56 protein-coding genes and 1 pseudogene are annotated in these 53,932 nt (G+C 68.9%); 27 read left to right on the top strand and 30 right to left on the bottom strand.

All coding sequences use genetic code 11. The features are described from left to right. Positions 1-18: 18 nt before the first annotated feature. Both JI739_RS13235 and JI739_RS13230 read right to left on the bottom strand, forming a co-directional pair. A complete protein-coding gene (locus JI739_RS13235; RefSeq protein ID WP_201684386.1) occupies positions 19-735 on the bottom strand; it encodes a hypothetical protein in 717 nt (238 codons plus the stop codon). 84 nt (positions 736-819) lie between these two features. Beyond that, entirely contained in the window at positions 820-2,349 is a 1,530-nt protein-coding gene (locus JI739_RS13230) for a YifB family Mg chelatase-like AAA ATPase (protein WP_201684385.1), read from the bottom strand. Positions 2,350-2,563: 214 nt separating this feature from the next. Here JI739_RS13230 and JI739_RS13225 point away from each other — a divergent pair, with 214 nt between their 5' ends. From JI739_RS13225 to JI739_RS13215, 3 genes are read left to right on the top strand one after another with little or no spacing between them, the layout of a single operon-like run. After that, positions 2,564-3,325 carry a TorF family putative porin gene (locus JI739_RS13225; protein ID WP_201684384.1) on the top strand — a complete coding sequence of 254 codons (762 nt, stop codon included), beginning with the start codon at positions 2,564-2,566 and terminating at the stop codon, positions 3,323-3,325. A 45-nt stretch (positions 3,326-3,370) separates the two neighbouring features. Beyond that, positions 3,371-3,709, top strand: a complete 339-nt coding sequence (glnK, locus tag JI739_RS13220; protein WP_201684383.1) for a P-II family nitrogen regulator — start codon at positions 3,371-3,373, stop codon at positions 3,707-3,709. 25 nt (positions 3,710-3,734) lie between these two features. Next, complete coding sequence (locus tag JI739_RS13215) at positions 3,735-5,135, top strand: ammonium transporter (protein ID WP_201684382.1); 1,401 nt, start codon at positions 3,735-3,737, stop codon at positions 5,133-5,135. A 100-nt stretch (positions 5,136-5,235) separates the two neighbouring features. Here JI739_RS13215 and JI739_RS13210 read toward each other — a convergent pair whose 3' ends face one another. After that, the gene (locus JI739_RS13210; RefSeq protein WP_236589549.1) at positions 5,236-5,922 is read right to left on the bottom strand and encodes a hypothetical protein; all 687 of its coding nucleotides are present in this window, start codon (positions 5,920-5,922) and stop codon (positions 5,236-5,238) included. Between the two features lie 54 nt (positions 5,923-5,976). On the opposite strand from JI739_RS13210, the gene JI739_RS13205 reads away from it, so the two are divergent. The 3 genes from JI739_RS13205 to glcF are packed head-to-tail and all read left to right on the top strand — an operon-like array spanning position 5,977 to position 9,260. Further along, positions 5,977-6,906 (top strand): SMP-30/gluconolactonase/LRE family protein, encoded by a 930-nt coding sequence (locus JI739_RS13205; RefSeq protein ID WP_201684380.1) that lies wholly within the window; start codon positions 5,977-5,979, stop codon positions 6,904-6,906. 29 nt (positions 6,907-6,935) lie between these two features. Beyond that, positions 6,936-8,033, top strand: coding sequence for a glycolate oxidase subunit GlcE (glcE, locus tag JI739_RS13200; RefSeq protein WP_201684379.1), 1,098 nt, complete (start codon positions 6,936-6,938; stop codon positions 8,031-8,033). Beyond that, positions 8,034-9,260 carry a glycolate oxidase subunit GlcF gene (gene glcF, locus JI739_RS13195; protein ID WP_201684378.1) on the top strand — a complete coding sequence of 409 codons (1,227 nt, stop codon included), beginning with the start codon at positions 8,034-8,036 and terminating at the stop codon, positions 9,258-9,260. It abuts the gene before it with no gap. A 29-nt stretch (positions 9,261-9,289) separates the two neighbouring features. Here glcF and panC read toward each other — a convergent pair whose 3' ends face one another. Genes panC through lplT form a run of 5 tightly spaced genes read right to left on the bottom strand, consistent with a single transcriptional unit; the run spans position 9,290 to position 13,947 of the window. Continuing rightward, entirely contained in the window at positions 9,290-10,129 is an 840-nt protein-coding gene (panC, locus tag JI739_RS13190; protein ID WP_201684377.1) for a pantoate--beta-alanine ligase, read from the bottom strand. Positions 10,130-10,151: 22 nt separating this feature from the next. Next, positions 10,152-10,973 (bottom strand): 3-methyl-2-oxobutanoate hydroxymethyltransferase, encoded by an 822-nt coding sequence (gene panB / locus JI739_RS13185; RefSeq protein WP_201684376.1) that lies wholly within the window; start codon positions 10,971-10,973, stop codon positions 10,152-10,154. Between the two features lie 49 nt (positions 10,974-11,022). Further along, the gene (locus tag JI739_RS24855) at positions 11,023-11,769 is read right to left on the bottom strand and encodes a CPBP family glutamic-type intramembrane protease (protein WP_201684375.1); all 747 of its coding nucleotides are present in this window, start codon (positions 11,767-11,769) and stop codon (positions 11,023-11,025) included. Beyond that, a complete protein-coding gene (locus tag JI739_RS13175) occupies positions 11,766-12,674 on the bottom strand; it encodes a DMT family transporter (protein ID WP_201684374.1) in 909 nt (302 codons plus the stop codon). The genes JI739_RS24855 and JI739_RS13175 overlap by 4 nt, the downstream gene beginning before the upstream one ends. Beyond that, positions 12,667-13,947 (bottom strand): lysophospholipid transporter LplT, encoded by a 1,281-nt coding sequence (gene lplT, locus JI739_RS13170; protein WP_201684373.1) that lies wholly within the window; start codon positions 13,945-13,947, stop codon positions 12,667-12,669. The genes JI739_RS13175 and lplT overlap by 8 nt, the downstream gene beginning before the upstream one ends. A 158-nt stretch (positions 13,948-14,105) precedes the next feature. Between lplT and alr the strand changes: the two genes are divergently transcribed. Beyond that, positions 14,106-15,209: an alanine racemase gene (gene alr / locus JI739_RS13165; RefSeq protein ID WP_201684372.1), complete on the top strand. Its 1,104-nt coding sequence runs from the start codon at positions 14,106-14,108 to the stop codon at positions 15,207-15,209. Positions 15,210-15,247: 38 nt separating this feature from the next. Here the strand turns inward: alr and JI739_RS13160 are convergent, their stop codons facing one another. From JI739_RS13160 to mnmG, 5 genes are all read right to left on the bottom strand, one after another. Then, positions 15,248-16,174 (bottom strand): ParB/RepB/Spo0J family partition protein, encoded by a 927-nt coding sequence (locus tag JI739_RS13160; protein WP_201684371.1) that lies wholly within the window; start codon positions 16,172-16,174, stop codon positions 15,248-15,250. 23 nt (positions 16,175-16,197) lie between these two features. Further along, on the bottom strand, positions 16,198-16,725 hold the full coding sequence (locus JI739_RS13155; protein ID WP_201684370.1) for an RBBP9/YdeN family alpha/beta hydrolase: 528 nt from the start codon (positions 16,723-16,725) through the stop codon (positions 16,198-16,200). A gap of 1 nt (position 16,726) precedes the next feature. Then, positions 16,727-17,497 (bottom strand): ParA family protein, encoded by a 771-nt coding sequence (locus JI739_RS13150; RefSeq protein ID WP_201684369.1) that lies wholly within the window; start codon positions 17,495-17,497, stop codon positions 16,727-16,729. Between the two features lie 185 nt (positions 17,498-17,682). Continuing rightward, complete coding sequence (gene rsmG, locus JI739_RS13145) at positions 17,683-18,345, bottom strand: 16S rRNA (guanine(527)-N(7))-methyltransferase RsmG (protein WP_201684368.1); 663 nt, start codon at positions 18,343-18,345, stop codon at positions 17,683-17,685. After that, positions 18,342-20,285, bottom strand: coding sequence for a tRNA uridine-5-carboxymethylaminomethyl(34) synthesis enzyme MnmG (mnmG, locus tag JI739_RS13140; protein WP_201684367.1), 1,944 nt, complete (start codon positions 20,283-20,285; stop codon positions 18,342-18,344). The genes rsmG and mnmG overlap by 4 nt, the downstream gene beginning before the upstream one ends. A gap of 275 nt (positions 20,286-20,560) precedes the next feature. Here mnmG and JI739_RS24460 point away from each other — a divergent pair. Next, positions 20,561-20,824, top strand: a pseudogene (locus JI739_RS24460) (YkgJ family cysteine cluster protein); the annotation flags it as partial. Here JI739_RS24460 and JI739_RS13135 read toward each other — a convergent pair. Together JI739_RS13135 and JI739_RS13130 are read right to left on the bottom strand one after the other, a co-directional pair. Beyond that, entirely contained in the window at positions 20,812-21,432 is a 621-nt protein-coding gene (locus tag JI739_RS13135) for a hemerythrin domain-containing protein (protein WP_201684366.1), read from the bottom strand. The pseudogene JI739_RS24460 and the gene JI739_RS13135 sit on opposite strands and share 13 nt — an antisense overlap. Positions 21,433-21,493: 61 nt before the next feature. Beyond that, positions 21,494-23,719, bottom strand: a complete 2,226-nt coding sequence (locus JI739_RS13130) for a heavy metal translocating P-type ATPase (protein WP_201684365.1) — start codon at positions 23,717-23,719, stop codon at positions 21,494-21,496. Between the two features lie 145 nt (positions 23,720-23,864). On the opposite strand from JI739_RS13130, the gene JI739_RS13125 reads away from it, so the two are divergent. From JI739_RS13125 to JI739_RS13115, 3 genes are all read left to right on the top strand, one after another. Beyond that, complete coding sequence (locus tag JI739_RS13125; protein WP_201684364.1) at positions 23,865-24,059, top strand: heavy-metal-associated domain-containing protein; 195 nt, start codon at positions 23,865-23,867, stop codon at positions 24,057-24,059. Continuing rightward, positions 24,056-24,484 (top strand): Cu(I)-responsive transcriptional regulator, encoded by a 429-nt coding sequence (cueR, locus tag JI739_RS13120; RefSeq protein WP_201684363.1) that lies wholly within the window; start codon positions 24,056-24,058, stop codon positions 24,482-24,484. Before JI739_RS13125 ends, cueR begins: the two co-directional genes overlap by 4 nt. 69 nt (positions 24,485-24,553) lie before the next feature. After that, entirely contained in the window at positions 24,554-25,042 is a 489-nt protein-coding gene (locus JI739_RS13115) for a Spy/CpxP family protein refolding chaperone (RefSeq protein WP_201684362.1), read from the top strand. A gap of 215 nt (positions 25,043-25,257) precedes the next feature. Here the strand turns inward: JI739_RS13115 and JI739_RS13110 are convergent, their stop codons facing one another. Continuing rightward, positions 25,258-25,821: an acyloxyacyl hydrolase gene (locus JI739_RS13110; RefSeq protein WP_201684361.1), complete on the bottom strand. Its 564-nt coding sequence runs from the start codon at positions 25,819-25,821 to the stop codon at positions 25,258-25,260. Between the two features lie 213 nt (positions 25,822-26,034). On the opposite strand from JI739_RS13110, the gene JI739_RS13105 reads away from it, so the two are divergent. From JI739_RS13105 to minE, 6 genes are all read left to right on the top strand, one after another. Beyond that, the gene (locus JI739_RS13105; protein ID WP_435531605.1) at positions 26,035-26,847 is read left to right on the top strand and encodes an endonuclease/exonuclease/phosphatase family protein; all 813 of its coding nucleotides are present in this window, start codon (positions 26,035-26,037) and stop codon (positions 26,845-26,847) included. Then, positions 26,844-28,094: a cardiolipin synthase ClsB gene (clsB, locus tag JI739_RS13100; protein WP_201684359.1), complete on the top strand. Its 1,251-nt coding sequence runs from the start codon at positions 26,844-26,846 to the stop codon at positions 28,092-28,094. The genes JI739_RS13105 and clsB overlap by 4 nt, the downstream gene beginning before the upstream one ends. Further along, positions 28,091-29,077 carry a lysylphosphatidylglycerol synthase domain-containing protein gene (locus JI739_RS13095; protein WP_201684358.1) on the top strand — a complete coding sequence of 329 codons (987 nt, stop codon included), beginning with the start codon at positions 28,091-28,093 and terminating at the stop codon, positions 29,075-29,077. The genes clsB and JI739_RS13095 overlap by 4 nt, the downstream gene beginning before the upstream one ends. 253 nt (positions 29,078-29,330) lie before the next feature. After that, entirely contained in the window at positions 29,331-30,083 is a 753-nt protein-coding gene (gene minC / locus JI739_RS13090) for a septum site-determining protein MinC (protein ID WP_201684357.1), read from the top strand. 42 nt (positions 30,084-30,125) lie between these two features. Further along, positions 30,126-30,941 carry a septum site-determining protein MinD gene (minD, locus tag JI739_RS13085; RefSeq protein ID WP_201684356.1) on the top strand — a complete coding sequence of 272 codons (816 nt, stop codon included), beginning with the start codon at positions 30,126-30,128 and terminating at the stop codon, positions 30,939-30,941. Between the two features lie 3 nt (positions 30,942-30,944). Further along, complete coding sequence (minE, locus tag JI739_RS13080; protein ID WP_201684355.1) at positions 30,945-31,208, top strand: cell division topological specificity factor MinE; 264 nt, start codon at positions 30,945-30,947, stop codon at positions 31,206-31,208. On the opposite strand, the gene JI739_RS13075 is transcribed toward minE, so the two are convergent. Both JI739_RS13075 and JI739_RS13070 read right to left on the bottom strand, forming a co-directional pair. Then, entirely contained in the window at positions 31,201-31,548 is a 348-nt protein-coding gene (locus JI739_RS13075; protein WP_236589629.1) for a hypothetical protein, read from the bottom strand. The genes minE and JI739_RS13075 overlap by 8 nt on opposite strands. A gap of 326 nt (positions 31,549-31,874) precedes the next feature. Next, entirely contained in the window at positions 31,875-32,465 is a 591-nt protein-coding gene (locus JI739_RS13070; RefSeq protein WP_201684354.1) for an NnrU family protein, read from the bottom strand. A gap of 152 nt (positions 32,466-32,617) precedes the next feature. Here JI739_RS13070 and JI739_RS13065 point away from each other — a divergent pair, with 152 nt between their 5' ends. After that, positions 32,618-33,208 carry a superoxide dismutase family protein gene (locus JI739_RS13065; RefSeq protein WP_201684353.1) on the top strand — a complete coding sequence of 197 codons (591 nt, stop codon included), beginning with the start codon at positions 32,618-32,620 and terminating at the stop codon, positions 33,206-33,208. Between the two features lie 74 nt (positions 33,209-33,282). On the opposite strand, the gene JI739_RS13060 is transcribed toward JI739_RS13065, so the two are convergent. The 11 genes from JI739_RS13060 to dnaA all read right to left on the bottom strand — a co-directional run bounded on the left by JI739_RS13060 (position 33,283) and on the right by dnaA (position 44,639). Continuing rightward, positions 33,283-33,672, bottom strand: a complete 390-nt coding sequence (locus JI739_RS13060; RefSeq protein WP_201684352.1) for a hypothetical protein — start codon at positions 33,670-33,672, stop codon at positions 33,283-33,285. 108 nt (positions 33,673-33,780) lie between these two features. Beyond that, positions 33,781-34,131, bottom strand: coding sequence for a copper-binding protein (locus tag JI739_RS13055; RefSeq protein WP_201684351.1), 351 nt, complete (start codon positions 34,129-34,131; stop codon positions 33,781-33,783). Further along, on the bottom strand, positions 34,128-34,625 hold the full coding sequence (locus JI739_RS13050; protein WP_236589546.1) for a DUF411 domain-containing protein: 498 nt from the start codon (positions 34,623-34,625) through the stop codon (positions 34,128-34,130). Before JI739_RS13050 ends, JI739_RS13055 begins: the two co-directional genes overlap by 4 nt. Further along, entirely contained in the window at positions 34,622-35,140 is a 519-nt protein-coding gene (locus JI739_RS13045; RefSeq protein ID WP_201684350.1) for a cupredoxin domain-containing protein, read from the bottom strand. Before JI739_RS13045 ends, JI739_RS13050 begins: the two co-directional genes overlap by 4 nt. 17 nt (positions 35,141-35,157) lie before the next feature. After that, the gene (locus JI739_RS13040) at positions 35,158-36,591 is read right to left on the bottom strand and encodes a multicopper oxidase family protein (RefSeq protein WP_201684349.1); all 1,434 of its coding nucleotides are present in this window, start codon (positions 36,589-36,591) and stop codon (positions 35,158-35,160) included. Positions 36,592-36,610: 19 nt separating this feature from the next. Next, entirely contained in the window at positions 36,611-38,038 is a 1,428-nt protein-coding gene (locus tag JI739_RS13035; RefSeq protein ID WP_201684348.1) for a TolC family protein, read from the bottom strand. Then, the gene (locus JI739_RS13030) at positions 38,035-38,358 is read right to left on the bottom strand and encodes a hypothetical protein (protein ID WP_201684347.1); all 324 of its coding nucleotides are present in this window, start codon (positions 38,356-38,358) and stop codon (positions 38,035-38,037) included. Before JI739_RS13030 ends, JI739_RS13035 begins: the two co-directional genes overlap by 4 nt. 120 nt (positions 38,359-38,478) lie before the next feature. After that, positions 38,479-38,898, bottom strand: a complete 420-nt coding sequence (locus JI739_RS24455; RefSeq protein ID WP_236589544.1) for a hypothetical protein — start codon at positions 38,896-38,898, stop codon at positions 38,479-38,481. A gap of 144 nt (positions 38,899-39,042) precedes the next feature. After that, entirely contained in the window at positions 39,043-41,640 is a 2,598-nt protein-coding gene (gene gyrB, locus JI739_RS13025; RefSeq protein ID WP_201684346.1) for a DNA topoisomerase (ATP-hydrolyzing) subunit B, read from the bottom strand. Between the two features lie 68 nt (positions 41,641-41,708). Beyond that, positions 41,709-42,815 carry a DNA polymerase III subunit beta gene (dnaN, locus tag JI739_RS13020; protein ID WP_201684345.1) on the bottom strand — a complete coding sequence of 369 codons (1,107 nt, stop codon included), beginning with the start codon at positions 42,813-42,815 and terminating at the stop codon, positions 41,709-41,711. A 411-nt stretch (positions 42,816-43,226) separates the two neighbouring features. Beyond that, complete coding sequence (dnaA, locus tag JI739_RS13015; protein WP_201684344.1) at positions 43,227-44,639, bottom strand: chromosomal replication initiator protein DnaA; 1,413 nt, start codon at positions 44,637-44,639, stop codon at positions 43,227-43,229. A 185-nt stretch (positions 44,640-44,824) separates the two neighbouring features. Here dnaA and rpmH point away from each other — a divergent pair, with 185 nt between their 5' ends. The 5 genes from rpmH (at position 44,825) to mnmE (ending at position 48,835) form a co-directional block, all read left to right on the top strand. Then, positions 44,825-44,959, top strand: coding sequence for a 50S ribosomal protein L34 (gene rpmH / locus JI739_RS13010; RefSeq protein ID WP_029463016.1), 135 nt, complete (start codon positions 44,825-44,827; stop codon positions 44,957-44,959). 63 nt (positions 44,960-45,022) lie between these two features. Continuing rightward, positions 45,023-45,424, top strand: a complete 402-nt coding sequence (locus JI739_RS13005; protein ID WP_201684343.1) for a ribonuclease P protein component — start codon at positions 45,023-45,025, stop codon at positions 45,422-45,424. After that, positions 45,418-45,678, top strand: a complete 261-nt coding sequence (yidD, locus tag JI739_RS13000) for a membrane protein insertion efficiency factor YidD (RefSeq protein ID WP_201684342.1) — start codon at positions 45,418-45,420, stop codon at positions 45,676-45,678. The genes JI739_RS13005 and yidD overlap by 7 nt, the downstream gene beginning before the upstream one ends. An 8-nt stretch (positions 45,679-45,686) precedes the next feature. After that, a complete protein-coding gene (gene yidC / locus JI739_RS12995; protein ID WP_201684341.1) occupies positions 45,687-47,381 on the top strand; it encodes a membrane protein insertase YidC in 1,695 nt (564 codons plus the stop codon). Positions 47,382-47,455: 74 nt separating this feature from the next. After that, positions 47,456-48,835, top strand: a complete 1,380-nt coding sequence (gene mnmE / locus JI739_RS12990) for a tRNA uridine-5-carboxymethylaminomethyl(34) synthesis GTPase MnmE (protein WP_201684340.1) — start codon at positions 47,456-47,458, stop codon at positions 48,833-48,835. 19 nt (positions 48,836-48,854) lie between these two features. Here the strand turns inward: mnmE and JI739_RS12985 are convergent, their stop codons facing one another. Further along, a complete protein-coding gene (locus JI739_RS12985) occupies positions 48,855-50,837 on the bottom strand; it encodes a monovalent cation:proton antiporter family protein (RefSeq protein WP_201684339.1) in 1,983 nt (660 codons plus the stop codon). 82 nt (positions 50,838-50,919) lie between these two features. On the opposite strand from JI739_RS12985, the gene JI739_RS12980 reads away from it, so the two are divergent. Genes JI739_RS12980 through JI739_RS12965 form a run of 4 tightly spaced genes read left to right on the top strand, consistent with a single transcriptional unit; the run spans position 50,920 to position 53,897 of the window. Further along, positions 50,920-51,930, top strand: coding sequence for a KpsF/GutQ family sugar-phosphate isomerase (locus JI739_RS12980; protein ID WP_201684338.1), 1,011 nt, complete (start codon positions 50,920-50,922; stop codon positions 51,928-51,930). 4 nt (positions 51,931-51,934) lie between these two features. Next, positions 51,935-52,477 (top strand): KdsC family phosphatase, encoded by a 543-nt coding sequence (locus JI739_RS12975; RefSeq protein WP_201684337.1) that lies wholly within the window; start codon positions 51,935-51,937, stop codon positions 52,475-52,477. After that, positions 52,474-53,118 (top strand): LPS export ABC transporter periplasmic protein LptC, encoded by a 645-nt coding sequence (gene lptC, locus JI739_RS12970; protein ID WP_236589542.1) that lies wholly within the window; start codon positions 52,474-52,476, stop codon positions 53,116-53,118. Before JI739_RS12975 ends, lptC begins: the two co-directional genes overlap by 4 nt. Beyond that, a complete protein-coding gene (locus JI739_RS12965; protein ID WP_201684336.1) occupies positions 53,115-53,897 on the top strand; it encodes an SDR family oxidoreductase in 783 nt (260 codons plus the stop codon). The genes lptC and JI739_RS12965 overlap by 4 nt, the downstream gene beginning before the upstream one ends. The last annotated feature ends 35 nt before the right edge of the window (positions 53,898-53,932 follow it).

Raw genomic sequence — 53,932 nt, 5'->3', positions numbered from 1 at the left:
GCCGGGTGGTGGCGGGGATCAGATCCATCCGGCGGCCGGTCCAGGCGGCGGGCCGTCCGCCGGGCGTGCGACGGCCGGGACATCTTCCACGACTTCGATGGACGCCTCCTGCCGCAGGGGCGCCTTCAGCTGGAAAAGGCAACAGCACAGGCCCTGGGCCAGCGTGAGCGCCGCCCCCAGCATCGCGGCCGAAGACACGGCGATCTCGCTGGGGTCCTCCGCACCACAGGCGATATCCATCTGGGTCCGGCCGATGACGATGAGCAGCGCCGCCAGGCTGATGCCGTCGGCGATGAAGCCGATACCCATCTGCCGGGCACGCTGCTGCTCGGTGTGGCCGCATACGACGCGGGCGAGGCTGATCAGCGAAGCGGCGCCACTGAAGCCCGCGGCCACGGCCATCGCCGGCATGGTGCGGCTGCAGCCGGCGGCCCAGTCGGCCCCGGCGGCCACCAGAGCGAACTTGGTCAGCGCCGCTGCCGGCGGGAGCGCCCGCAGAGTCTCGGGCCAGGGGCTCAGCCGCCAGTTCGGGGGCGCAAGCGGCCCGGTCCGTTCGACGGCCCCCAAGGTGGACTGCAAGGCTGCGGCGGCCGGCGACAGCGGCCGGGGCGGCTCCTGCACGGAGGGTCGGCGGGAGGACACCGGCGAGTCCAGCGCGTTTCCGGACTGGACGAATAGCTCGGAGGTGAAGGAGGCGCTGGGTCGTCGAACCCCGGTGGTCGCTCGATGGGTCATGTGGGCTGGTGGATCACGATGCGCGGCCATGCGGTGGCCGCGCGCCTGAGTCGGTTTTCCAGGGGCGTGGTTCCCTCCATCGCATCAAGCAGCCAGCGGCCCGCGCCGCAGCTGCACCGCCTCGGCGGCGTGCGCGGGCTCGATGGCATCGCTGCCGGCGAGATCCGCGATGGTCCGGGCCACCTTCAGCGCCCGGTGCAAGGCGCGTGCGCTCCATCCCAGGCGGGCGGCAGCGGACTGCAGGAAGTCGCTGCTCGCCCGGGTCAGGCCCTGGCGGGCGTCCTGCAGCTCCTGCGGCTGCAGCGCCTGGTTCGGCTTTCCCTGCCGCTGCAGCGAGCGCGCCCGCGCCGCATTGCACCGCGCGCGCACGGCGGGACTGGCTTCGCCCGGTGCAGCGTCCAGCAGCTCCTGCGGCGGCAGGGCCGGCACCTCCACCTGCAAGTCGATGCGGTCCAGCAGCGGCCCGCTCAAGCGTCCCTGGTAGCGGCTCACCTGCTCAGGCGCGCAGCGGCAGGCGCGGGTGCGGGCGCCCAGCCATCCGCAGGGGCACGGGTTCATGGCCGCCACCAACTGGAACCGCGCCGGGAACTGCGCGCTGCTGGCGGCTCGGATGATGCGGATGTGCCCGGTCTCCAGCGGTTCGCGCAGGGCCTCCAGCGCGGCGCGAGGAAATTCGGGCAGCTCGTCCAGGAACAGCACCCCGTGGTGCGCCAGCGAGATTTCGCCCGGACGCGGCGGCGACCCGCCACCCACCAGCGCCACCGGGCTGGCCGAATGGTGTGGGCTGCAGGTGGGCCGGCGGGCCCAGCGCTGCGGACTGAACTGCCCCGCCAGGCTGGCGACCGCGGCGCTTTCCAGCGCCTCGCCCACGGTCATCGGCGGCAACAGCCCCGCCAGCCGCTGCGCCAGCATCGACTTGCCGGACCCGGGCGGCCCGATCAGCAGCAGGTTGTGCGCGCCGGCCGCAGCGATCTCGAGCGCCCGGCGGGCCAGCGCCTGGCCCTTCACGTCGACCAGGTCGGGGTACTCGTCCGCAGCCGCCGGGGCCGTGCCACGGACGGCCCCGAATCCCGCGTCGTCGCCCGGCGCCGGCGCTCCCGGCTGGAAGCGGCGCACCACGTCCAGCAGGTGCGCGGCACGACAGACCCGTGCGCCCGGCACCAGGGCGGCCTCCTCGGCACTGCCCGGCGGCAGCACCAGGGCCACGGGCGTGTCGCTGGCGTGCAGCGCCAGGCTGATCGCCAGGGCGCCGCGCACCGGCCGCAGCTCGCCCGACAGCGACAGCTCGCCCATGAACTCGTAGCCGGCCAGCGCCGCCGCGTCGACCTGCCCGCTGGCGGCGAGGATGCCCAGCGCGATCGGCAGATCGAAGCGGCCCGAATCCTTGGGCAGGTCGGCCGGCGCCAGGTTGACAGTGATCCGCTTGTTGTGCGGAAAGTCCAGCCCGCTGGTCAGCAGGGCGGCACGCACCCGCTCGCGCGCTTCCTTCACCTCTACATCCGCCAGTCCGACCAACGTGAAGCTGGGCAAGCCGTTCGCCAGGTGGACCTCCACCTGCACCGGGGCCGCCTGCAACCCCTGCAGCACCCGGCTGCGCACCACTGACAAACTCATCGCTTTCACCTCCCGGCCCGGATATTAGTTCTTCGGTATTCACCGCCTGCACGGGATTGGGGCGGAGGCGAGCGGCTGAGTGCGCCGCGCCGGTGCATGCCGCACCCGGTGCGGCACCGACTGCGTCCAAAGGTGTGCATGCCACCGTCCGCAGCCGGTGGCACGGCTCGTGCTTATGGGCTGCGTCCCCACCCTAAGAACCGACGGAGCACCCATGAGCCTTCAAACCACTGCCTTCTTCCTGTCCACCCTGGTCTTGTCCGGCACCGCGTTTGCCCAGGCTGCGCCGGCCACTTCCCCCTACGAGATCTCCTACAACGTGGGCGCCGTGAGCGATTACCGCTACCGCGGCATCTCGCAGACCGCCCGCAAGCCGGCCCTGCAGGGCGGCGTGGACTTCGCCCACAGCAGCGGCGTGTATGTCGGCCTCTGGGCCTCCACCATCCGCTGGATCCGCGACAGCGGCCCGGACCTGGACGGCCGGGTCGAGGTGGACATCTACGGCGGCTACAAGGGTGCGCTGACCGACGCCATCAGCTATGACGTCGGCGGCCTGCAGTACTGGTATCCGCGCAACGACTACGACCGCGTGGGCGTCAACGCCAACACCTTCGAGCTCTACGGCGCCCTCACCGCCGGACCGGCCACCCTGAAGTACTCGCACGCGCTGACCGAGCTGTTCGGCACCCCCGGCAGCGAAAACAGCGGCTATCTGGATCTCAGCGCCAGCTTCGACGTGGGCAACGGCTTCTCGGTCGTGCCGCATATCGGCTGGCAAAAAATCCGGACCGTCGGCACCTACCGCGACTACTCGCTCACCCTCGCCAAGGACTTCGGCGAGGGCCTGGCCGCCACGGTAGCCGTCGTCGGCACCAACTGGGATGACCGCTTCGGCGCCCCCTACCAGTTGCCCGGCAGCGGCGGCCGCGACCTGGCCAAGGCCGGCCTGGTGGTGGGCGTGAAAAAGACGTTCTGACCCACCGGCCCCGCTTTTTTCCCGCATCCGCTCAAGGAGCCAGCCATGAAACTCGTCACCGCCATCATCAAGCCCTTCAAGCTCGACGAAGTGCGTGAGGCGCTGTCCGCCATCGGCGTGCAGGGCATCACGGTCACCGAAGTCAAGGGCTTCGGCCGCCAAAAGGGCCACACCGAGCTCTATCGCGGCGCCGAATACGTCGTCGATTTCCTGCCCAAGGTCAAGATCGAAGCAGCCGTCTCCGAGGACCTGGTCGAGCGCGTCATCGAGGCCATCGAAGGCGCGGCACGCACCGGCAAGATCGGCGACGGCAAGGTCTTCGTCTACGACCTCGAGCAGGTCATCCGCATCCGCACCGGCGAGACCGGCCAGGACGCCCTTTAACCCACCCCTTCACGAGAGAGCACACATGCGAAAGCTTCTTGCCTGCCTGGCCCTGGGGCTGGGCCTCCTCACCGGTGGCGGCGCCGCGCTGGCGCAGTCCACGGCACCCGCCGAGGCCGCGCCGGCCGCTGCCGCGGCAGCTCCGGCCGCCACGCCCGCCGCCGCCCCCGAGGCGGCCGCTCCGGCCGCCTCGGCCACACCCAAGATCGATTCCGGCGACACCGCCTGGATGCTCACCTCGACGCTGCTGGTGATCATGATGATCATCCCCGGCCTGGCGCTGTTCTACGGCGGCCTGGCCCGCTCCAAGAACATGCTGTCGGTGCTCATGCAGGTGTTCGTGGTGTTCTCCCTGGTCAGCCTGCTGTGGGCGATCTACGGCTACAGCTTCGCCTTCACCGGCGACGGGCGCTTCTTCGGCACCGCCGACAAGCTGTTCCTGTCCGGGGTGAACCTGGAGAGCTTCGGCGCGCTGGCCACCATCCCCGAGTACGTGTTCGTGGCCTTCCAGGGCACGTTCGCGGCCATCACGGTGGCCCTGGTGCTGGGCGCCTTCGCCGAGCGCATCAAGTTCGCGGCGGTGGTGGTGTTCGCGGTGCTCTGGTTCACCCTGGCCTACGTGCCCATGGCCCACATCGTCTGGGGTGGCGGCCTGCTGGCCCAGGACGGCGCGCTGGACTTCGCCGGCGGCACCGTGGTGCACATCAACGCCGGCATCGCCGGGCTGGTGGGCGCCTACATGGTGGGCAAGCGCATCGGCTACGGCAAGGAAGCCTTCATGCCGCACTCGCTGACGCTGACCATGGTGGGCGCCTCGCTGCTGTGGGTGGGCTGGTTCGGCTTCAACGCCGGCTCCGCCGGTGCCGCCAACGCGGCCGCCGGCCTGGCCTTCATCAACACCGTGCTGGCCACCGCTGCGGCCACGCTGTCGTGGATCAGCGCCGAGTCGATGATCAAGGGCAAGGCCTCGATGCTGGGAGCCGCCTCGGGCGCCGTGGGCGGACTGGTCGCGGTCACCCCGGCCGCCGGCTTCATCGGCCCCATGGGCTCCATCGTGATCGGCCTGGTCGCCGGCGTGGTCTGCCTCTGGGGCGTCACCAGCCTCAAGCGCATCCTGGGTGCCGACGACGCGTTCGACGTGTTCGGCGTGCACGGCGTCGGCGGCATCGTCGGCGCGGTGCTCACCGGCGTGTTCGCGGCGCCCGCGCTGGGCGGCACCGGCGGCCTGACCCCCGATACCTTCGCCATGGGTGCCCAGGTCTGGGTGCAGGTCAAGAGCGTGCTCTTCACCGTCGTCTGGTCCGCGGTGGTCGCCTTCATCGCCTTCAAGGTCGCCGACCTCACGTTCGGCCTGCGCGTCTCCGAGGAACAGGAGCGCGAGGGCCTGGACATCAGCAGCCACGGCGAAACCGCCTACCACCGCTGATACGCGATGCCGGGGCCGCGCCGGGAGGCGGCGCCCCGTCATGCAAGTCATCTCCTCAGGTTTGGCCCGCCCCCCGGCGGGCGTTTTTTTGCGTGGTCCGTCAGGCTGCCGTGTCGGTGGGCGCCAGCGGCGCGCGCAGCTCGATGGTGTCGCCCTGGCGCGTGAAGCGAACGCCGTCGGCCTGCGCGAGGGCCTGCACCTCGTCGGCGCTGAGCGGCCGGTAGGGCATCTCGCCGGCGTCGAGCTCGCCGCCGTCGGTCGGCTCCAGGGTCAGGCGCAGCAGCACCTGGCCACCGTCGGGCTCACCGTGCAGCGTGATCTCGGCCGGGGGCCCGGCCTCATCCGACAGCAGCAGCAGACAGGCCGGCAGCAGGTGGCGCCAGGCGGCGCGCTGGACCGGCCAGTCCGCGCCCCGCAGTTCGCTGCGCAGGCTGAAGCCGCGAAAGCCGAGGCTGCTGCCCAGGAGGGCCGTGGCCTCGTCGACGGCGGACTGCAGCGGGACCACCCGCCCGGGTTCGGGCGCGAACCAGCCGATCACGTCGCGGCAGGCCTGCGAGGCCGTGCGCGACAGGCCGGTCATGCGGGTGACGCCGTCGCGGATCTGGTCCAGGTTGGGCTCGGGGGCGCGCAGGCGGCGCTCCACGATCTCGCCGGCCATGGCCACGGGCTGCAAGTGAGCCATCAGCTCGTGCCGGATCGCGAAAGCAATGCGCCTGAGCAAGGCAAAGCGCGCGGCCTCGACCGCAAGCGGTTCGCAGCTGGGGGGGTGGGGGGCTGGGGTGGACATCGGCGGCCATGTTAGGGCCTGCGCGCAGCGCGCGGGGCGCACAATCCCCGGCGCATGAAGATCCTGCACTGGCAACGCGTCGGCCACCAGACGCACCAGGTCGGCGAATCGCCGTTCTGGCACCCGGACGAGCACCGGCTTTACTGGCTGGACAACGAGGCCGACCAACTCTGGCGCTCCGCCGGCGGGCACCAGCGGCCGGAAAGCTGGGCCATGCCGTCCAGCCCCGGCTGCATCGCTCCGGCGCGCAGCGGCGGCCTGGTGATCGCGCTGCGCGACGGGATCTACCGGGCCCGGCAGTGGGGCGGGCCGCTGCAGCGGCTGGCACCGGCACGGCACGACCCCCGCAGCACCCGATTCAACGACGGCAAGGCCGACCCGCAGGGGCGCTTCTGGGCCGGCACGATCTACGAGCCGCGCGACCGTCCGGATGCGGCGCTCTTCTGCCTGGACGCGCGGCCAGGGCGGGGCCCCGCGGCATCCTTGCGCCGGGTGCTCGGCGGCGTGACCAACGCCAACGGCCTGGCCTTCGCGCCCGACAGCCGCACCCTCTACTGGGCCGACACCACCCGCCACCTGGTCCGGGCCTGGGATTTCGATGCGGCCACCGGCACGCCGGCCAACGAACGCGTGTTCCACCGCTTCGGCGCCAAGCCGCCCGGCTGGCGTGCCGGCCAGGCCGGTTACGGCGGCCGACCCGACGGCGCAGCCATCGACGCCCAGGGCAACTACTGGTGCGCGCTGTTCGAGGGCGGCCGGCTGCTGCAGCTGTCGCCCACGGGACAGGTGCTGCAGGAGCTGCCGCTGCCGGTGCGCTGCCCGACCATGCCCTGCTTCGGCGGCCCCGACCTGCGCACCCTGTTCCTCACCACGGCCAGCCACAAGCGGCCGGCCGACGAGCTGCGCCGCCTGCCGCTGTCGGGTCATGTGCTGTGGACGCGGGTGGACGTGCCGGGCCGGCCGGTGGACTTCTTCGTCGACTGAGCACCGGCAGGCACTACCATGGGCGCCCCATGGAAGCCGCCCTGCCCGCCCTGCCCGCGCTGATCGAGCGCATCCGCGACTGCGCCGCCGCGCGCCGGCCGCTTCGCCTCCGCGGCGGCGGCAGCAAGGATTTCTACGGCGAGCCGGACACCCCGGGCGAGTTGCTGTCCACCCGCGGGCTGTCCGGCGTCATCGCCTACGAGCCCAGCGAACTGGTGGTCACCGTGGGCGCGGGCACGCCGCTGGCCGAGCTGGAGGCGCTGCTGGCGGCACACGGCCAATGCCTGCCCTTCGAGCCGCCGCATTTCGGCGGCGCCGCCACGGTCGGCGGCATGGTGGCGAGCGGCCTGTCGGGTCCGGCGCGCGCCAGTGTCGGCTCGGTGCGCGATTACGTGCTGGGCCTGAAGCTGGTCAACGGGCGTGGCGAGATGCTGGTCTTCGGCGGCCAGGTGATGAAGAACGTCGCCGGCTACGACGTCTCGCGCCTGATGGCCGGCGCGCTGGGCACGCTGGGGCTGATCACCGAGGTCAGCCTGAAGGTGCTGCCGGTGGCACCGGCCGAGACCACGCTGCGCTTCGAGATGAAGCAGGCGCAGGCGCTGGAGCAGCTGCATCGCTGGGGCGGCCAGCCCCTGCCGCTGAACGCCAGCGCCTGGGTCGAGGACCAGGGCGTGTCGGTCCTCTACCTGCGCCTGCGTGGCGCGCGCGCGGCGGTGGAGTCGGCGTGCCGGACCCTGGGCGGCGAGCGCCAGGACGAGGTGGCGGACGACTGGCGCGGCGACCGTGACCTGGGCCTGCCTTGGTTCAGCGAGCGTCCGGACCACGACCTGTGGCGGCTCTGGGTGCCGCAAACCGCTCCACCCTTGTCCTTGCCCGACACGCCCTATGTGAACTGGCACGGTGGCCAACGCTGGGTGCGCGCCGCTCCCGATGCCGGCCCGGCCCTGCGCGAGGCGGCCCGGGCCGTGGGTGGCAGTGCCACGCTGTTCCGCGCTTCCAGTCCGCACGGACGCGCGCCGCGCTTCGACCCACCGGCGCCGCCCCTGGACCGCATCCACCGGCGGCTCAAACACGAGTTCGATCCGGCCGGCATCTTCAATCCCGGCCGTCTTTACGCGAGCCTCTGAATGCAAACCCAGCTGTCGCCCGAGTTCAAGGGCACGCCCGAGGGCGACGAAGCCGAAGCGATCCTGCGCAAGTGCGTGCACTGCGGCTTCTGCACCGCCACCTGCCCCACCTACCAGCTCTGGGGCGACGAGCTGGACGGGCCGCGCGGCCGCATCTACCTGATCAAGCAGGTGCTGGAGGGCGCGCCGCCGACGCGGGCGACCCAGTTGCACCTGGATCGCTGCCTGACCTGCCGCAACTGCGAAACCACCTGCCCCAGTGGCGTGCAATACGGCCATCTGGTGGACATCGGCCGGCGCATCGTCGAAGAGCGGGTGCCCCGCGGCGCGGGCTCGCGGGCGCTGCGCACCGCGCTCAAGGAGGGCCTGACCTCGTCGCTCTTCGGCCCGGCCCTGCGGCTGGGGCAATCGGTGCGCGGCGCGCTGCCGGCCGCGCTGCGCCAGAAGGTGCCGCCGCGGCAGGCCGCCACCGCCTGGCCCAGCCGCAGCCACGCACGCAAGGTGCTGCTGCTGGCCGGGTGCGTGCAACCGGCGATGGCGCCCAACATCAACGCCGCCACCGCCCGCGTGCTCGATGCCGCGAACATCCAGGCACTGGTGGCGGACGCCGCCGGCTGCTGTGGCGCGGTCAAGTTCCACCTCAACGACCAGGACGGCGGCAAGGCGCAGATGCGCGCCAACATCGACGCCTGGTGGCCGTTCGTCGAGAGCGGGCAGGTCGAGGCGCTGGTGATGAATGCGTCGGGATGCGGCGTCACGGTCAAGGAGTACGGACACCTGCTGCGCCATGAGCCGGCCTACGCGGCCAAGGCCGCGCGCATCAGCGAGCTCACGCGCGACCTGAGCGAGCTGCTGCCGGCGCTGGTGCCCTTGCTGCAGCCGCGGGTGAAACCCCGCCCCGAGCTGGTCGCCTGGCATCCGCCCTGCACCCTGCAGCACGGGCAGCAGCTGCGCGGCGGCGTGGAACGGTACCTGGGCGAGCTGGGCCTGCGGCTGCAGGTCGCGCCCCAGGAGTCGCACCTGTGCTGCGGCTCGGCCGGTACCTGGTCGGTGCTGCACCCGCAGGCAGCGAACGAGCTGCGGGACCGCAAGCTGGAGCAACTGAAGGCCTTGCAGCCGGTGGCCATCGCCTCGGCCAACATCGGCTGCATCACCCACCTGCAGTCCGGCACCGCCCTGCCGGTGCGGCACTGGATCGAGCTACTGGACGAGGCACTGGCGGCCTGAAGAGCGCGGCGCCTCCTTCGCGCCCTCGCTCAGCCCGGCAGCGCGACCTCGAGGTTGTCGATCAGGCGCGTGGTGCCCAGCCGGGCCGCCGCCAGCACCACCAGGCGCCGATCGCCGGTGCCCGGCTGCTGCAGGTCATCGGAGCGCCGGATGGCGAGGTAGTCGACTTCCCAGCCGCGCTGGCGCAGCGACTCGGCGCCGCGCGCCTCCATCTGCGGGAAGTCGCGCTCACCGGCCTGCAGGCCCGCGGCGATGGCGCGCAGCTGCCGCGACAACTGCACCGCCTCCTCGCGCTGCGCCGGCGACAGATAGGCGTTGCGCGACGACAGGGCCAGGCCGTCCCTCGCGCGCTGGGTTTCACCCGCCACGATCTCCACCGGCAGGGCGAACTGCCGCACCATCTGCCGGATCACCATCAGCTGCTGGTAGTCCTTCTTGCCGAACACCGCCACCTGCGGCTGCACGCAGTTCAGCAGCTTGAGCACGACGGTGCCGACGCCGGTGAAGAAGCCGGGACGGAACTCGCCTTCCAGGATGTCGGCCAGCTCGGCCGGCGGCTGCACCTTGAAGCGTTGCGGCTCGGGGTAGAGCTCCTGCTCGTCGGGCGCGAACACGATGTCGCAACCGGCGCCCTCGAGGGCGGCGCTGTCGGCCTGCAGCGTGCGGGGGTAGCGGTCGAAGTCCTCGTGGGGCAGGAACTGCAGGCGGTTGACGAAGACGCTCGCGACGGCCACGTCGGCGTGCTGGCGCGCCAGGCGCAACAACGCCAGGTGGCCCTCGTGCAGGTTGCCCATGGTGGGCACGAAGGCCGTGCGGCGGGCCGGCGCCAGGGCGGCGCGCAGGTCGGAAGTCGTGTGCACGATCTGCATGGAAACCATCCGGGGAAGTCGATCAGTAGGTGTGCACGCCCTCTTCGGGGAAGCGGCCCGCCTTGACCGCCCGCACATAGGCTTGCACGGCCTCGGGAATGCTGGTGCTGCCTTCCATGAAGTTGCGCACGAAGCGTGGGGCCGAACCGGCGTTCAGTCCGAGCATGTCGTGCAGCACCAGCACCTGGCCACCGCAGCCCGCCCCGGCACCGATGCCGATGACGGGGATGTCCAGCGCCTGCGCGACCTCGGCCGCCAGGGCGGAGGGCACCAGCTCGAGCACCAGCATGGCGGCGCCGGCATCGCGCAGCGCCTTGGCCTGTGCCAGCAAGGCCTGCGCCTGCGCCGCCTGGCGGCCCTGCACGCGCCAGCCGCCGAGGGCGTGCACCGACTGCGGCGTCAGCCCCAGGTGGGCACAGACCGGGATGTCCCGCTCGACCAGGAACCGCACGGTCTCCACCGCCCAGGTCGCGCCCCCCTCGAGCTTGACCATGTGGGCGCCGGCCCGGGTCAGTTCGCATGCGGTGTGCAGCGCCTGCTGCGGCGAGGCGTGGTAGCTGCCATGCGGCAGGTCGGCCAGCAGCCAGGCATGGCGGTTGCCGCGAGCCACGCAGGCGACGTGGTAGGCGATATCGGCCACCGTCACCGGCAGCGTGGTCTCGCGGCCCTGCAGCACCATCCCCAGCGAATCGCCCACCAGCAGGCAATCGACGCCGGCGTCGTCCAGCACGCCGGCAAAGGTGGCGTCGTAGCAGGTCAGCATGGCGATCTTCTCGCCGGCGCGATGCATCTCGCGCAGCCGGTGCAGGGTCGTGGCGCGGCGGGGCGCGGTCGAATCGGACATGGAAAGCCTCGCAGGAAAGGTGCGCGCGATTGTAGGCAGCAGGCCGCAGTCAACCCGCCAGGCCGCCCAGGACCCAGAAGCCGACGTGGGTTGCCGCATGCGCCGTCATCGCCGATTCCAGCTGCCCGCGCCAGAACAGCCAGCCATAGGCCAGCCCGGCAACCGTGTTGAGCACCAGCACCCGGGCCAGCAGGACGGGCGTGGGCTCGCCCAGGGCGAGCAGGGCCGGCAGGTGGCCCAGGGCGAAGAGCACGGCAGTGATCGCGTTGGCGATCCAGGCCAGGCCCGGCCGCTGGCCGTTTCGCCCGAAGACGCGGTGCAGCCCGCAGGCGAGTGCGCTCAACAGGCCCCAGCGCAGCATGACCTCTTCGGTGATGCCGCCGTACAGGACGCCGAGCGCCAGCTGGCCACCGGACACGGGTCCCTGCGGCAGGTCCGCGCCGGTCGCCCGGCGCAGCAGCACGTCCGCGCCGAACAGCAGCACCGCGACGGCGAGCCCGACCAGGCCGGCGCGCGTGGCGTCCCGCGCCGACGGCCACGGCGCCGTGCCCGCCAGTGCGCTGACGAGGCCCACGCGGTGCGCCAGCGCGGCACCCGCCAGGCTGCCGAGGACCGATAACAGCAGCGGATTGGACAGGCTCAGCAGCAGCACCTGCCACCGGGGCAGTCCCGCGACTGAGGGCGGAAGGGCCAGGTGTCCCAGCTGGCCCCACACCTGATGCCCCAGCACCCCGATGCCCAGCAGCGCCGCCGCGAACGGCAGGCCGAACCGGCGAGTGAAGGAGGGCGGTTTCACGGCGCCACGACCCGCCTGGCCCCCGGGGCGCCCGGCCACGCGGCCCAGGCCGCCGCGGCGAGGATCAGGGCGCCCCCGAGCCAGGTACGCAGGCCGGGTACGGCCCCGGTGAGCAGCACGGCGGACGCGCTGGCAAAGACGACCTCGGACAGCATGATGAGCGCCGTGGTGTGCGCCGCCAGCCGCGCAGCCCCGTACTGCAGCGCGACATTGCCGACCAGGAATCCGGCGACCAGCAGCGCCACGAACACGGCCGCGTGCGGGGTCGGCGCCGGCGACGGCACCACGCCATGCCCGGTGAGGAACAGCCCGAGCGCGGTGGCGATGACCCCACCACCGGCGAACATCGCCAGCACGCGGGAAGGGGCCGGGGCGTGGCGCAGGCGGCGCAGCAGGATGTTGGTCAGGGCGAATCCGGCACCACTGAGAAGCCCCAGCCAGTCGGCCAGCTCGCGGGGCATCGGCCAGCCGCCCCCGGTGTCCAGCACCACGAGAACGCCCAGCAGCGCCAGGAGCAGCCGCAGCAGCGAGGTGGCGCTGGGGCGCTCGCCCAGCAAGGGCCAGGCCAGGATGACCGACCAGGCGGGCATCAGGTAGAACAGCAGCACCACCCGCACCACGTCGCCCACCGTGATGCCCCAGTTGAAGCCGACGTTGGTGAGGCCGGCCACCACCCCCAGCAGCAAGAGCTGCGGCACGTGGGCACGGGACTGGGCGAAGGCGGCCGGCCGCACCGCCAGCACGCAGGCGGCAGCCACCGCGAACACCACGGCCGTGCCCCAGAGAGGGTGCAGCCCCTGCTGCTGCAACTGGCGAAACGGCCACCACGAGACGCCCCAGATGAAGGCGTTGGCCACCAGTGCCAGGGCCGGCGCGGCGCCGGCGGACCACGGCCGTTCAGCCATGCACCTTGTCGTGGCGCGCGACGTCCAGCAGGTGCTCGACCTCGGCACGGTGGTGCACCGTGTTCCACGCGTGCCAGCGCTTGATCAGCCACATCACGCCGGCCACGATCACGCCGAAGCCGGTGATGGCGCCGAAGGCCGACACGCCCAGTCCGGTGGACGCGCTGTAGAGGGCCCCCAGGCCGAGGATGCAGGCCTGCTCGTTGAAGTTCTGCACGGCGATGGACCGGCCGGCTCCCATCAGGTTGTGGCCGCGGTGCTGCAGCAGTGCATTCATGGGCACCACCAGGAAGCCGCCCAGCGCACCCAGCAGGATCAGGAAGGGCGCAGCCAGCCAGACGTTGTCGATGAAGTTCATCAGGATCACCAGCAGTCCCATGCCGATGCCCAGCGGGATCACGCTGGTGGCCACGTCCAGCCGCATGCGCATGGAAGCCGCCACGGCACCGATCGCGGTGCCCAGCGCCACCACACCGGTGAGGGCCGACGCCTGCGTGGTGCCGTAGCCCAGCGCCACCGCGCTCCAGGCCAGGATGATGTAGCGCAGGTTGCCCGAGACCCCCCAGAACAGCGTGGTGGTGGCCAGCGAAATCTGCCCCAGCTTGTCACGCCACAGGCGCGCGTTGCAGGTCCAGAAGTCGGGCAGCAGCTGCATCGCGTTGGCGGGGATCGGCCGCATCTCGACACCGGTGTGCGGGATGCGCGTGTTGAACCAGGCCGCCAGCGCATAGACGAAGATCAGCAGGAAGATGGCCGCCTCGGGCGCCTGGCGGATGCCGATGGCGCCCAGCGGATCCCACTGCAGCAGCCGCCCGGCCACCGCATGGCTCACCAGCGTTCCCCCCAGCAGGATGCCCAGGATGATGGAAGCGATGGTCAGGCCCTCGATCCAGCCATTGGCCTTGACCAACTGCGAAGGCGGCAGCAGCTCGGTGAGGATGCCGTACTTGGCTGGCGAGTACGACGCGGCGCCCAGGCCCACGATGGCGTACGCGGCCAACGGGTGCAGGCCGAACAGCATCGCCAGGCAGCCGACCACCTTGATCGCGTTGCTGATGAACATGACCCGCCCCTTGGGCAGCGCATCGGCAAAGGCGCCGACGAAGGGTGCCAGCACCACGTAGAAGAGCGCGAACATGGGCACCAGGGCGGCGCCCTGCCACTCTCCGGCGCCGCGGTTTCGCAGCAATTCGACGGCGGTCACGAACAAGGCGTTGTCGGCCAGCGAAGAAAAGAACTGCGCCGACATGATGGTGTAAAAGCCGCGCTTCATTCGTGCGTGCGGCCAGACCCAGGATCGAACCTGGTGCGTGGCAGTCTGTCTCCAAAATCGCGCGGTTATATCACGCAGAATTCACGTTCCGGGGCGGCTGCAGGCCGTCCGTCCAAGATACCTGGAACCCGCATCGTTCCGCCTTCCGCCCACGCCTCATGCCCCGCCCGATCCAGGCCACCATCCATCCTTCGGCCCTGCGCCACAACCTGGCCCGGCTGCGGCAGGCCGCGGGTGACGCCCGCGTCTGGGGCATCGTCAAGGCCAATGCCTACGGCCATGGCATCGAGCGCGTGTTCGATGCCCTGCGCGGCGCCGATGGCCTCGGCCTGCTCGACCTGGACGAAGCCGAGCGGGTGCGTGCCCTCGGCTGGCGCGGGCCGGTGCTGCTGCTCGAAGGCGCATTCGAGGCACGCGACCTCGAGCTGTGTTCGCGCCTCGGCCTGTGGCACACCGTGCACTGCGACGAACAGATCGACATGCTGGCGCTGCACAAGACGCACGCGCCGCACCGCGTCTTCCTGAAGATGAACACCGGGATGAACCGCCTCGGTTTCCCGCCCCACCGCTTCCGCGCCGCATGGGCCCGGCTGGAGGCGCTCCCGCAGGTGGACGAGATCACGCTGATGACGCACTTCAGCGATGCCGACGGCGACCGCGGGGTCGCGCACCAGCTGCGCGTGTTCGAGGAAGCGACGCGCGACCTGCCCGGCGAGCGCACCCTGGCCAACAGCGCCGCCCTCCTGCGCTTCGGGTCCGAAGCTGGCGTGCGCGCCGACTGGGTGCGGCCCGGGATCGCGGTATATGGCAGTTCGCCGGACCATCCCACGCACGCCCTGGGGCACTGGGACCTGCAACCCGCCATGACCCTGGCCAGCCGGGTGATCGCCATGCAGCAGGCCGCACCCGGCGACACGGTGGGCTACGGCTCGACGTTCCGGGCCGAAGTGCCGACCCGGGTCGGCATCGTGGCCTGCGGCTATGCCGACGGCTACCCGCGCCACGCCGGCACCGGCACCCCGGTGCTGGTCGACGGGCAACGCACCCGCACGCTGGGACGGGTCAGCATGGACATGCTGGCGGTGGACCTCACGGACCTGCCCGGCTGCGGCACGGGCAGTGAAGTCACGCTGTGGGGCCGGGCTGCCGGCGGCGCGCAACTGGCCATCGACGAGGTTGCCCGCGCCGCCGGCACGGTCGGCTACGAGTTGATGTGCGCGCTGGCGCCGCGGGTGCCGGTGTCGATGGCGGCGGACGACTGACCGCGCCGTATCGCTACAGAATCCAGCGCAATTCGGCCTTAGCCGCGCAGGCGTTCGAGCAGGCCATTGAGCTCGTCCAGCGATCCGAACTGGATGGCGACTTCGCCCATCTCCTCGTTGCGGCCATGGCGCTTGACCCGCTTTTTCACCCGCACCTCCACTTCGGCGGTGAGCAGGTCCGACAGCTCCTCCTCCAGGCGCCGCAGGTCGCGCGACTTCTCTTTCTTGGGCTTGGGCGACACCAGGCTGAACTCGGCCCCGATCCTCTTGACCAGCCCCTCGGCTTCGCGCACCGAGAGCTTGCGCGCCGCGATCTGGTTGGCCGCGGTGATCTGCGAGGCACGCTCCAGCGCCAGCAGCGCTCGGGCATGGCCCATGTCCAGGTCACCGGCCATCAACATCGTCTGCACGGGATCGGCCAGGTTCAGCAGGCGCAGCAGGTTGGACGCCGCGCTGCGCGAGCGGCCCACGGCCTGTGCCGCCTGCTCGTGCGTCAGGCCGAATTCGCGCACCAGCCGCTGCAGGCCCTGCGCCTCTTCCAGCGGGTTGAGGTCCTCGCGCTGGATGTTCTCGATCAGGGCCATGGCGGCCGCAGCCTCGTCGGGCACGTCGCGCACCAGCACCGGCACGCTGTCCAGGCCGGCCAGCCGCGCCGCGCGGAAGCGCCGTTCGCCGGCAATGATTTCGTACTTGCCGCCGTTGGGTCCGTTGGCCAGCTTGCGCACCAGGATCGGCTGCATGATGCCCTGCGACTTGATGCTTTCGGCCAGCTCGTAAAGGGCGCCCTCGTCCATGCGGGTGCGGGGCTGGTAGGCACCGGGCACCATGTCCGACAGCAGCAGCGAGGCAGGCAGCCCCGGGTTGGCGGCGGGGACCTCGACTTGCGCCGCGGCGCCCTCCTCCAGCCGCGGGCCGAGCAGCGCTTCCAGCCCACGACCGAGTCCCTTGAGTTTCTTGGTGGCCATATCCGGCATTCCTCTGGAAAAAATCAATCCTTCAACAGGGCCTGAAGCAGCGCGTGGCCCTCGGGCCAGCTGCCCAGGCTGGAATCGGCGTTCAGGTGGCCGGCGTCGCCGGCCTCGACGAATCCCGATCCCCAGCCCGCGGCCAGCATGCGCGCGCGCCCAGGCTGGCAGAACGGGTCGTTGCGGCTGGCCACGGTCAGGCTGCGAAACGGCAGGGGCCCCGGTGACAACCGCGACCAGCCATGCAGGGGCAGCTGCGCCGGGTCCGGCGGGGCCACCAACAGGGCGGCCCTGACGCGCAGCGTTTCGCGGCTGGCGGCCGCCCAGGCCGCCACCAGCAGGCAGGCCAGGCTGTGGGCCACCAGCACGAGGGGCCCGGGCCGCGACAGCACCACGTCCTGCAGCCGCGCGACCCAGTCGCCCCGCAGCGGCTGCTCCCAGTCATGCTGCTCCACCCTGCGGTAGCCATGCTGCCGCTCCCAGAGCGTTTGCCAATGCTGCGGGCCGCTGCCATGCCAGCCCGGCAGGAGCAGGACGTCGGCGGCGTCCATCTCACATCTTCCGGATGCGGGCCACCATCTCGCTGGCGAATTCGACGAAAGCCTGGCTGCCGCGCGCGCCCGGGTCGAACACCACACCCGGCAACCCGTAGCTGGGGGCCTCGGCCAGGCGCACGTTGCGCGGGATGACGGTGTTGAACACCTTCTCGCCGAAGTGCGCCTTGAGTTGGTCGCTCACCTGCTGCTGCAAGGTGATGCGGGTGTCGAACATCACCCGCAGCAGTCCGATGATTTTCAGATCCGGGTTGAGGTTGCCGTGCACCTGCTTGATGGTGTTGACCAGGTCCGACAGGCCCTCGAGCGCGAAGTACTCGCATTGCATGGGCACCACGACGCCATGCGCAGCGCAAAGCCCATTCAAGGTCAGCATCGAAAGGGAGGGCGGGCAGTCGATCAGGACGAAGTCGTACTCGCCCTCGACCGCCTGGATGGCTTGCCTCAGTCGCTTTTCGCGCCGGTCCAGGCCGACCAGCTCGACCTCGGCGCCGGCCAACTCGCGATTGGCGCCCAGCACGTCATAACCGCACTTCTCCGCCCGCACCCGGGCCTGGGGCAAGGTCGAGGATTCCAGCAGCACGTCGTAAACCGAGTGCTCGAGCTTGCGCTTGTCCACGCCGGAACCCATGGTGGCGTTGCCCTGGGGGTCAAGGTCCACCAGCAGCACCCGTTGCCCGACTTTGGCCAGGCCGGCCGCCAGGTTGACGGCCGTCGTGGTCTTGCCCACCCCGCCCTTCTGGTTCGCGACGCAAAAGATCTTTGCCATGGTTCAGGCCCCTCCGCGGGCCGACAGGTGGTGGGAGACCGGCGGATTCACCGACTGATCGGCGGCCCGGCCATGAAGACTCGGGGATACGAGGGGCGCAGGCGCGAAAGCGCCGGGATCTGCAACGCCGAACATGCGACAGGCGATAAGCGGAATGGCTAGCGGGCCGGAAAGAACGGCCGAGTTTAAGTGAGCCCCTCGCGCTTTTTCATCCAGACGAGGCAACGGTCTGCTTCGAGGCCGGGAACCTGCAACTGTTCCACGTGAAACACGTCCACCCCGTGCCGCTCGACCACGGCGATCTCGTCGGCGGGGTGCTTGCCCTTCATCGCCATCCAGGCGCCTTCCGCCGCCAGGCACCGCCCCGACCAGGCGGTGAAGTCGGCCAAGGTGGCGAACGCGCGGGAGCAGACCACGTCATAGGCGGAAGCCAGCGTCTCGACGCGGGCGTGCAGGCCGCGCAGATTGCGCAGCTTCAGGGCCGCGGCCACCTGCTGGATGAAAGCCGCCTTCTTGGCGACCGTATCGACGCAGTCCACGGCCCACTCCGGGGAGCAAATCGCCAGCACCACGCCCGGCAGGCCGGCGCCCGAGCCGACATCCAGAACCCGGAGCGCACGGCCCCTCGCGTGGCGGCGAAGCGGCGCCACGATCGCCAGGCTGTCGAGCAGGTGGTGCGTGAGCATCTCCTGCGGTTGACGGACTGCCGTGAGGTTGTAGACGCGGTTCCATTTCTGGATCAGGCCCAGGTAGGCCATCAGCTGCTGGACCTGCGCATCCGACAGGTGGAGGGCCAGCGCCTCGAGGCCCGCGCGCAGGCGTTGCTCGAGCGGATCGTCGCCGCTCATGCCGGCTGCGAACTCGCGGCCTGGGCAAAGCCCTTGGAGCGGGTCTTCTTGAGATGCACCAGCAGCAGCGAGATGGCGGCCGGCGTGACACCCGAGATGCGCGAAGCCTGCCCCAGGGTTTCCGGTCGGTGCTTGGCGAGCTTCTGCCGCACTTCGATGCTGAGCGCCGACACCTGCATGTAATCGAGTTCGTCGGGCAGCCGGAGCTTCTCGTAGTAGGCGGACCGCTCCACCTCGTCCTTCTGGCGATCGATGTAGCCGGCGTACTTGGCTCCGATTTCGACCTGCTCGACCACCGCGTCGTGCAACTCGCCCAACGTTTCACGTGAAACAGCGTCGGTGGCGTACCGGCCGCCGTCCATGCCGAGGAGTGCGGCGTGGCTCACCCCGGGCCGGCGCAGCAGGTCCAGCAGGCTGTATTCCCGCTCGATGCTCTTGCCCAACACTCGCTCCGACTCGGCGGGAGGCAGGTTGCGGGGATTGACCCACGTCGACTTCAGCCGCTCTGTTTCACGTGAAACAGCGTCCCGCTTGCGGCCGAAGGCGGCCCAGCGCGCGTCGTCGACCAGCCCCAGGCGGCGCCCGGCTTCGGTGAGGCGCATGTCCGCGTTGTCCTCGCGCAGCTGCAGCCGGAACTCGGCGCGGCTGGTGAACATGCGGTAGGGCTCGGTCACCCCCTTGGTGATCAGGTCGTCCACCAGGACGCCCAGGTAGGCCTCGTCGCGGCCCGGCAACCAGGCCGGCTCGCCCCGGCACGCCAGGGCCGCGTTGACGCCGGCGAACAACCCCTGCGCCGCCGCTTCCTCGTAGCCGGTGGTGCCATTGATCTGCCCCGCAAAGAACAAGCCCGCGATCTGGCGGGTCTCGAAGCTGCTCTTGAGCGCGCGGGGGTCGAAATAGTCGTACTCGATTGCGTAGCCGGGGCGCAGGATGTGCGCCCGCTCCAGGCCCGGCATGGAGCGCACCAGCTCGTACTGCACGTCGAATGGCAAGCTGGTCGAGATGCCGTTCGGATAGAACTCGTGCGTGCTCAGGCCCTCCGGCTCCAGGAAGATCTGGTGGCTCTCCTTGCCCGCGAACCGGTTGATCTTGTCCTCCACGCTGGGGCAGTAGCGCGGGCCCACGCCTTCGATCTTGCCGGTGAACATGGGGCTGCGGTCGAAGCCGGAGCGGATGATCTCGTGCGTGCGTTCGTTGGTATGGGTGATCCAGCAGGGCACCTGGCGCGGGTGCATGCGCGCCTGGCCCATGAAACTGAAGACCGGCACCGGATCCAGGTCGCCCGGCTGCTCCTCGCAGCGCGAGAAGTCGATCGTGCGGCCGTCGATGCGCGGCGGCGTGCCGGTCTTGAGGCGTCCCTGCGGCAGCTTCAGCTCTTTCAGCCGCGCCGACAGCGACACCGCCGGCGGGTCCCCGGCCCGGCCTGCCGCGTAGTGGTTCAGGCCCACGTGGATCTTGCCGTCCAGGAAGGTCCCGGCCGTGAGCACCACCGCACGGGCCCGGAAGCGAATGCCGATCTGCGTCACCGCCCCCACCACTCGGTCGCCCTCGACCATCAGGTCGTCCACGGCCTGCTGGAACAGGCTGAGGTTGGCCTGGTTTTCCAAACGGGCGCGGATCGCCGCCTTGTAAAGCACCCGGTCGGCCTGGGCCCGTGTGGCACGCACCGCCGGCCCCTTGGAGCTGTTGAGGATGCGGAACTGGATGCCCGCCTCGTCCGTGGCGATGGCCATGGCGCCGCCCAGCGCGTCCACCTCCTTGACCAGGTGGCCCTTGCCGATGCCGCCGATCGAGGGGTTGCAGCTCATCTGGCCCAGCGTCTCGATGTTGTGGGTCAACAGCAGGGTCTTGCAGCCCATGCGGGCGGCCGCCAGCGCAGCCTCGGTGCCGGCATGGCCGCCGCCGACGACGATCACGTCGAATTCTTCGGGATACAACATTCAGCTCTCCAGCCGTCGGGCTTGGTCGGGGCCGGCACCCGGGTGCGCTTCCGGGTACGGCAGGGGACTTCGTCGGGGCGGGCGGGCGGCCAGCACGGCCAGCCCGCGGCGCCCGATCCGGGGCCGGAATTTTACCGGCCGCCCCCAACCGCAGCCGGCGAGGGGCTGCTTGGGTCAAGCACCGCCCACGCAGCACCGCGATCGCCCAGAATGCACCCCTTGCCTGGTACTGGCCGTCTCCCTCCAGACGCACCGCGTCGGCCTGCCCCTCTCCCATGGATTGCCGCCCCCACTGCTCCGCCTGCTGCATCGCCCCATCGATCAGCTCCCCGATTCCGGGCATGCCTGCCGGCAAACCCGCGGGCGTGCCCTGCGTGCAACTCGACCCGCGAGGCGGGTGCCGGCTGTTCGGCATGGCGTCGCGCCCGGCGGTCTGCCGTGGCCTGCAGCCGTCGGCAGACATGTGCGGAAGCTCGCGGGAACAGGCGATCGCCTGGCTCAGCCGGCTGGAACAGGAGACCGCCCCCTACCCGGCCACACGCTCGGCGTCGCGGTGGGCAAGCGGCGCTCCCACGCCCAGTGGCGCCGGGGTGCTGAGCACGATTCGCGAGAACAGGCGCTCGTAACCCGGCTCCGCAAGCCCGCCAGCCATCGGATCGCGATCGCGACCGAAGGCAGCGTCCAGCTCGGCGCGATCAGCAGCGGGCAACTCGCGCTCGGCCACCGGCAGCAGCTGCACCTCTTCTGCGCGCATGTGATCCAGGTAGAAGCGCACGTACTCACGCGCCGCGCCTTCGAATGCCGGCCGTCGGGACTCGCCCAGCAGCTCCCAGGCCAGCAGCAGGTGCTGCAGTTCACGCACCCGGCCCTCCCCTTGCACATGGTCCGACTCGAGCCGCCGGATCACCGGCATCAGCTCCGGCGCGATGCGGGCCAGGCGCGGGAACAGCAGGTCCGATTCCTTGGGGTGGTGGCGCCGCTCGGGAAACTCGTCGATGTAGAACAGCATGGCCCGCAGCACGTCGAAGAAGCGTTCCGGCTCGTCCTGGGGGCCTTCGTCGAGCAGGCGCAGCAGCGAACGCAGCACGGCCGCCACGGCGGCGTGCTCGTCGCGAATGATCTGGATGGCGCTGACGGGTGGGTGCATGTCTCGTCTCCTGAAGGCACCACAGCTTGGCCCAGCGCCCCCGGCGGGCGCTTGACGCAGGTCAAGCGTCAGGCAGGCGCCAGCGCTTCAGGAGCAGCGCGTTGGCCATCACGCTCACGCTGGACATCGCCATCGCGGCGCCGGCGACCACGGGGCTGAGGAAGCCCAGCGCCGCCAGCGGAATGCCGGCCACGTTGTAGATGAAGGCCCAGAACAGGTTCTGCCGGATCTTGCGCACCGTGCGGTCGGAAATGTCGAGCGCGCCGGCCACCAGGCGAAGGTCGCCGCGCATCAGGGTGACGCCGGCCGCGTGCATGGCGACGTCGGTGCCGGTCGCCATGGCCATGCCCACGTCGGCGGCGGCCAGCGCCGGTGCATCGTTGACACCGTCACCCACCATCGCCACCACGTGGCCGCCCTCCCGCAGCCCGGCGATGCGGGAGGACTTGTCACCCGGCAAGACCTCGGCCATCACTTCCTCCTCGGCCAGGCCCAGACGTCGCGCCATGCCCAGCGCGGCGGCCCGGTTGTCGCCCGAGATCATCATCAGCCGCAACCCACGCGCGCGAAGCCCTGCCAGCGCCTGGGCCGCCTCCGGCTTGGGCTCGTCGGCGAAGACCATCAAGGCCCGCGCGACCAGGCCCCCGGGAGCGCGCTCGACCAGGGCCGAGACCGTCGCACCCTGCAGTTGCCAGCGCTCGATCTCCTGCTGCAGCGAACCGAGCGGCACCCCCAGCTCCTGCAGCCAGGCCAGGCTGCCGATCAGCAGCTGGCGCCCGGCCACCTCGCCCTCGGTGCCGCGTCCGGGCACCGCGCGCAGTCCGGTCGCGGTCGGCACGGCCACAGACTGCTCCTGCGCCCGCTGCACCACGGCCCTGGCCAGCGGGTGCTCGCTGCCGGCCTGCAGGCCCGCCGCCAGCGCCAGCTGCGCGCGCTCGTCGCCTCCGGGGGCGACGAACGCCACCAGGCGCGGACGGCCCACCGTCAGCGTGCCGGTCTTGTCGAAAACCACGGTGTCCACCCGGTGCGCCAGCTCCAGCGCCTGCGCATCCTTGACCAGGATGCCCTGGCTCGCGGCGACCCCGGTGCCGGCCATGATGGCGGCCGGCGTGGCCAGGCCCAGGGCGCAGGGGCAGGCGATCACCAGCACCGTCACCGCGTGGATCAGCGCTGCCTCGATGCCGACCCCGGCGACCAGCCAGCCCAGCGCGGTGGCCACCGCGATCACCAGGACCACCGGCACGAAGACCGACGACACGCGGTCGACCAGGCGCTGGATCGGCGCCTTGCCCGCCTGCGCGTCCTCCACCAGGCGGATGATCCGCGCCAGCACCGTCTCGCTGCCGACCGCCGTGACCTGCATGACCAGGCGGCCCTCCCCGTTGATGCTGCCCCCGGTCAGGCGCCCGCCCGCGGCCTTGGGCACGGGAAGCGGCTCCCCGGTGAGCATGGATTCGTCGACCTGGGTGCGGCCCTCCTCCACCAGCCCGTCGGCCGGCACCCGCTCGCCCGGCCGCACCACCAGCCGGTCGCCCGGCAGCACCTCGTCCAGCGGCAGGTCCAGCTCCTGGCCATTGCGCCGGATGACGTGGGCGATGTCCGGCTTCAGGGCGTGCAGCGCCCGGATGGCGGCGGTGGTCTGGCGCTTGGCCCGCGCCTCGAGCCATTTGCCCAGCAGCACCAGCGTGATGACCACCGCCGACGCCTCGAAGTACAGGTGCGGCGATTCGTGCGTGAGCCACAGCCACACCGACAGTCCCCAGCCTGCGCTGGTGCCCAGGGCCACCAGCAGGTCCATGTTGCCGCTGCCAGCGCGCAGCGCGTGCCAGCCCGCCTTGTAGAAGCGCGCTCCCAGGACGAACTGCACAGGCGTCGCCAGCAGGAACTGCAGCCACGCCGGCAGCATCCAGTGGTAGCCCAGCAGGTCGCCCAGCATCGGCAGCACCAGCGGCGCCGACAGCAACAGGCCGATGCCCACCGGGGCGAAGCCCGCCCAGGCGGACCCCTCCTGCCCGGCCTGCGCCGTGGCGGCACGCGGCTCGTAGCCGGCCTCGCGGACGGCGCGGCGGATCTGCGCCTCGGCCTGGTCGGCCGGAGCGAACACCACCCGCGCCGATTCGGTGGCCAGGTTCACCGTGGCGGCCTGCACGCCAGGAACCTTCTTCAGCGCCCGCTCGACCCGCCCGACGCAGGACGCGCAGGTCATGCCTCCGACCCCGAGGTCGAGGGTGGCAAGCGGCTCTTGCGCCGGGCGTTCTAGGATGGAGGCGGTGGTGGCAGTGTTCATGGGCGAGAGCATCAACCCTGCCATCATGGGAGGGTCAAGAGTTGATCCGGATCAACCCCGATGAAGATACGGGCATGCACCATGCCTTGACCTTTCCACGGTGGGAGGGTTGAAGCTCCTGGTGTCGCAACCGGAAGGAGATCCCATGAAGCAGCAATTCGAGGTGCAGGGCATGACCTGCGGCCATTGTGAGCGCGCCGTGACCGAAGCGGTCAAAGGCCTGGACCCGCAGGCCGAGGTCATCATCGACCGGCCCGCCGGCAAGGTCGAGGTGCAGACCGGGCAGCCGCGGGAGGCCGTGGCGCAGGCCATCCGCGAAGAGGGCTACACGGTCCAATGAACATCGGAGAAGCCGCGCGCCGCTCGGGCGTTTCGCCCAAGATGGTGCGCCACTACGAATCGCTGGGCCTGCTGCCCACCCTGGCGCGCAGCGAAGGCGGCTATCGCCAATATGGCGAGACCGAGGTGCACCTGCTGCGCTTCATCAAGCGCGCCCGTGACCTCGGCTTTTCCATGGCCGAGATCCAGGAACTCGTCGGCCTGTGGCGAAACCGCCGCCGCAGCAGCGCCAACGTGCGCCGCATTGCACAGCGGCATGCCGACGACCTGTCACGACGCATCGAGGCCCTGCGCGAGATGCAGCGCACGCTGGAGCAGCTCATCGCCTGCTGCCATGGCGATGAACGGCCCGAGTGCCCCATCCTGGATGGGTTGGCCGGCACGCCGGATTTACACGCGGCTCACACAACCCCAACAAGCGCTTGACACCTCGCCCGGACACTGCATTCCACGCTGCCGCACCGGCAGTGGGTTTCAGATGACAGGAGTGTTCACATGACATCCATCCGTAGTTCGCTGGTTGCCACCGCCCTGCTCGCCGCGCTTGCCGGCGGCGCCTTCGCCCAGGCTCCCGCCGCACCGCCGAGCGGCCAGGGGCAGCCCGGGGCCCACCGTGGCCACAGGGATCCGGCCCAGATGCAGGAGCGCTTCCAGCGCCGCATGGCCGACCTCAAGCAAAAGCTGCAGCTCACGCCCGGCCAGGAGGGCGCGTGGACCGAGTTCACCACCCAGCTGCAGCCGCAGCCACGGGGTCCGCGCATGGACCGGGACGCTTGGGCCAGGATGACCACGCCCGAGCGCATCGACCGGATGCGCAGCCTGCGCGCCGAGCGCATGGCGCAAATGGACCAGCGCGCCGAAGCCACCAAGAGCTTTTACGCCACGCTCACGCCCGAGCAGAAGAAGACCTTCGACGAGCTGGGCTCGCGCGGCATGCGCCGCGGCGGTGATCATGGCCAAGGCCATCGCCACCACGCCGGCTAAGGCGACGCTCGCTGCCAGCGCCACCGCGGAATCGGCTTTGCCGGGCCGCTGGTGGCGCCCCCCCCTGGGGTGAACGCCGCCCAGGCCACCGCGCAGCGGTAGGCCTGTCCTGAGCCCGTCGAAGTGGCCCCTCCAGCGGCTACCGCGGAATCGGCTTTGCCGGGCCGCTGGTTGCGCCCCCCCGGGGGGGAGGCGGCGAAGCCGCTTCGGGGGGGTCAGTACCGCCTGGTCCAGCGCAGCAGCACGATGTCGGCGCCTGGATTCGGCCTGCGCGCGCCGGCGTTCGACACGTGCAACACCCGCAGGCTCAGCTCCTGGTCGGGGCCGAAGCTGCGGCCCACGGCCAGCGTGTCATGGAAGTTCCAGCGCGTGCTCAGGCGCACCTCCTGCGCCTCATGGTGGCGCTGGTGCAGCGACAGGCCGATGCCGCCTTCGACGAACCAGGGCGAGGCGCCCTCTTGCGGGCGCCAGCGCAAGAGCGGCACCAGCGCCAGCTGCACATTGCTGCGATGGCCGCCGGGAATCTCGGCGCGCCAGTAGCCCAGCGATGCTTCGGTCGCCGCGCTGAACTGGCTGCCCCATCGCACCGCCTGCCAATCCCAGTCCCATCGGACGCCAACTCCGCCGATCACGGTGCCGCGCGCGGAGCGGCCGCCTTCCACGAAATAGGCGTCGGGCCGCCAGGATGGCGCCTGCTGCGCCTGCACGAGGGGCGATCCCGCGATCGCCAGCAGCGCCAGCGCAGCGGTCGCACCCCGTCGAGCAAATGCATGAGCCATGTCCCCAGTGTGCCGGGGCGCCCCGCGGGCAGGCCCCAAGCGAGGGCTGGCCGAGATCAAATGGATCGCTTCCTTCATGCAGCGGCGGGGGTCGCCTGCACAGGGCTTCAATGCCGTCCTACAGCCGGCCGCCGTGCGCTGGGCTTCCCGTGCCGAAGACAGAGACTTGGCTTGGCGTCCTACAGTTCGGCCGCTGACCCGTCTGTACAACCGATGCTCCCAGCAGCCACCCGAGCCCACCACCCCGCGGCCATGACCGACAGCACGGCCAACGCCCCCACCCTGACCGTCATGACGGTCAACATCCACAAAGGTTTCACCTTCTTCAACCGCAAGTTCATGTTGCCGGAGCTGCGTGATGCCGTACGCAAGGTGGGCGCCGATGTCGTGTTCCTGCAAGAGGTGCTGGGACTGCACGACGAACACGGCAAGCGCTTCAGCGGCTGGCCCGAGGCCCCGCACTACGAGTTCCTGGCCGACGACATCTGGCCGCAGTTCGCCTATGGCCGAAACGTGGTGTATCCGAAAGGCGAGGGCCACCACGGGAACGCGGTGATGTCCAAGTTTCCGATCGTGCACGACCGCAACCACGACATCTCGATCGAAGGTCCGGAAAAGCGCGGCCTGCTGCACTGCGTGCTGAGGATGCCGGGGCAACCGATCGATGTTCACGTGGTCTGCGTGCACCTGGGGCTGGCCGAGTCGCACCGCCGCCAGCAGTTGGAGATGCTGTGCGACATGGTGCGCAACGAAGTGCCGGAAAACGCACCGTTGATCGTGGCCGGCGACTTCAACGACTGGCGCCGCCGGGCAGACGGCATCCTCTGGAAGGGGGCCGGGCTGAAGGAGGTGTTCGTCAACGCCTATGGTGAGCCGGCGCGCACCTTTCCCTCGCGCTTTCCCCTGCTGTGCCTGGACCGCATCTATGTGCGCAATGCCTCTGTCCACCTGCCCGTGGTCCTGCCCCGGCGGCCGTGGGCCCACCTCTCCGACCATGCCCCGCTCGCGGCGGAGATCCATCTATGAACGACTGGCTGCCAGGCAACCGCTTCGACCTGCTCGAGAACGGTGAAGCCTTCTACCCGCGCGTGTTCGAGGCCATGGGACAGGCGCGCTCCGAGATCGTGGTCGAGACCTTCATCCTGTTCGAGGACAAGGTCGGGCTGCAGCTGCAGGCCGCCCTGGTGGCTGCGGCGCGGCGGGGGGTGCAGGTGGACCTGACCATCGACGGCTGGGGCTCACCCGATCTGTCCGACGAGTTCCTCGGTGCACTCACGACTGCCGGGGTGCGCGTGCACATCTTCGATCCGGGCCCGCGCAGCCAGCGCCTGCGCTTCGTGAAGCTGCTGCGGCGCATGCACCGCAAGATCATCGTGATCGACGGCCGCCTCGCCTTCGTGGGCGGCATCAACTTCTCGGCCGACCACCTGGCCGACTATGGCCCGCAGGCCAAGCAGGACTACGCGGTGGAAGTGCACGGTCCCATCGTCGAAACCATTCACCGCTTCGTGCATGCGCAGCTCGCACGCGGCATGCGCCAGCAGCGCCGCCATCGGTGGTGGCGCTGGCGCCGCCAGCTCAGGGCCCAGCCTCCCGAGCTGCCGCACGCCGGGCCGGCCTACGCGCGCTTCGTCGTGCGCGACAACGTGGAACACCGTGACGACATCGAGCGGCACTACCGCCATGCCATCCGCAGTGCCCGTGAACGGGTGGTGATCGCCAACGCCTACTTCTTCCCCGGCTACCGGCTGGTGCGGGAACTGCGGCAGGCGGCACGGCGGGGCGTGGAAGTGCGGCTGATCCTGCAGGGCCAGCCCGACATGGCCATCGTGAAGACGGCGGCCAGCACCCTTTACCACCACCTGCTGAAGACCGGCGTGCGGGTCTTCGAATACTGCGATCGCCCGCTGCACGGCAAGGTGGCACTGGTCGACCGCGAGTGGGCCACCGTGGGTTCGAGCAATCTCGACCCGCTCAGCCTGGGGCTCAACCTGGAGGCCAATGTCCTCATCCGCGATCGCGCCTTCAACGCCGAGCTCATGAGCCGCCTGGACCGCCTGGTCCGGGACAGCTGCCGCGAGGTGGAACGCGATTCGCTGCCGCCCGTGCGTGGGCTGGACCTGGTGCGCAGCTACATCGCCTTCCACGTGATGCGCAAGTTTCCACAATGGCTCAGCCGGCTGCCGCGCCACGATCCGCACCTGGCCTCGAGGGCGGCCGTCGACCTGGACGCTGCCCTGCAGCCACCGGTAGCTGCCAAGGATCCGTCATGACCCTGCGCGCCGGCGCCGCCACGCCAGCGCCCGGTCCGCCGAAAACCGGCACCTGGTGGGGGCGCATCACGCGGGTGTTGACGCTGGCCTTCTTCGCGGCGGTCGCCTGGTTCATCGTGCGCTATGCCCGCACCGTGGAATGGGCCCGCGTCTGGGAGGCGCTCATCGGAACGCCCGGCCAGGTGCTCGCCGGCGCCGCCGCCCTCACCGCCTGCAGCTTCGCCCTCATCAGCTGCTTCGACCTGCTGGGGCGGCACTACACGGGGCACCAGGTACCGGCCCTGAAGGTCTTCAAGGTCAACTTCATCAGCTACGCGTTCAACCTCAACCTCGGCGCCATCGTCGGCGGCATCGCCTTTCGCTTTCGCATGTACTCGCAGTTGGGGCTGGACAACGGCACCATCGGCCGCGTCATGTCGCTGAGCATGCTGACCAACTGGCTGGGGTATCTGCTGCTGGGCGGCGTGGCCTTCCTGCTCTGGCCGCTGGCGCTGCCACCCGAGTGGAACGTGCAAGCGTCCGAGCTGCGGTGGTTGGGGGCGGTGCTGGTGGCGCTGGCGCTGGCCTATATCGCGTTGTGCATGTGGTCTCCCCGGCGCAGCTTCATGCTGAGGGGCCACGAGTTACTGCTACCACCGCGCCGCATGGTGCCGCTGCAGTTGGTCATGTCCTGCGGCAACTGGATGATCATGGGCGCCATCATCTGGCTGCTGCTGCAGGGCCAGGCGCCCTATCCCGCCGTACTCAACGTGCTGCTGGTCGCCGCCATGGCCGGGGTCATCACGCACGTGCCCGCGGGCCTGGGCGTACTGGAAGCAGTGTTCATCGCGCTGCTGGCCCACCGCGTACCCGAATGGCAGCTCATCGCCGCGCTGCTGGGCTACCGCGCCCTGTACTACATCGCGCCGCTCATGCTGGCGACGCTGCTGTACCTGTGGTTCGAGGCCCGCACCACGCGCCCGCGGCCGCCCCGCACGCCATGAGCGAACCCTCCGGCAAGCCGCCGGCGTGGATTCGCCGGCTGACCTCGAGGCCGCCACCCAGGCCTGCCGCGAGCAGACCGGGCAACCGGGACTGGTGCAGCTTCATGCCCGGCGCGTCGAAGTGTGGAAAAGTCAGTGTGGACTTCCACTGAATGCGACATCAGGCGCGGCTTGCCCCGTGACTGTAGGAAACGGCCGGCACCCACTGTTAAGATCGCCGCGCCGTATCGTCCAGGCTCGCGCCTTCCTCCGAATGACCGTTGCCCTCGCAAGCCGCGTCCCCGCCACGTTCGAGATCAAGAGCGCCACCCTGCCCTTGCTGTCCCTGCTGCTCAAGTCGCATGACCTGAGCCTCTTGGCCGAAGAGCTTCAGGCGCGTTTCGGAGACATCCCCGATTTCTTCGAGAACGAACCGCTGGTGGTCGATCTCACGCCGCTGGTGGCGGCCCCCGCTGCCCAGATGCCGGACTTCCTGGCCCTGGTGCGCCTGCTGCGCGAATACCGCATGTTGCCGCTGGCCGTTCGCGGCGGCAGTGCCGAGCAGATGCAGGCGGCCATCGCAGCGGGCCTGGCCCCGACCACCGAGACCCTGCTCAATGCCACCCGAGGCGCCGAACCCGAAGCCTCCGCACCGGCCGAGGTCCAGCACATCGAGCCGCCACCCACTTCCGCCCTGGTCATCGACCGGCCGTTGCGTTCGGGCCAGCAGGTCTACGCCCGCGGCCGCGACCTGGTGGTCACCTGCATGGTCAACTCCGGCGCCGAAGTGATCGCCGACGGCCATATCCACGTCTACGCGCCCTTGCGCGGCAAGGCCATCGCCGGGGCCCGGGGTGACACCCAGGCCCGCATCATCTCGCTGTGCATGGAGCCCGAGCTGATCTCCATCGCCGGCGTCTACCGCACCAGCGACGTGCCGTTGCCGGCCGAGGTGCTGTCCAAGCCCACCCAGGTCCGCCTGGTCGGCGGCAGCGAAGGCCGCCTGGTGATGGACCCCATCGCCTAGGCGAGTCCCCCAACCATCCAAGCCACCGAGGACCCTCTCAACATGGCAAGAATCATCGTCGTGACATCCGGCAAGGGCGGGGTGGGCAAGACCACCACCAGCGCGAGCTTTGCGTCCGCCCTGGCCCTGCGCGGGCACAAGACCTGCGTCATCGACTTCGACGTCGGCCTGCGCAACCTGGACCTGATCATGGGTTGCGAGCGCCGCGTGGTCTACGACCTCGTGAATGTCATCCATGGCGAAGCCACGCTCAACCAGGCGCTGATCAAGGACAAGAACTGCGAACACCTGTTCGTCCTGGCCGCCTCCCAGACCCGCGACAAGGAAGCCCTCACCAAGGACGGCGTCGAGCGCGTGCTGACCGAGCTGGCCGGCATGGGCTTCGACTACATCGTCTGCGACTCGCCCGCCGGCATCGAGACGGGCGCCCTGCTCGCCATGCACTTCGCCGACGAGGCGCTGGTCGTGACCAACCCCGAGGTGTCCTCGGTGCGCGACTCCGACCGCATCCTGGGCATGTTGTCCAGCAAGACACGCCGCGCGATCGAGGGCAAGGAGCCGATCAAGGAGCACCTGCTCATCACGCGCTACAACCCCAACCGGGTCGACCAGGGCCAGATGCTGTCGCTGGAGGACATCCAGGACATCCTGCGCATCAAGCTGATCGGCGTCGTCCCCGAGAGCGAATCCGTGCTGCAGGCCAGCAACCAGGGCACCCCGGCCGTGCACCTCAAGGGCACCGACGTGTCCGAGGCCTACCAGGACGTGGTCGCACGCTTCCTCGGAGAAGACCGTCCCCTTCGTTTCGTCGACGCGCAGAAGCAGGGCTTCTTCAAGCGCCTGTTCAGCGGGAGGTAAGGAGTGGCGTCTCTACTGTCCTTCCTCCTCGGCGAGAAGAAGAAGACGGCGGCGGTCGCCAAGGAGCGGCTGCAGATCATCCTGGCGCACGAGCGCAGCGGCCGCCACGGCGACCAGCCGGACTACCTGCCGGCGCTGCAGCGCGACCTGGTGGCCGTCATCAGCAAGTACGTGAAGATCAACCCGGACGATATCAAGGTGCAGCTCGAGCGCCAGGACAACCTGGAAGTGCTCGAGGTGAAGATCGAGATGCCGGACGCTAAGTAGAGCTTCCGCCCACGTTGCCGCCGCGCGTGCCGCGGCCGCCACCCTTGCCGCCGGTGCGCGCCTGCACCACGTTCGTCCCGCCGGCCATCACCTGGCGGTCATGGCGGCTTTCCGGGGTGCGCTGGCCCTCGTTCTTCTGGGTCGGATGGGTCTGTCCCATCTTGTTGTGATCGTTCTCGATCTTGCCCCGATGAGGCTCCTGGCGGTCCTGCCGGCTCACGTTCTGGACGCTGGTGCGTCGCTGCTCCTCCTCGACCGAAGCGGCACTGCCAACCATCTCCGATTCAGGATGCTTGTCGCGGCTTTGTTCGCTGCGAAGGAAGTCGTGCTTCTTGCTCATGGATTCCTTTCGATGGGTGGCGTCATGTCACCCATCCATCTGTGACGATGCGGTCATTCTGCAAAGAGCCACTGGCTCCGCGATGTCGGACAAGGACGGTGTGGTCGCCGCCCTTGTTTCCCGATGAAAGCACCTGCAACAAACTGCCCTGTACGTGCGCTGCGGGCCTACACCAAGCCAGGAACGCCTCGAAGCATCGACGAACTTCAGGCACGGACCGGCCGCGGCCCCGGCGGCACAGGTGACGTGCGCGCCCGCAAGCCTATGACCGCAGCATCGTGGAACAGACCGCCGAGGCCAGCGGCGACACGGGAACGTCAGGGCGCTCAGGCGCCGAAGGGCGCAACCCCGATCCAGCGGGCATGCGCCCAGAACGCGAAACCGGCCCACAACAGCAGGCCCACCACCACCGTGACCATCGTGGCGCTGGTGCTGGCGCTGGCGGCGGGGCCGGCCGCCCCCTGCGCCGCGCGGTCACGCTGGCGCGAGGACCGGTAGTCCAGCACCGCCCAGGCCAGGAAGGAGCCGAACAGCAGCAGGTCGGCCACTGTGCCGTTGGCCAGCAAATGCGCCAGGGCCCAGAGCTTGACGCCCAGGATCATCGGATGGCGCAAGCGCAGTCGCAGGTGGTTGCGGGGCACGTAGGCGGCGACCAGCAGGACGAATGCCGGCACGGTCAGCAGGGCCGCCAGGTGGTTCATGCCACGGGGCGGTGTCCAGAGCACCCACGGTGACTGGCGCGCCACACCGTAGCCCCAGACGATCAGCACGAAGCCGATCACGGCGATGACCGAGTAGAGCCCCTTCCAGGCGCCTTCGCCGCGCCGCTCGATGAATCGGCCGCGCCAGCCCTCGGCGACGATGCGCGTCGAGTGGACGCCCAGGAACAAGATCAGGCCAAGCAGCAAGGCGGTCATGGAAACTCCGGGTGCACCGGCCCCAGCGCCGGCGCGCCATCATACGAAGCGCGGCCGCAGACCCGGCACTTACCGCGCGTTACCTCGAGTTGTTCCGACGGTACGCGCGGTGCTATACCGAGCGGGTTCGCAACCCCACGGGACGACCTCCGATGTCATCTTTCCGACTCGCCACCCTCGCCACCCTCGCTGCGCTGCTGGCCGGCTGCGGCATGCACCATCCGATGCGCACGGGCGGTTCCCTGCAGACCGGGCCGGCAGGGGAAGTCACCGCGGTCGCGCATTTGCGCACCCCCGAAGGCCGGCCAGGCGGCACCGTGCGCATGACCGAGACTTCGCAGGGTGTCCTGGTGGTGGCCCAGGTCGAAGGGCTTGGCTCGCCCGGGCCGCGTGGGTTCCACATCCACACCGCCGGCAATTGCCGCCCGTCGACCGATGCCAGTGGACGCATGGTGCCGTTCGGCGCCGCCGAAGGCCATTTCGACCCCGGCGAAAGCGGTCGCCACGGCCCGCCTGCTCAACCCCCCACCCAGTCACACGCCGGCGACATGCCCAACCTGCCGGTGCAGGCCGACGGCCGCGGCAGCCTGAGCATCCTCAACCCGAACATCACACTCGGGCCCGGGCCGCGATCGGCGATGGGCCGATCCGTCGTGGTGCATGACAAGCCGGACGACCTGCGCAGCCAGCCCGCCGGCGACTCCGGCGCACGGGTGCTCTGCGGGGTCATCGTGCCGGCCTGATCCGGCCGGACCGGGCACACGCGCCGCACGTCACGGCGGCGCGTTGACGATCACGACGAACCCCGCACGGCCTTCTATCGGCCTTGCATCATGGGGCACCGGCCCTGCATGTCGGCCATCGCCACCTGGCCCCGGTCGTTCTTCTTCATGGCGTCGTAGATCGCCTCGTGCGCCTTCATGAACTCGTCCTTCGAGACCATGCCGTCACCGTCGGCGTCCATGGTGCGCATGGATGCAGCCATGCCGGCTCCCATGCCGCCTGCCATGCCCGAACCGGTGCCCTGCATGCCGTGCATGCCGTGCATGCCGCAGCCCATTGCGCCGTGCATCCGCCCGTGCATGGCGCCGTGGTGCATGGCGTGTCCGGAAGCGCGCGCCATCGACTGCTCGCGCGGCGCCGTGCCGGGCATCGCCGCACAGCCAGCCAGCAAGCTGGCCAGGACGCCTGTCATCAAAGCTTTCATGGATGTCTCCTGCTGTGGTTGCCTTCCCGGACGGGGCGGTCCCGCGGCGTTTCAATTTAGGCCGCCGGATCGCACGCGCACGTAGGACCCGCTTGACGAAAGGCCGGCCTACCGGACCGGCTCGATGGCGGTCACCGTCATGGCGCCATTCCGGCTGATGGCCTGGAAGCGCACCTTGTCCCCCACCTTGAGCTTGTCGAGCCACTGCGCGTCCGCGACGCTGAAGACCATGGTCATGGGCGGCATGTCCAGGCTTTTGATCTCGCCATGCCGCAGCGTGAGCTTGGCGTTGGACTTGTCGATCCGCCGCACTTCGCCTTCGGCGAATTCGGACGGTGCCTGCGCCTGCGCCGTGGCGGCCGGCGCATGGTGGGCGTCGTGGCCATCGGTGCCGCCGGCCTGCTGCGCCCAGGTGAAGGTCGAGCCCACGAACAGCGCCGCGGTGATCAGGTGCTTCATGCCTTGTTCCCCCGATAGTGGCTCCACACCTGTGCCGACCCGTCGCTGGCGAGCAGCAGCACGTCGTAGGCGTCGCGCCGGCCGCCATAGGCGGGGGCGTCCATGCCGGGCGAGCCGACCGGCATGCCGGGCACGGCCAGGCCCAGTGCGGCCGGCTTTTCGGCCAGCAGCCGGTGAATGTCGCGCGCGGGCACATGCCCCTCGATGGCATAGCCGCCCACCTGCGCGGTGTGGCAGGAACCGTATCGGTTGGCGATGCCCAGGCGGGCCCGGGCGGCGGTGTTGCCCGTTTCGTGCACCGTGACCGCGAAACCGTTGGCCTGCAGATGGGCCACCCAGTCGGCGCAGCAGCCGCACTGCGGGTCCTTCCAGACCTCCACCGACGGCTTGCGGGCAGTGGGCGCCGCCGCCATGCCCAGGGGATGGATGGCCACGGCGGCCACAGCGAGAAGCAACGCCCGGCGCCGGGGCTGCATGCGGTTGCGATGTGTCATCGATTCACCTCCTTGCTTGCAATGACGTCGATCCGGCCGACCATGCCTGCCTGGTAGTGGCCGGGGATCAGGCAGGCGAAGTCGAAGGACCCCGCCCGGTTGAAGGTCCACACGAGCTCGCCTCGCTTGCCCGGCGACACATGCGCCATGTGCGGCTCGTCGTGTTCCATGTTCGGAAACTTCTGCATCAGCGCGGCATGCTCGTCCAGCGCCTGCCGGGTGCCGATGACCATCTCGTGCATCACCTTTCCCTTGTTCTGCACCACGAACCGCACCGTTTCGCCTTGCCGCAGCTGGATGCGCGACGGGCTGAATCGCATGTCGTCGCCCATGTCGATGCGGATCGTGCGCCGGGCGTTCCGGGCGTCGCCGGCGATGCCCCAGGGCTGCTGCTCCCGGATCGGTTCGGTCGCCGCTTTCGGCGCGCCGTGGCTCTCGTGGGCCCTGGCCGCAGCCACGGCAAGAAAAGACGATGCGCAGGCCGCGAGCGCGCACAGGACGAGGCGTTTATTCATGGTTCTTTCTCCGATGTTCAGTGGCCACCGTGGCCGGGGGCTGGCTTGCGGACCCGGACTTCCACGTCCTGCCGCGGCACCGGCGCGGGGGACGCGGCAGACGCGGGCTGACCTCTGGCGGGTGCTTGCCGCGTGGGCTCGGGTAGCGTGCCGGTGAACTCGTAGGCCACGGTGCCGGCGGGGTGCCTGAACCAGCCCGGATCCGAGTAGTCGCCGCGCGGCTGCTCGCGCCGCACCTTCACGGTGGTGAACATGCCGCCCATCTCCAGCGAGCCGAAGGGCCCGTGCCCGTCCATCATCTTCTGGGTGTTGTCCGGCAGGGGCATCTCCATCTCGCCCATATCGGCCATGCCGCGCTCGCCCATGACCATGTAGTCGGGCACCAGCTTGCCGATCTTGCGCGCCACGCCCCGGTGGTCCACGCCGATCATGGTGGGCACGTCGTGCCCCATGGCACCCATCGTGTGGTGGCTCTTGTGGCAATGGAAGGCCCAGTCGCCCTCTTCGTCCGCCAGGAACTCGAGCTGCCGCATCTGGCCCACCGCGACGTCGGCGGAGACTTCGGGCCAGCGCGAGCCCTTGGGGGTGGGGCCGCCGTCAGTGCCGCTGACGACGAACTCGTGCCCGTGCAGGTGCATGGGGTGGTTGGTCATGGTGAGGTTGCCGACCCGGATGCGGACCTTGTCGCCGTGCCGCACGTTCATCGATGCGATGCCGGGAAACACCCGGCTGTTGAAGGTCCAGATGTTGAAGTCGGTCATGGTCATGATCCGGGGCGTGTAGCTCCCGGGCTCGATGTCGTAGGCATTGAGCAGGAACACGAAATCACGGTCGACCTCTTCGATGAGCGGATGCGGGACCTTGGGGTGCGTGACCCAGAAACCCATCATGCCCATCGCCATCTGCACCATCTCGTCCCCGTGGGGGTGGTACATGAAGGTGCCCGGACGGCGCGCGACGAATTCGTACACGAAGGTCTTGCCCGGCTGGATGGTGGGTTGCGTGAGCCCGCCGACGCCGTCCATGCCGTTGGGCAGGCGCTGTCCGTGCCAGTGCACGCTGGTGTGCTCCGGCAGGCGGTTGGTCACGAAGATGCGGACTCGGTCGCCCTCCACCACCTCGATGGTGGGGCCCGGCGACTGCCCGTTGTAGCCCCAGAGATGGGCCTTGAAGCCGGGCGTCATCTCACGCACCACCGGTTCGGCGACCAGGTGGAACTCCTTGACACCCTGGTTCATGCGCCAGGGCGCGGTCCAGCCGTTGAGCGTGACCACGGCGTTGTAGGGGCGGCCCGTGGGCGGAACCAGCGGCCCGGCCGTGTCGGCCGTGGTCTGGATGACCGGTTCGGGCAAGGCGGCCATCGCCACCCGGCTGACCGAGGCGGCCGTGACGGCACCGGCCATGGCGCCCATGCCGGTCAGGAAACGTCTGCGAGTGTTGGTGGGGATCATGTGGCTTGCTCCACCCGCCTCAATGGCCCGCTTCGGCTGCGGGTGCGCCGGCGGTGGACGGGGAGTTGGTGGGGGACGGGCCGGCGATCGGCCGCCCGATCAGGCTGGAGGCGAGTGCGGCATCGGCCAGCCAGAAGTCGCGATGCGCCTCGATGGCGGCCATGACGCCGGAGACCTGCTCGCGCGCGTCGGCCAGGAGCTCGAACACGCCGATCAGCATCCCGTTGTAGCGCAGCAGGTTCTCCTCGGAGATGGTCTTGCGCAGCGGCACCAGTTCGTCGCGATGGTGGCGCGCCAGGTCATAGGCGGTGCGGTAGGCGGCATAGCTTTCCCGCGCCTGCGAACTCGCCGCCCGGGCGACCGCTTCATAGCGGTTCGCCGCCTCCAGGGCACGCGCGTCCAGCGCGGCGCGGCGGGTCGATCCCCAGTCGAAGACCGGCAGGCGAATCTCCAGCTCGTAGCCGCGGGTGTTGGAGCGCTCCCCGCCCTCGCCGAAGTGCGTGTCGCGACGCGCGCCGAGCTCCACGTCGACCAAGGCGGATGCCAGGTCGACGCCACGGGCCCGGCCGATCTGCTCCAGCTCGAGCCTGGCGAGGCGGGCGTCCAGCCGCTGCCCGGCCAAGGCCGTGTGGACCTGCTCAGTTGCCCGGGGCGACCGAGGCAGCTCCGGCAGGCGTTCAGGCAGCTTCAGCGATGCCGCCTGTTCGGCCGTGAGCCCCAACTGGCGGACCAGTTCTTCCCGCGTGGCGACCGCAGCCTGCCGCGCCGCCGCCAGCCGCGCCGTGGCGTCGGCATAGAACAGGTGCTGGCGCGCGGCCTGCAGCTTGGTGAAGTTCCCGACCAGCTGCATGCGCCGCGCCAGCTCGGCGCTGGCTTCGGCAGCGTCCTTGACCTGCTCGGCGTAGCTCCGGATCTCCTGCGCCGCCACGGCCCGAACCCAGGACCGGCGCGCAGCCGCGACCTGGTCGACCACGAGGCCGGCCAGGCGGACCTGCGCCTGTTCGGACTGCACCCGCGAGACGGCGCGACGCTGCGGCAGGGTGACCAGGTCGAATAGCCCGATCGACAGCAGCCGGCCAATCTCCAGGTCGCCGCCCTCGCGCAGCCGCTCGAACGAGAACATGAGCCCACCAGGCAAGCCGCGCTGCCGCGCCTGCGCCAGCTCGCCCCAGCCCTGCGCCAGCGCCGCCTGGAAGGCGGGGCTGTGGACCAGCGCCAGCTGCACCGCACCGTCCATCGTCAAGGGCGCGGACAGCAGATCGTGGGCCATGGCGACGGCCGCCTCGCGCTGCCCGGCCTCGTCCGCCAGCGCCGCGCGCGCTTGGCCGGAGACCGGGCTGGCCAGCTCGTTGGCCTGCCGCATGGCTGCATTCATGTCGGGTGCCGCGCAGCCCGCCAGGCCCATGGCGACGGCGGCCAGGGCCATGGAAACCTGGAGCCCCCTCATGGATGGTGCCCTGCATGCGGATCACGCGGCGCGGCCGTCCCGGTGCCAGCGGCTGGCGCTGGAGCTCGGGGCTCTGCGGCGGCCCCGCTGATCTCGCGGGCATAGGCACGCCAACCGCCGGCCTCACGCACGGTGTCGTTGCTGCGGCGCCAGTCCTGTACCTCATCGGCCTTGAACGGCTGGTAGGCCTCGAAGGCCGATCGGTACGGCGCGGCGGCCGAGGCGCTTGCAGGCGGGGCTGGTGGGGCGTTCTGGGCGAACGCGTACGGCGAGACCGAAGCCGGCCCGCACAAGAGAATGGCTTTCAAAAGGGGTGACATGGGTCCTCCAACCGATCGATCGGACTGGGCACCGACCCCGGCAGCTGCCGAGGTGCAGGGCCAGCACAACGAAATGAGGGACGGCCGCGCGCCCGCTCAAACGCGGGCACGCGCGGCCGCTCAGATGCGTGGAGGTTTGTCTGGCAGTGGGGTGGCCCGTGTCAATTCGGGCAGGGCGGGGTCAGGCAGCGAGGCCGACACGGGCTCGGCGGCTGCAAGTGTCCTCGTGGGCATCGAAACGCCCACGACGTGACCACAGGAAGCGCAAACCGCACAGCTGTGGCCGGGCGTACCGTCGTCTTCATGGACATGGCCTGGCTCGTCCATGCCGTACGGCGTGGCGTGGACCGAAGAATCGTCTGCACCATGGTGTCGGTGCCCACCGTGCCCTGCATGAGCCGCATGACCCCCGTGTTGAGCCTGGGCCAGCATCGCTGGGGCCTCGACCGGTTCGCACAAGCGCATGGAGGCCGCCGCAAAGCCCTGCAGGGGCAGGGCAAGCAGCAGCAGCCAGGCGAAGATGAAACGAAGGGCGGTCATGGCAGCGGGATTCTACGTTCGGGTCCGCAGCCGGATGGCCGACGAGCCGAATACCAGAAGCATCGTAAACCTTGCCCTCGGGGCAAGGTCAAGCGCTCCTCGGTACCTTCGCTTGAACGACCGACCCCGCCCGCCCGCCCCGGCTCAGACGTCGATATTCGCCGCCCTCAGCGCATTGTTTTCGATGAATTCGCGGCGAGGCTCCACGTCATCCCCCATCAGCATGGTGAACACGCGGTCGGCCTCGATGGCGTCGTCGATCTGCACCCGCAACAGGCGCCGCACCGCTGGGTCCATGGTGGTTTCCCACAGCTGCCCGGGGTTCATCTCGCCCAGCCCTTTGTAGCGCTGGCGGCTGGTCGAACGCTCGGCCTCGGAGATGAGCCAGCGCATGGCCTGGCGAAAGTCGGAGACCTTTTCTTCCTTGGCGCGCTCGCCCTCGCCGCGACGCACCGTGGCCCCTTCGTGCAGCAAGCCTCGGAAGGTGTCGGCGGCTTCGGCCAGCGCCATGTAGTCGGCACCGTGGACGAAGTCCTGCGTGATCACGCTGCTTTTGACGTTGCCGTGGTGGCGCCGGCTGATGCGCAGGATGGGCTTGTCGGTGCGGGCGTCGAACTCGCCGGCCACTTCGGCGGGCGCTGCGTTGTTGGCCCGGTCGACCTCGTGCAGCTTGGCCTGCAAGGCCAGGGCCGACGCCTCCGCTTCGGGCACGGTGTCGAGGTTCAGCTTCACGCCGTCGGCGATGGCTCGCAAGCCTTCCGCGTCCATGAAGCCGGACAACCGGTTGATCACCTGTTCGGCCACCTGGTGCTTGCGAGCCAGCTCGCTGAGGGTGTCGCCGTTGATGACCGTCGGGTTGTCGCCTCCGGTGCTGACGCTGGCCCCGTTGAGGGCGACCCGCAGCAGGAATCCATCGAGCTCGGTGCCGTCCTTGAGGTACAGCTCCTCCTTGCCGGCCTTGACCTTGTAGAGCGGCGGCTGCGCGATGTAGATGTGGCCGCGCTCCACCAACTCGGGCATCTGCCGATAGAAGAACGTGAGCAGCAGCGTGCGGATGTGCGCGCCGTCCACGTCGGCGTCGGTCATGATGATGATCCGGTGGTAGCGCAGCTTGCCGACGTTGAAGTCGTCGGCGCCGCCGCCGTTGCTGCCACCGGCCTTGCCGATGCCCGTGCCCAGGGCGGTGATGAGGGTGAGGATCTCGTTGCTGGTGAGGAGCTTCTCGTAGCGGGCCTTCTCGACGTTCAGGATCTTGCCGCGCAGCGGCAGGATGGCCTGGAACTTCCGGTCACGACCTTGCTTGGCGCTGCCACCGGCGGAGTCCCCCTCGACGATGTAGATCTCGCACTGCGCCGGGTCCTTCTCCTGGCAATCGGCCAGCTTGCCTGGCAGGCCCATGCCGTCGAGCACGCCTTTGCGTCGCGTCATCTCGCGGGCTTTGCGCGCCGCTTCGCGCGCACGGGCCGCTTCGATGATCTTGCCGACGATGATCTTGGCGTCGTTCGGGCGCTCCTGCAGGTAATCGGTGAGCAAGCGCGCCACGATGTCCTCGACCGGACCGCGAACCTCGCTGGAGACCAGCTTGTCCTTGGTCTGGCTGGAGAACTTGGGCTCGGGCACCTTCACGCTGAGCACGCAGGTCAGGCCTTCGCGCATGTCGTCGCCGCTGACTTCGACCTTGGCCTTCTTGGCCAGCTCGTTCTCCTCGATGTACTTGTTGATCACGCGGGTCATGGCCGCGCGCAAGCCGGTGAGATGGGTGCCGCCGTCCCGCTGGGGGATGTTGTTGGTGAAGCACAGCACCTGCTCGTTGTAGCCGCTGTTCCACTGCATGGCGACCTCGACACCGACGTTGGTGTTCTGGTCACTCATGCGGTCGCCGAGGGCATGGAAGATGTTCGGATGCAGGACCGTCTTGCCCTTGTTGATGAATTCGACGAACCCCTTGACCCCGCCAGCCCCTGAGAAATCGTCGTGCTTGCCGCTGCGCTCGTCGATCAGCTTGATGTTCACGCCGTTGTTCAGGAAGCTCAGCTCGCGCAGGCGCTTGGACAGGATCTCGTAATGGAAGTCATTGTTCTCCCGGAAGATCTCGGTGTCGGGCAGGAAGTGCACCTCGGTGCCCCGCTTGTCGGTGTCGCCCAGGATCTGCATCGGTGACACCGGCACGCCGCCGACCTCCTGCACGATGCGGTTCTGCACCACGCCGCGACTGAATTCGAGCACGTGCACCTTGCCGTCGCGACGCACCGTCAATCGAAGCATCCGGGACAGTGCGTTCACGCAGCTCACGCCCACGCCGTGCAGGCCACCCGAGACCTTGTAGCTGTTCTGGTTGAACTTGCCGCCGGCGTGCAGTTCGGTCAAGGCGATCTCGGCAGCCGAGCGCTTGGGCTCGTGCTTGTCGTCCATCTTGACGCCGGTCGGGATGCCGCGGCCGTTGTCCACCACGCTGATGGAGTTGTCGGTGTGGATCGTGACGACGATGTCGTCGCAGTGGCCCGCCAGGGCTTCGTCGATCGAGTTGTCGACGACCTCGAACACGAGGTGGTGCAGGCCGGTCCCATCGGAGGTGTCGCCGATGTACATGCCGGGCCGCTTGCGAACGGCCTCCAGCCCTTCGAGGATCTGGATGGAGCTTTCACCATATCCCGCGCTGGCACCCGGCTGGTTGACGTCGATCGGCGGCTGCTGTGGGGCACCGTTGCCACCGTCGGCGGCCATCTCGTTGTTCTCGGACATATGCTGTTCTCTCGGATCTCAGGGCCATGTTCCGGCTGGCGGACATGGCAAGCGCGTGCCTGCGGACATCAAATCCGCATGGGCATCACGACGTACTTGAAGGCGCTGTTTTCGGGGTTGGTGACGAGGGCCGAGCTGTTGGCGTCCTGCAGTTCGATGCGCACCATGTCCTGGCTCATGTTGGACAGGGCGTCGATCAGGTAATTGACATTGAAGCCGATCTCGATGGCGTCGCCGCCATAGTCGATATCGAGTTCATCCACTGCCTCCTCCTGCTCGGCATTGTTGGAGGCCACGCGCAGCACGCCGGGCTCGATATTCAGGCGAACGCCCTTGAACTTGTCGCTGGTGAGGATGGCCGTTCGCTGCAAGCTGGCAAGCAGCGGTGCCCGGCCCAGCGTGACTTGGTTGCGGTGATTCTTGGGAATGACGCGGTTGTAGTCGGGGAACTTGCCCTCGACCAGCTTGGTGACGAACTCCATGCCCCCGAAACTGAAGCGGGCCTGGTTGCTCGCGAACTGCATGTCGATGGCACCTTCGGCATCGGACAACAAGCGCTGCAGCTCCAGCACGGTCTTGCGCGGAAGGATCACCTCCTGCTTCGGCACCTCGGATTCGAGCTTCGCGTTGGCAAACGCGAGGCGGTGGCCGTCGGTGGCCACCAACGCGAGCTGCTTGCCTTCGGCGACGAACAAGATGCCGTTGAGGTAATAGCGGATGTCGTGGACCGCCATCGCGAATGACACCTGGTCGAGCAGGTCCTTGAGCGTCTTCTGCGGCACGCTGAATGTCGGGCCAAAGCTGGGTGCCTCCTGCACCAGCGGGAAATCCTCGGCCGGCAGCGTCTGCAAGGTGAAACGCGTCTTGCCGCCCTTGAGGAGCAGTTTGTTCTGGCTGGTTTCCAGACTCACCGTCTGGTCAGACGGCATCGTGCGCAGGATATCGATCAGCTTGCGTGCACCCACCGTGGTGCTGAAGTTGCCCGGGTCACCGCCCAGTTCGGCGGTGGTGCGAATCTGGATCTCCAGGTCGCTGGTCGTGAACTGGACCCCGTCCCCTGTCTTGCGGATGAGCACGTTGGCCAGCACGGGCAGGGTATGGCGGCGCTCCACGATCCCGGCTACCGACTGCAGGACGGACAGCACTTTGTCTTGTGTTGCCTTCAGGACGATCATGGGTGCCTCTTCTCTTGTGTACTTTCGAATGACGTTGTGGAGTGTGCCAAGCCCAGCAGTGACGCGGCGCAGCGATTTTCACTGTTTTCCCGGGCGCAACGATCCAAGCCGATACCTAAGCCGCGGGCCTGTCTCCGCGGGGAGACGAACGCACCCGGTTCGGCGCGAGAAGGCAGGCCTGGTTGTTTCCCTATAAGTTCTTTATTCAAATTAGTAGTAGCTAGTAGAGCAGCCCCGGTCCTGTGGACAAGCCATTTTTTCTCTGCGGGCTCAAGCACTTGCATCGCAGTCAACCGTGTGGGCGAAGCCCCGCCGCCGCTGTCGCGCCAACGGGGACAACCTGGCTCAGGCAGCTCGGGCTGTGGATAAGCAGGCAGTTGTTCAGAAACGATCCCCAGCTTTATTCCAGCTTCAACCCTTGAGGGTCTGCTCGAGCACGTGCAACTGCTGGTTGAGGTCGGTGAGCTGCTGACGCTCGCTCGAAATCTTGCGCACCGCGTGGAGCACGGTGGTGTGGTCCCGGCCCCCGAACAGCTCACCGATCTCGGGCAGGCTCTTTTGAGTCAGTTCCTTGGCCAGGTACATCGCGATCTGCCGCGGCCGGGCGATGGACGCGGGCCGCTTCTTGCTGTACATGTCGGCGACCTTGATCTTGTAGTAGTCGGCCACCGTCTTCTGGATGTTCTCGACGCTGATCTGGCGGTTCTGGATCGACAACAGGTCGCGCAGGGCTTCGCGCGCGAGCTGGATCGAGATTTCCTTCTGGTTGAACCGTGAATAAGCCAGGATCTTGCGCAGCGCGCCTTCAAGTTCGCGCACGTTGGAGCGCACGTTCTTGGCGACGAAGAACGCGACCTCTTCGGGCATCTCGGCGCTTTCGGCGCGCGCCTTGTTGATCAGGATGGCCACCCGCATCTCCAACTCGGGTGGTTCGATGGCCACCGTCAATCCCGAATCGAAGCGCGAGATCAGGCGCTCGTGGATGTCCGCCAGTCCCTTGGGATACGTGTCGCTGGTCATGACGATGTGCGACTTCTTGGCCAGCAACGCCTCGAACGCGTTGAAGAACTCCTCCTGAGTCCGGTCCTTGTTGGCGAAGAACTGCACGTCGTCGATCAGGAGCAGGTCCAGCGAGTGGTAACGCTCCTTGAACTGGTCGAACGTCTTGCGCTGGTAGGCCTTGACGACGTCCGAGACGAACTGCTCCGCATGGATGTAGAGAACCTTCGACTGCGGTCGGTCCGCCAGCAGCTTGTTGCCCACGGCATGCACCAGGTGGGTCTTGCCGAGACCCACGCCCCCATAAATGAACAGGGGGTTGTACAGGTGGCCTGGCGTGCCGGACACGTGCATGGCCGCTGCCCTGGCCATCCGGTTGGCGGTCCCTTCGACCAGGGTGTCGAAGGTCAAGGCGGAGTTCAGCCGGGTCTTGAAGACGCCGCTCGCCGGATCCTCCCCGACCTCGACCGTTTCAGGCGGCGGTTCGAGCTCGGTGACCACCGGAGCGACGATCGTGCGGGTAGGCGCATCACGCTGGGCCAAGGCCAGTTCGAGCTGAACCGGTTGCCCATACACGCGCTCGAGAAGGGCGGCGATTCGGCCGGCGTACTGCGCCCGAATCCAGTCCAGCTTGAAGCGGTTGGCCACGAAGAGGACGACCCGGGAGAAATCGTCGGACACCTGGGCCACCAGCGGCTTGATCCAGGTGTTGAACTGTTGCTCCGGCATCTCCTGGGCAAGCTGCTCCATGCAGGCCTGCCACAAGCCGTCGCCAGCACCAAGAGGGGCTTCCGAAATCAGGTCCTTGCGTTGCCCCTCACTCATATATTGGCCGGCGCCCTCTGTGGATATTTCATCTGACCAAAGCCGTCGATTCTAATTTATCAAGCGCTTATCCACAAAGTTGCCCAAGCCCTGCAGGGCTGTCTCGACGGCGGTGGACAAAGGACATTGCCTTGTGGGACCTGTGCTGTTAAGCGATAATCGCGGGTTTCCCCGAGACATCAATCATGAAACGCACCTACCAACCCTCCAAAGTGCGCCGCGCGCGCACCCACGGCTTCCTGGTTCGCATGAAGACCCGTGGCGGCCGTGCCGTGATCAATGCCCGCCGCGCCAAGGGCCGCAAGCGTCTCGGTCTTTGAGCTGCTGAAGCGCCGGCGTAGTCGACCCAGGTGCGGCAGCAGCATCCGGCGCGAGCGCAGCGGTTGCTGAGACTGAAGACGCGGTCGCAGTTCCAGGCCGTCATGGCCGGACAAACCGTCTCTCGCACCGCTCACTTCGCATTGCACCGGGTCCCCTCGAACCCGGCGATGCCTTCGCAGGCTTCAACTGCTGACACGCAGGTATCCACAGCCGATGCGGGACTGCTGCTAGGGGTGGTGATTCCCAAGCGGTGGGCCAGGCGGGCAGTCACCCGCAACACGATCCGACGCCAGATTTTCGCAGTCGCTGATGAGGTCGCATCGGCGTTGCCGCCGGTGGCGCACGTGGTTCGGCTGAGGGCGGGCTTCGATCGTGAGCAGTTCGTCAGCGCCACGTCGGAGCGGCTGCGATCGGTCGTTCGCGCCGAACTTCGACAACTGTTCTCCAGGGCTCTTCGATGTTGAAACATGTCCTGATCGGCTTGGTCAAGGGCTATCGGCTGCTGCTGTCGCCTTGGCTAGGCTCCTCATGCCGGTTCACGCCCACGTGCTCTTCCTATGCCCTGCAGGCCCTGGAGCGGCATGGTGCGGGGGCTGGCAGCTACTTGGCGGCATGCCGCCTGGCTCGTTGCCATCCGTGGTGCGCGGGTGGCCATGACGATGTACCAACCGCCCCTCCCCGCCTGTTCAGGCGCTGGACTTCACCCCTTTCTCACTAGAACTCCTCATGAACGACATTCGTCGATCCATCCTGTGGGTGATCTTTGGCTTTTCCCTGGTGATGCTGTGGGACCAATGGCAGATTCATAACGGCAGGCAGGCCACCTTCTTCGGCCGACCCCCAGCCGTCGCGCCTGCCGCGTCGAACCCAGCCACGCCAGCCACAGCGACGGGTAACGGCGTGCCCGTGCCCGCCGCCAAGAGCTCGAACGCGCCCGCCATCCCCCCGGCTGACGTGGAACCTGTTGCCGTTCGCGAAAAGATCACGGTCCAGACCGACGTGCTGCGCCTGACCTTCGATACCGAAGGGGGCTCCCTCGTGCACGCGGAGTTTCTCGATCACGCCGCCGAATCGGGCGCGCCCAAGACCAGGAATCCGTTCGTGCTGTTCGACGAAAGCGCGCAGCGCCTGTATGTGGCTCAGTCCGGCCTGATCGGTGGCGACTACCCGAACCACAAGACCGTGATGCAGTTCAGCGGTGACCGGCAACTGCGCGAGGGCCAGGACACCTTGCGGGTGCGTTTCGAGTCGCCGGCGCAGAACGGCGTGAAACTGATCAAGACCTATACGCTCAAGCGTGGCGCCTACGACATCCCCGTTCAGCACGAGGTCGTGAACGTCGGAAGCGGGCCGGTGTCTCCGCAGCTCTACGTGCAGTTGATGCGCGACGGCAATCCGCTGCCTGGCGAATCGTCGTTCTATTCGACTTTCACGGGCCCCGCGGTTTACACCGAGCAGGGCAAGTTCCAGAAGGTGGACTTTTCCGATATCGACAAGAACAAGGCGCAGTTCCAGGAAAAGGCCGACAACGGCTATGTCGCGATGGTGCAGCACTACTTCGCCAGCGCCTGGATCCTGCCCTCGGGTGTGCAGCGCGATGTGTTCATGCGCAAAGTGGACAACAACCTTTACGCGGTCGGCATGATCGCACCGCTGGAATCGGTGTCCGCCGGCTCCAGCAAGGCGGTCACCCCGGTGCTGTTCGCGGGTCCGCAGCAGGAAAAGATGCTGGAGCAGATCGCTCCCGGCCTCGACCTGGTCAAGGACTACGGCTGGCTCACCATCCTGGCCAAGCCTTTGTACTGGCTGCTGGACAAGCTGCACGGCATCCTGGGTAACTGGGGCTGGTCGATCGTGGCGCTGGTGCTGGTGATCAAGATCGCCTTCTACTGGCTCCAGGCCAAGGGCTACCAAAGCATGGCCAAGATGAAGGCCATCAACCCGCGGGTCATGCAACTGCGCGAGCGTTTCAAGGACAACCCGCAGCAGATGCAGCAGGAGATGATGCGCATCTATCGCGAAGAAAAGGTCAATCCCCTTGGTGGCTGCTTGCCGATCCTGGTCCAGATTCCGGTCTTCATCGCGCTGTACTGGGTTCTGCTGTCCAGCGTGGAGATGCGCAATGCGCCCTGGGTGCTGTGGATCCGCGACCTGGCCTCGCCCGACCCTTTGTTCATCCTGCCCATCGTGATGGCGCTCACCACGCTGTTGCAAACGGCGCTGAACCCGCAGCCGCCCGACCCCATGCAGGCCAAGCTGATGTGGTACATGCCGCTCATTTTCTCGGTCATGTTCTTCTTCTTCCCGGCGGGGCTGGTGCTGTACTGGATCACCAACAACGTGCTGTCGATCGCGCAGCAGTGGTTGATCAACACGCGCATGGGCGTTCCTCCGCAGTTCAATCTGCCGAAGTTCCGTTGACCGATCGGACGCTTGCTTGAAGGAGGGCCCGCGCGGCCCTCTTTGCTTGAAGCGCGCGATCTACCATCGTCACCATGCGAGAACGACACGATCCACCGATCGTTGCCATCGCCACCGCGGCTGGCCGAGGCGCGGTGGGCATCGTGCGCGTCTCTGCGGCAGACGTGCGACCTCTGGTCGAGGCGATCTGCGGTCAGCCCCTGCAGCCGCGCCAGGCCACCTACCTGCCATTCAAAGCGGCAGATGGCAGCACCATCGACCACGGCCTGGCCATTCACTTCCCGGCGCCGCACTCCTACACCGGGGAAGACGTGCTGGAACTGCAGGCGCATGGGGGCCCCGTCGTCTTGCAACTCCTGCTGGCTCGCTGTCTGGAAGCCGGGTCCGCCCTGGGACTGCGCGTGGCCGAGCCCGGTGAATTCACCCGTCGAGCGTTCCTCAACGACAAGATCGATCTGGCCCAGGCCGAGGCCATCGCCGACCTGATCGATGCCAGCACCGAGGCGGCTGTCCGCAGCGCCAGCCGCTCGCTTGCCGGAGAGTTTTCGCGCGAGGTCCGATCGCTGCGGGACGCACTGATCCACCTGCGCATGCTGGTCGAGGCCACGCTCGATTTCCCCGAAGAAGAGATCGACTTTCTGGAGCAGTCCGACGCCCGCGGACAGCTGCATCGCCTGCAGGCGCAACTCGATCGGGTGCTGCAGCGCACGCGCCAGGGCGCACTGCTGCGTGAAGGCATCCATGTGGTGATCGCCGGGCAGCCCAACGCGGGCAAGAGTTCGTTGTTGAATGCCCTGGCGGGCGCCGAGCTGGCCATCGTCACGCCGGTGCCGGGGACCACGCGCGACGTCGTCCGCCAAACCATCCAGATCGAAGGCGTGCCCTTGCACGTGATCGACACCGCGGGCTTGCGCGAGAGCCAGGACCTGGTCGAACAGATCGGAATCGAACGGGCGTGGGACCAGATCGGCCGCGCAGACGTCGTCATCCTGCTGCATGACGTCTCGCGCAGCCTGGATCCGGCCTACCGGGCCGGTGACGAGGCCATACGCGAAGCGATGCGGCAACGGGCGGGTAGGGCGACGCCGGTGGTCGATGTCTGGAACAAGGTCGACCTGGCCGCACCGGCCGGCCTTCCGGTAGGCGGCATCGCGCTGTCGGCCCGGACGGGTGCCGGCCTCGACGGTTTGCGCCGATCCCTGCTCCAGCACGCGGGCTGGCAGTCGGCGCCCGAGGGCGTCTGGCTGGCGCGGGAGCGGCACGTCCAGGCGCTGGCGCGGGTGCGGCAGCACCTCGAGCTGGGCCAGCAGTACCTGCAGCCCGTGGCGCCGGCCCTGGACCTCTTGGCCGAAGAACTGCGACTGGCCCAGAACGCCTTGAACGAGATCACGGGCGAGTTCAGCGCCGACGATCTCCTGGGCGTGATCTTCTCCAGCTTCTGCATCGGCAAGTGATCGCGCGCACCCGCCGCGCTCAGGCCCCCAGCAACTTCTCCTCGGCCAGCGCCAGCGGCTCGGCTCGGCCGCTCAGGACCAGGGTGTCTCCGCCCTGCAGCGGCATGTCGTCGGCCGGTGGCACCGGATTCCCATTGCCGCGGCGCACGCTCACCACGCGAACGTCGAGCGCATGCAGCGCGAACTCGCCGAGCGGCCTGCCCGCGGCGAGGGCATGGAGCGGAAGGGTCACGGTCGACAACCGCTCGGTGGCGAGTTCGTCCACGCTTTCGTCGGCGCCGTGGAAGTAGCCACGCAGCAGGTTGTAGCGCGCATCGCGCTGCTCCTGGACTCGCCGGAGGACCCGGCGGATCGGAACGCCGACCAAGGCCATCGCGTGACTGGCCAGCATGAGCGAACCCTCCAGCGCTTCGGGAACGACCTCCGCTGCGCCGGCAGCCTGCAGGCGTTCCAGGTCACGGTCGTCGGCCGTGCGCACGATCACCGGCACCTGCGGGGCGTGTTCGCGCACCAGGCGCAGCACCTTGAGGGCGCTTGCCAGATTGCTGTAGGTGACGACCACCGCGCTGGCCCGGGCCAGCCCCGCCGCCATCAGCGCCTGCAGGCGAGATGCATCCCCGAACACCACCGAGTCGCCGGCGGCCGCCGCCTGCCGCACCCGATCGGGGTCCAGGTCGAGTGCCATGTACGGCACCCCCTCCTGGGCGAGCATGCGCGCGAGGTTCTGTCCGCTGCGCCCGAAGCCGCAGATCATCACGTGGCCGGTCGTGCCGATCGAGCGCTTGGCGATCTGCGTCATCTGCACCGACTGCTGCATCCATTCACTGGCGACCAGCTTCAGCACCAGCCGGTTGCTGAACATGATCACGAAGGGGGTGGCCAGCATGGACAGCACCATGCTGGCCAGGACCGGGTTGAAGAAGGCCGGTTCCAGCAGCCCGTTGCGTTGGCTCAGGGTGAGCAGCACGATGCCGAATTCGCCGGCCTGGGCCAGGTACAAACCGGTGCGCAGCGACACACCGGTCGATGCCCCGAGTCCGCGGGCCAGCAGCGTGATCAGGGCGAGCTTGAACAGCACCGGGAGCGTGACCAGCAACAACACCAGGCCCCAGCTGCTGGCGACCCAGCGCCAGTCGAGCATCATGCCAATCGTGATGAAGAACAGGCCCAGTAGCACGTCGTGGAAAGGCCGGATGTCCACCTCCACTTGGTGCTTGTACTCGGTCTCGGCAATCAGCATGCCGGCGATGAAGGCGCCGAGCGCCAGAGACAACCCCGCCAGTTCGGTCAGCCACGCCAGACCGAGCGTGATCAGCAGCAGATTCAGCACGAACAGCTCGTCGCTCTTGTGGCGTGCCACCAGTGTCAGCCACCACCGCATCACCCGTTGCCCGCCGACCAGCAAGACGGCCACGAGGAGCGTCGCCTTGAGCAGCGCAAGGGACAGGGAGACCAGCAGCATGTCGGGGTCGCTCGCCAGCGCCGGTATCAGCACGAGCAGCGGCACCACGGCCAGATCCTGGAACAGCAGCACGCCCATCACCCGCTTGCCGTGCTCCGAATCGAGCTCCAGCCGTTCCGCCATCAGCTTGACCACGATCGCGGTGCTGCTCATGGCCAACGCACCGGCCAGCGCTATCGCGCCCTGCCAGGACACTCGCCAGCCAGCAGGCAGCCAGGGCACGACCAGCAGGAGCCCCGCCGTCGCCAGGGCGACGGTCAGCACCACCTGGAACAGGCCCAGCCCGAACACATGGGCGCGCATCGCCCGCAGCTTGGGCAGGCTGAATTCCAGACCGATCACGAACATCAGGAACACCACCCCGAACTCGGCCAGGTGGCTCACCCCGGCGGAGCTCTCTGCCAGGCCCAGCGCATTCGGCCCGATCAGGACGCCCACCGCCAGATAGCCCAGCATCGGCGGCAGGCGCAGTGTCCGGCAGGCCACCACGCCCAGCACCGCGGCGAGCAGGTACAGCAGCGTGAGGCCCAGCGTGTTCATGACGGCATCCTAAGGGCGCGCGAGCGCAAGGCCATCGATTCGTGACGGTGCGCGGACGGGGTCGCTTCGTAGAATTGGCGACATGAGCGCCCCGCCCCCGTCCACCGCCCCCGATCTCCCGTTCGATCCGCAGCGCGCGCTCTTGCTGGCACAGGAAACCTTCGACATCGAAGCTGCGGCGGTGCTCGGCTTGAAGCACCGTACCGGCGAATCCTTCGCCCGTACGGTGCAGGCCATGCTCAAGGTGCGCGGTCGCGTGGTGGTGATGGGCATGGGCAAGAGCGGGCATATCGGCCGGAAGATCGCCGCCACGCTCGCGTCCACCGGGACGCCGGCGATGTTCGTGCACCCTGCCGAGGCGAGCCACGGCGACCTGGGCATGGTCAAGTCGCTCGACCTGGTCCTGGCCATCTCCAATGGCGGCGAAAGCGACGAACTCACGGCCATCATTCCGGTGCTCAAGCGGCTCGGTGCCACGCTCGTGGCCATGACCGGCAACTCCCGGTCGACCCTTGCGCGCCACGCGGACCTCGTGCTGGACAGCGCCGTCGAGAAGGAAGCCTGTCCCCTGAACCTTGCGCCGACGGCCAGCACGACCGCGCAACTCGCGCTGGGCGACGCACTGGCCGTGGCCCTGCTCGATGCCCGCGGCTTCCGGCCCGAGGACTTCGCCCGCTCGCATCCGGGTGGCGCACTCGGGCGCAAGCTGCTCACCCTGCTCAGCGACGTCATGCGCAGCGGTGAGCAGGTGCCCCGCGTGACAGCCGACACCCCCTTCACCGACCTCATGCGCGAGATGAGCCGCAAGGGCCTGGGCGCCTCCGCCATCGTGGACGAACAGGGGCGGGTGCTGGGCATCTTCACCGACGGCGACCTGCGCCGCCTGGTCGAAAAAGGCACGGATGTCCGCCAGATGCGCGCCGGCGACGTCATGCACCCGAACCCGCGCACCATCCGCGCCGAGGTGCTGGCGGTCGAAGCGGCCGAGTTGATGGAAAAGCACCGCATCACCAGCGTGCTGGTGGTCGACGCCGAGGACAGGCTGTGCGGCGCGGTCAACAGCAACGACCTGATGCGCGCCAAGGTGATCTGACGTCATGCAGCCCCAGTTGAACTTCGCCCCGGAGGTGCTGCTCGCAGCCCAGGGCATCCGGGTCGCCTTCTTCGACATCGATGGCGTGCTCACCGATGGCGGCCTGTACCTGTCCACCGAGGGTGAGATGCTCAAGCGCTTCCACATCCTCGACGGACTGGGGCTGAAGCTGTTGCAGCAGGGGGGCATCACGCCCGTGGTCATCACCGGTCGTGATTCGGGGCCGCTGCGGGCTCGCCTGGCGGCCCTGGGCGTGGTCCACGTGCACTACGGCACGGAGCACAAGGCGCCGGCCGCTGAACGCAGCCTGCAGGAGCTCGGCCTCGGCTGGGGGCAGGCGGCGGCCATCGGCGACGATTGGCCCGACCTGCCGGTGCTGCGACGCTGTGCCTTCGCAGCCGCGCCAGCCAACGCCCACCGCGAGGTGAAGGGCGTTGCGCGGTATGTCACCGCTGCCGCCGGCGGGCACGGTGCGGCCCGCGAGTTCTGCGACCTGCTCCTGGTGGCCAGCGGCCGCTACGCCCAGTTGCTGGAGAGCTATCGATGAGGGCAGGCGTGATGTCCTGGCTCTGGCGCTCGCTGCGCAAGGGCTGGGACCGCAGCGCGGTCTATACACCCATCCTGCTGATGGGGCTGGTCGCCCTGGGCACCTACTGGCTGGCCCGCAACACACCCACGTTCGCGCCGCCATCGGCCCCCGCGCCGCCGACGCACGAGCCGGACTATTTCATGCGCCGCTTCGCGGTACGCCATTTCGACGACACCGGGCGGCTCAAGAGCGAGGTCTTCGGCACCGAAGCTCGCCACTATCCGGACACGGACACGCTCGAAATAGACAATCCGCGCGTGCGCGCCTTCAATGAACGCGGCGAGTTGACGGTCGCCACCGCCAGGCGCGGCATCTCCAACGGTGACGGCTCCGAGGTGCAGTTGATCGGTGATGCGGTGGTCACCCGGGAGGCGAGTCGCGGTCCCGACGGCGAACTGCGGCCCCGGATGGAAATCAGCGGTGAGTTCCTGCATGCCTTCGTCGATACCGAGCGGCTGCTGTCGCACAAGCCGGTGGTCCTGGTGCAGGGCAACCACCGCTTCACGGCGGACCGCCTCGATTACGACAACCTCGATCGTGTCCTGCAGTTGGAGGGCCGCGTGCGCGGCACGCTGGCCCCCGAGCCGAGGCCTTCGTGAGCGACCGGCCCCTGGTCTTCATCACCGGCGCGTCCAGCGGCATCGGCCAGGCGTTGGCCCAGCGCTATGCGGCGGCGGGCTGGCGGCTGGCACTGGTTGCTCGCCGCAGCGCCGAGATGCAAGCCTGGGCCGAGCGGCTACCGCTCGAGACCGGCCGGTTTGCGGTCTACGGCGCGGACGTCACCAGCACCGACAGCATCGTCGCTGCGGGCCGGGCCTGTCTGGCCATGCAGGGATTGCCGGACATCGTGATCGGCAACGCCGGCATCAGCCTGGGGGTGGACACTTCGCGGCGCGAGGACCTCGACGTCATGGCGTTGAGCTTCGCCACCAACGTGCTCGGCCTGGCCGCCACTTTCCAGCCCTTCATCGCGCCCATGGTGCGGCGGCAGCGCGGCACCTTGGTGGGAATCGGCAGCGTGGGCGGGGTCCGGGGCCTGCCCGGCCACGGGGCGTATTGCGCCAGCAAGGCTGCCGCCATCAGCTACTGCGAATCGCTGCGCAACGAACTCAAGGCCGCGGGCGTGCGGGTGGTCACCATCAGTCCCGGGTGGGTGGCCACGCCGCTGACGCAGCGCAACCGCTATCCCATGCCGTTCCTGCTGCAGCCCGCCGAGCTGGCTGACCGCGCATTCCGCGCCATCGAGGCGGGCGCCAGCCACCGCATCATTCCCTGGCAGATGGGACTCGCGGCCCGCGTGCTCCGAGTGCTGCCCAATGCCGTCTTCGATCGCCTGGTCGAGGGCAGACCTCGCAAGCACCGCGCGACCGACGCCTGAGATCCGACCATGAAAAAAGGGGCCTAAGCCCCTTC

Source organism: Ramlibacter aurantiacus, from assembly GCF_016722895.1.
Lineage (GTDB): Bacteria > Pseudomonadota > Gammaproteobacteria > Burkholderiales > Burkholderiaceae_C > Ramlibacter > Ramlibacter aurantiacus.
The sequence above is the reverse complement of the archived record's forward strand: the minus strand, read 5'-3'. Positions and strand labels throughout refer to the sequence as shown.

What these genes read in the sequence shown, in the direction of transcription:
- JI739_RS13235 (WP_201684386.1), bottom strand. Translation starts at nt 735, where the DNA reads ATGACCCATCGAGCGACCACCGGGGTTCGACGACCCAGCGCCTCCTTC.
- JI739_RS13230 (WP_201684385.1), bottom strand. Translation starts at nt 2,349, where the DNA reads ATGAGTTTGTCAGTGGTGCGCAGCCGGGTGCTGCAGGGGTTGCAGGCG.
- JI739_RS13225 (WP_201684384.1), top strand. Translation starts at nt 2,564, where the DNA reads ATGAGCCTTCAAACCACTGCCTTCTTCCTGTCCACCCTGGTCTTGTCC.
- glnK (WP_201684383.1), top strand. Translation starts at nt 3,371, where the DNA reads ATGAAACTCGTCACCGCCATCATCAAGCCCTTCAAGCTCGACGAAGTG.
- JI739_RS13215 (WP_201684382.1), top strand. Translation starts at nt 3,735, where the DNA reads ATGCGAAAGCTTCTTGCCTGCCTGGCCCTGGGGCTGGGCCTCCTCACC.
- JI739_RS13210 (WP_236589549.1), bottom strand. Translation starts at nt 5,922, where the DNA reads ATGTCCACCCCAGCCCCCCACCCCCCCAGCTGCGAACCGCTTGCGGTC.
- JI739_RS13205 (WP_201684380.1), top strand. Translation starts at nt 5,977, where the DNA reads ATGAAGATCCTGCACTGGCAACGCGTCGGCCACCAGACGCACCAGGTC.
- glcE (WP_201684379.1), top strand. Translation starts at nt 6,936, where the DNA reads ATGGAAGCCGCCCTGCCCGCCCTGCCCGCGCTGATCGAGCGCATCCGC.
- glcF (WP_201684378.1), top strand. Translation starts at nt 8,034, where the DNA reads ATGCAAACCCAGCTGTCGCCCGAGTTCAAGGGCACGCCCGAGGGCGAC.
- panC (WP_201684377.1), bottom strand. Translation starts at nt 10,129, where the DNA reads ATGCAGATCGTGCACACGACTTCCGACCTGCGCGCCGCCCTGGCGCCG.
- panB (WP_201684376.1), bottom strand. Translation starts at nt 10,973, where the DNA reads ATGTCCGATTCGACCGCGCCCCGCCGCGCCACGACCCTGCACCGGCTG.
- JI739_RS13175 (WP_201684374.1), bottom strand. Translation starts at nt 12,674, where the DNA reads ATGGCTGAACGGCCGTGGTCCGCCGGCGCCGCGCCGGCCCTGGCACTG.
- lplT (WP_201684373.1), bottom strand. Translation starts at nt 13,947, where the DNA reads ATGAAGCGCGGCTTTTACACCATCATGTCGGCGCAGTTCTTTTCTTCG.
- alr (WP_201684372.1), top strand. Translation starts at nt 14,106, where the DNA reads ATGCCCCGCCCGATCCAGGCCACCATCCATCCTTCGGCCCTGCGCCAC.
- JI739_RS13160 (WP_201684371.1), bottom strand. Translation starts at nt 16,174, where the DNA reads ATGGCCACCAAGAAACTCAAGGGACTCGGTCGTGGGCTGGAAGCGCTG.
- JI739_RS13155 (WP_201684370.1), bottom strand. Translation starts at nt 16,725, where the DNA reads ATGGACGCCGCCGACGTCCTGCTCCTGCCGGGCTGGCATGGCAGCGGC.
- JI739_RS13150 (WP_201684369.1), bottom strand. Translation starts at nt 17,497, where the DNA reads ATGGCAAAGATCTTTTGCGTCGCGAACCAGAAGGGCGGGGTGGGCAAG.
- rsmG (WP_201684368.1), bottom strand. Translation starts at nt 18,345, where the DNA reads ATGAGCGGCGACGATCCGCTCGAGCAACGCCTGCGCGCGGGCCTCGAG.
- mnmG (WP_201684367.1), bottom strand. Translation starts at nt 20,285, where the DNA reads ATGTTGTATCCCGAAGAATTCGACGTGATCGTCGTCGGCGGCGGCCAT.
- JI739_RS13135 (WP_201684366.1), bottom strand. Translation starts at nt 21,432, where the DNA reads ATGCACCCACCCGTCAGCGCCATCCAGATCATTCGCGACGAGCACGCC.
- JI739_RS13130 (WP_201684365.1), bottom strand. Translation starts at nt 23,719, where the DNA reads ATGAACACTGCCACCACCGCCTCCATCCTAGAACGCCCGGCGCAAGAG.
- JI739_RS13125 (WP_201684364.1), top strand. Translation starts at nt 23,865, where the DNA reads ATGAAGCAGCAATTCGAGGTGCAGGGCATGACCTGCGGCCATTGTGAG.
- cueR (WP_201684363.1), top strand. Translation starts at nt 24,056, where the DNA reads ATGAACATCGGAGAAGCCGCGCGCCGCTCGGGCGTTTCGCCCAAGATG.
- JI739_RS13115 (WP_201684362.1), top strand. Translation starts at nt 24,554, where the DNA reads ATGACATCCATCCGTAGTTCGCTGGTTGCCACCGCCCTGCTCGCCGCG.
- JI739_RS13110 (WP_201684361.1), bottom strand. Translation starts at nt 25,821, where the DNA reads ATGGCTCATGCATTTGCTCGACGGGGTGCGACCGCTGCGCTGGCGCTG.
- JI739_RS13105 (WP_435531605.1), top strand. Translation starts at nt 26,035, where the DNA reads ATGCTCCCAGCAGCCACCCGAGCCCACCACCCCGCGGCCATGACCGAC.
- clsB (WP_201684359.1), top strand. Translation starts at nt 26,844, where the DNA reads ATGAACGACTGGCTGCCAGGCAACCGCTTCGACCTGCTCGAGAACGGT.
- JI739_RS13095 (WP_201684358.1), top strand. Translation starts at nt 28,091, where the DNA reads ATGACCCTGCGCGCCGGCGCCGCCACGCCAGCGCCCGGTCCGCCGAAA.
- minC (WP_201684357.1), top strand. Translation starts at nt 29,331, where the DNA reads ATGACCGTTGCCCTCGCAAGCCGCGTCCCCGCCACGTTCGAGATCAAG.
- minD (WP_201684356.1), top strand. Translation starts at nt 30,126, where the DNA reads ATGGCAAGAATCATCGTCGTGACATCCGGCAAGGGCGGGGTGGGCAAG.
- JI739_RS13075 (WP_236589629.1), bottom strand. Translation starts at nt 31,548, where the DNA reads ATGAGCAAGAAGCACGACTTCCTTCGCAGCGAACAAAGCCGCGACAAG.
- JI739_RS13070 (WP_201684354.1), bottom strand. Translation starts at nt 32,465, where the DNA reads ATGACCGCCTTGCTGCTTGGCCTGATCTTGTTCCTGGGCGTCCACTCG.
- JI739_RS13065 (WP_201684353.1), top strand. Translation starts at nt 32,618, where the DNA reads ATGTCATCTTTCCGACTCGCCACCCTCGCCACCCTCGCTGCGCTGCTG.
- JI739_RS13060 (WP_201684352.1), bottom strand. Translation starts at nt 33,672, where the DNA reads ATGAAAGCTTTGATGACAGGCGTCCTGGCCAGCTTGCTGGCTGGCTGT.
- JI739_RS13055 (WP_201684351.1), bottom strand. Translation starts at nt 34,131, where the DNA reads ATGAAGCACCTGATCACCGCGGCGCTGTTCGTGGGCTCGACCTTCACC.
- JI739_RS13050 (WP_236589546.1), bottom strand. Translation starts at nt 34,625, where the DNA reads ATGACACATCGCAACCGCATGCAGCCCCGGCGCCGGGCGTTGCTTCTC.
- JI739_RS13045 (WP_201684350.1), bottom strand. Translation starts at nt 35,140, where the DNA reads ATGAATAAACGCCTCGTCCTGTGCGCGCTCGCGGCCTGCGCATCGTCT.
- JI739_RS13040 (WP_201684349.1), bottom strand. Translation starts at nt 36,591, where the DNA reads ATGATCCCCACCAACACTCGCAGACGTTTCCTGACCGGCATGGGCGCC.
- JI739_RS13035 (WP_201684348.1), bottom strand. Translation starts at nt 38,038, where the DNA reads ATGAGGGGGCTCCAGGTTTCCATGGCCCTGGCCGCCGTCGCCATGGGC.
- JI739_RS13030 (WP_201684347.1), bottom strand. Translation starts at nt 38,358, where the DNA reads ATGTCACCCCTTTTGAAAGCCATTCTCTTGTGCGGGCCGGCTTCGGTC.
- JI739_RS24455 (WP_236589544.1), bottom strand. Translation starts at nt 38,898, where the DNA reads ATGACCGCCCTTCGTTTCATCTTCGCCTGGCTGCTGCTGCTTGCCCTG.
- gyrB (WP_201684346.1), bottom strand. Translation starts at nt 41,640, where the DNA reads ATGTCCGAGAACAACGAGATGGCCGCCGACGGTGGCAACGGTGCCCCA.
- dnaN (WP_201684345.1), bottom strand. Translation starts at nt 42,815, where the DNA reads ATGATCGTCCTGAAGGCAACACAAGACAAAGTGCTGTCCGTCCTGCAG.
- dnaA (WP_201684344.1), bottom strand. Translation starts at nt 44,639, where the DNA reads ATGAGTGAGGGGCAACGCAAGGACCTGATTTCGGAAGCCCCTCTTGGT.
- rpmH (WP_029463016.1), top strand. Translation starts at nt 44,825, where the DNA reads ATGAAACGCACCTACCAACCCTCCAAAGTGCGCCGCGCGCGCACCCAC.
- yidD (WP_201684342.1), top strand. Translation starts at nt 45,418, where the DNA reads ATGTTGAAACATGTCCTGATCGGCTTGGTCAAGGGCTATCGGCTGCTG.
- yidC (WP_201684341.1), top strand. Translation starts at nt 45,687, where the DNA reads ATGAACGACATTCGTCGATCCATCCTGTGGGTGATCTTTGGCTTTTCC.
- mnmE (WP_201684340.1), top strand. Translation starts at nt 47,456, where the DNA reads ATGCGAGAACGACACGATCCACCGATCGTTGCCATCGCCACCGCGGCT.
- JI739_RS12985 (WP_201684339.1), bottom strand. Translation starts at nt 50,837, where the DNA reads ATGAACACGCTGGGCCTCACGCTGCTGTACCTGCTCGCCGCGGTGCTG.
- JI739_RS12980 (WP_201684338.1), top strand. Translation starts at nt 50,920, where the DNA reads ATGAGCGCCCCGCCCCCGTCCACCGCCCCCGATCTCCCGTTCGATCCG.
- JI739_RS12975 (WP_201684337.1), top strand. Translation starts at nt 51,935, where the DNA reads ATGCAGCCCCAGTTGAACTTCGCCCCGGAGGTGCTGCTCGCAGCCCAG.
- lptC (WP_236589542.1), top strand. Translation starts at nt 52,474, where the DNA reads ATGAGGGCAGGCGTGATGTCCTGGCTCTGGCGCTCGCTGCGCAAGGGC.